The sequence below is a fragment of the Blautia sp. HCP3S3_B11 genome, assembly GCF_052064435.1.
Taxonomy (GTDB): domain Bacteria; phylum Bacillota; class Clostridia; order Lachnospirales; family Lachnospiraceae; genus Blautia_A.
On sequence record NZ_JBQHVP010000009.1, the window covers coordinates 1 to 54,206 of the forward strand.

72 protein-coding genes and 5 pseudogenes (1 of these 77 running past the window's edge) are annotated in these 54,206 nt (G+C 39.2%); 9 read left to right on the forward strand and 68 right to left on the reverse strand.

The window, feature by feature from the left end; translation table 11 throughout:
• From tnpB to ACTNC0_RS08300, 12 genes and pseudogenes are all read right to left on the reverse strand, one after another.
• The coding region (tnpB, locus tag ACTNC0_RS08245) for an IS66 family insertion sequence element accessory protein TnpB (protein WP_441087135.1) at positions 1 to 139 on the reverse strand (139 nt) is incomplete at its 3' end.
• Positions 133 to 552, reverse strand: a complete 420-nt coding sequence (gene tnpA, locus ACTNC0_RS08250; RefSeq protein ID WP_441087009.1) for an IS66 family insertion sequence element accessory protein TnpA — start codon at positions 550 to 552, stop codon at positions 133 to 135. The genes tnpA and tnpB, both read right to left, overlap by 7 nt.
• A 460-nt stretch (positions 553 to 1,012) precedes the next feature.
• Positions 1,013 to 1,218 (reverse strand): annotated as a pseudogene (locus ACTNC0_RS08255) (redoxin domain-containing protein); the annotation flags it as partial.
• Between the two features lie 53 nt (positions 1,219 to 1,271).
• Positions 1,272 to 2,810, reverse strand: coding sequence for an LCP family protein (locus tag ACTNC0_RS08260; RefSeq protein ID WP_441087010.1), 1,539 nt, complete (start codon positions 2,808 to 2,810; stop codon positions 1,272 to 1,274).
• A 59-nt stretch (positions 2,811 to 2,869) separates the two neighbouring features.
• A complete protein-coding gene (locus tag ACTNC0_RS08265) occupies positions 2,870 to 3,634 on the reverse strand; it encodes a YveK family protein (protein ID WP_441087011.1) in 765 nt (254 codons plus the stop codon).
• Between the two features lie 52 nt (positions 3,635 to 3,686).
• Positions 3,687 to 4,388, reverse strand: a complete 702-nt coding sequence (locus ACTNC0_RS08270) for a polysaccharide biosynthesis tyrosine autokinase (protein WP_291803858.1) — start codon at positions 4,386 to 4,388, stop codon at positions 3,687 to 3,689.
• Positions 4,381 to 5,103 carry a CpsB/CapC family capsule biosynthesis tyrosine phosphatase gene (locus tag ACTNC0_RS08275; protein WP_441087013.1) on the reverse strand — a complete coding sequence of 241 codons (723 nt, stop codon included), beginning with the start codon at positions 5,101 to 5,103 and terminating at the stop codon, positions 4,381 to 4,383. Before ACTNC0_RS08275 ends, ACTNC0_RS08270 begins: the two co-directional genes overlap by 8 nt.
• 58 nt (positions 5,104 to 5,161) lie before the next feature.
• Complete coding sequence (locus tag ACTNC0_RS08280) at positions 5,162 to 5,599, reverse strand: hypothetical protein (RefSeq protein ID WP_441087014.1); 438 nt, start codon at positions 5,597 to 5,599, stop codon at positions 5,162 to 5,164.
• A gap of 35 nt (positions 5,600 to 5,634) precedes the next feature.
• Entirely contained in the window at positions 5,635 to 6,339 is a 705-nt protein-coding gene (locus ACTNC0_RS08285) for a polyphosphate polymerase domain-containing protein (protein ID WP_441087015.1), read from the reverse strand.
• Positions 6,330 to 8,573, reverse strand: a complete 2,244-nt coding sequence (locus ACTNC0_RS08290) for a CotH kinase family protein (RefSeq protein WP_441087016.1) — start codon at positions 8,571 to 8,573, stop codon at positions 6,330 to 6,332. The genes ACTNC0_RS08285 and ACTNC0_RS08290 overlap by 10 nt, the downstream gene beginning before the upstream one ends.
• Positions 8,570 to 8,812, reverse strand: coding sequence for a hypothetical protein (locus tag ACTNC0_RS08295; protein ID WP_441087017.1), 243 nt, complete (start codon positions 8,810 to 8,812; stop codon positions 8,570 to 8,572). Before ACTNC0_RS08295 ends, ACTNC0_RS08290 begins: the two co-directional genes overlap by 4 nt.
• The gene (locus tag ACTNC0_RS08300; RefSeq protein WP_441087018.1) at positions 8,809 to 9,252 is read right to left on the reverse strand and encodes a DUF4956 domain-containing protein; all 444 of its coding nucleotides are present in this window, start codon (positions 9,250 to 9,252) and stop codon (positions 8,809 to 8,811) included. Before ACTNC0_RS08300 ends, ACTNC0_RS08295 begins: the two co-directional genes overlap by 4 nt.
• Positions 9,253 to 9,573: 321 nt before the next feature.
• Between ACTNC0_RS08300 and ACTNC0_RS08305 the strand changes: the two genes are divergently transcribed.
• Positions 9,574 to 9,903, forward strand: coding sequence for a hypothetical protein (locus ACTNC0_RS08305; protein ID WP_441087019.1), 330 nt, complete (start codon positions 9,574 to 9,576; stop codon positions 9,901 to 9,903).
• 209 nt (positions 9,904 to 10,112) lie between these two features.
• Here ACTNC0_RS08305 and ACTNC0_RS08310 read toward each other — a convergent pair whose 3' ends face one another.
• Positions 10,113 to 10,982 carry a lipopolysaccharide biosynthesis protein gene (locus tag ACTNC0_RS08310; protein ID WP_441087020.1) on the reverse strand — a complete coding sequence of 290 codons (870 nt, stop codon included), beginning with the start codon at positions 10,980 to 10,982 and terminating at the stop codon, positions 10,113 to 10,115.
• Positions 10,983 to 11,221: 239 nt separating this feature from the next.
• Here ACTNC0_RS08310 and ACTNC0_RS08315 point away from each other — a divergent pair.
• Together ACTNC0_RS08315 and ACTNC0_RS08320 are read left to right on the forward strand one after the other, a co-directional pair.
• A pseudogene (locus ACTNC0_RS08315) lies at positions 11,222 to 11,397 on the forward strand (IS630 family transposase); the annotation flags it as partial.
• Positions 11,361 to 11,615, forward strand: coding sequence for a hypothetical protein (locus ACTNC0_RS08320; RefSeq protein ID WP_441087140.1), 255 nt, complete (start codon positions 11,361 to 11,363; stop codon positions 11,613 to 11,615). The pseudogene ACTNC0_RS08315 and the gene ACTNC0_RS08320, both read left to right, overlap by 37 nt.
• A 157-nt stretch (positions 11,616 to 11,772) precedes the next feature.
• Here the strand turns inward: ACTNC0_RS08320 and ACTNC0_RS08325 are convergent, their stop codons facing one another.
• The 9 genes from ACTNC0_RS08325 to ACTNC0_RS08365 all read right to left on the reverse strand — a co-directional run bounded on the left by ACTNC0_RS08325 (position 11,773) and on the right by ACTNC0_RS08365 (position 20,285).
• Positions 11,773 to 13,224, reverse strand: a complete 1,452-nt coding sequence (locus ACTNC0_RS08325; protein ID WP_441087021.1) for a sugar transferase — start codon at positions 13,222 to 13,224, stop codon at positions 11,773 to 11,775.
• A gap of 225 nt (positions 13,225 to 13,449) precedes the next feature.
• A complete protein-coding gene (gene hisIE / locus ACTNC0_RS08330; protein WP_441087022.1) occupies positions 13,450 to 14,730 on the reverse strand; it encodes a bifunctional phosphoribosyl-AMP cyclohydrolase/phosphoribosyl-ATP diphosphatase HisIE in 1,281 nt (426 codons plus the stop codon).
• Between the two features lie 123 nt (positions 14,731 to 14,853).
• Positions 14,854 to 15,693, reverse strand: coding sequence for a hypothetical protein (locus ACTNC0_RS08335; protein WP_441087023.1), 840 nt, complete (start codon positions 15,691 to 15,693; stop codon positions 14,854 to 14,856).
• A gap of 58 nt (positions 15,694 to 15,751) precedes the next feature.
• Positions 15,752 to 16,084, reverse strand: coding sequence for a hypothetical protein (locus ACTNC0_RS08340; protein WP_441087024.1), 333 nt, complete (start codon positions 16,082 to 16,084; stop codon positions 15,752 to 15,754).
• Between the two features lie 396 nt (positions 16,085 to 16,480).
• Positions 16,481 to 17,824, reverse strand: coding sequence for a VapE domain-containing protein (locus ACTNC0_RS08345; protein ID WP_441087136.1), 1,344 nt, complete (start codon positions 17,822 to 17,824; stop codon positions 16,481 to 16,483).
• Positions 17,825 to 17,851: 27 nt separating this feature from the next.
• Positions 17,852 to 18,436: a CHC2 zinc finger domain-containing protein gene (locus ACTNC0_RS08350; protein WP_441087025.1), complete on the reverse strand. Its 585-nt coding sequence runs from the start codon at positions 18,434 to 18,436 to the stop codon at positions 17,852 to 17,854.
• Between the two features lie 212 nt (positions 18,437 to 18,648).
• Positions 18,649 to 18,996 (reverse strand): plasmid mobilization protein, encoded by a 348-nt coding sequence (locus ACTNC0_RS08355; RefSeq protein WP_441087026.1) that lies wholly within the window; start codon positions 18,994 to 18,996, stop codon positions 18,649 to 18,651.
• On the reverse strand, positions 18,996 to 20,084 hold the full coding sequence (locus ACTNC0_RS08360; RefSeq protein WP_441087027.1) for a tyrosine-type recombinase/integrase: 1,089 nt from the start codon (positions 20,082 to 20,084) through the stop codon (positions 18,996 to 18,998). The genes ACTNC0_RS08355 and ACTNC0_RS08360 overlap by 1 nt, the downstream gene beginning before the upstream one ends.
• Before the next feature lie 12 nt (positions 20,085 to 20,096).
• A complete protein-coding gene (locus ACTNC0_RS08365; RefSeq protein ID WP_087175032.1) occupies positions 20,097 to 20,285 on the reverse strand; it encodes a hypothetical protein in 189 nt (62 codons plus the stop codon).
• Positions 20,286 to 20,619: 334 nt separating this feature from the next.
• Between ACTNC0_RS08365 and ACTNC0_RS08370 the strand changes: the two genes are divergently transcribed.
• Positions 20,620 to 21,141 carry a helix-turn-helix domain-containing protein gene (locus ACTNC0_RS08370; RefSeq protein ID WP_441087029.1) on the forward strand — a complete coding sequence of 174 codons (522 nt, stop codon included), beginning with the start codon at positions 20,620 to 20,622 and terminating at the stop codon, positions 21,139 to 21,141.
• A 327-nt stretch (positions 21,142 to 21,468) separates the two neighbouring features.
• Here the strand turns inward: ACTNC0_RS08370 and ACTNC0_RS08375 are convergent, their stop codons facing one another.
• The 8 genes from ACTNC0_RS08375 to ACTNC0_RS08410 form a co-directional block, all read right to left on the reverse strand.
• Positions 21,469 to 21,648: a hypothetical protein gene (locus tag ACTNC0_RS08375; protein WP_028086473.1), complete on the reverse strand. Its 180-nt coding sequence runs from the start codon at positions 21,646 to 21,648 to the stop codon at positions 21,469 to 21,471.
• Between the two features lie 114 nt (positions 21,649 to 21,762).
• Entirely contained in the window at positions 21,763 to 23,217 is a 1,455-nt protein-coding gene (locus ACTNC0_RS08380) for an AlbA family DNA-binding domain-containing protein (protein ID WP_028086472.1), read from the reverse strand.
• Between the two features lie 139 nt (positions 23,218 to 23,356).
• Positions 23,357 to 23,743, reverse strand: coding sequence for a helix-turn-helix domain-containing protein (locus tag ACTNC0_RS08385; protein WP_044924454.1), 387 nt, complete (start codon positions 23,741 to 23,743; stop codon positions 23,357 to 23,359).
• A 189-nt stretch (positions 23,744 to 23,932) separates the two neighbouring features.
• On the reverse strand, positions 23,933 to 24,706 hold the full coding sequence (locus tag ACTNC0_RS08390; protein WP_028086471.1) for a NifB/NifX family molybdenum-iron cluster-binding protein: 774 nt from the start codon (positions 24,704 to 24,706) through the stop codon (positions 23,933 to 23,935).
• A 98-nt stretch (positions 24,707 to 24,804) separates the two neighbouring features.
• The gene (locus tag ACTNC0_RS08395) at positions 24,805 to 25,389 is read right to left on the reverse strand and encodes a 4Fe-4S binding protein (protein WP_028086470.1); all 585 of its coding nucleotides are present in this window, start codon (positions 25,387 to 25,389) and stop codon (positions 24,805 to 24,807) included.
• A complete protein-coding gene (locus tag ACTNC0_RS08400; RefSeq protein WP_028086469.1) occupies positions 25,386 to 25,586 on the reverse strand; it encodes a 4Fe-4S binding protein in 201 nt (66 codons plus the stop codon). Before ACTNC0_RS08400 ends, ACTNC0_RS08395 begins: the two co-directional genes overlap by 4 nt.
• 119 nt (positions 25,587 to 25,705) lie before the next feature.
• Entirely contained in the window at positions 25,706 to 26,032 is a 327-nt protein-coding gene (locus tag ACTNC0_RS08405; protein WP_441087030.1) for a hypothetical protein, read from the reverse strand.
• A gap of 91 nt (positions 26,033 to 26,123) precedes the next feature.
• Positions 26,124 to 27,044, reverse strand: a complete 921-nt coding sequence (locus ACTNC0_RS08410) for a hypothetical protein (RefSeq protein ID WP_028086467.1) — start codon at positions 27,042 to 27,044, stop codon at positions 26,124 to 26,126.
• Between the two features lie 110 nt (positions 27,045 to 27,154).
• On the opposite strand from ACTNC0_RS08410, the gene ACTNC0_RS08415 reads away from it, so the two are divergent.
• Positions 27,155 to 27,838, forward strand: a complete 684-nt coding sequence (locus ACTNC0_RS08415) for a Crp/Fnr family transcriptional regulator (protein ID WP_044924472.1) — start codon at positions 27,155 to 27,157, stop codon at positions 27,836 to 27,838.
• Positions 27,839 to 27,956: 118 nt separating this feature from the next.
• Here ACTNC0_RS08415 and ACTNC0_RS08420 read toward each other — a convergent pair whose 3' ends face one another.
• The 5 genes from ACTNC0_RS08420 to ACTNC0_RS08440 form a co-directional block, all read right to left on the reverse strand.
• A complete protein-coding gene (locus tag ACTNC0_RS08420) occupies positions 27,957 to 29,648 on the reverse strand; it encodes an FAD-dependent oxidoreductase (protein ID WP_109317838.1) in 1,692 nt (563 codons plus the stop codon).
• 1 nt (position 29,649) lies between these two features.
• Entirely contained in the window at positions 29,650 to 29,970 is a 321-nt protein-coding gene (locus tag ACTNC0_RS08425) for a rhodanese-like domain-containing protein (protein WP_028086465.1), read from the reverse strand.
• A 12-nt stretch (positions 29,971 to 29,982) separates the two neighbouring features.
• Entirely contained in the window at positions 29,983 to 30,288 is a 306-nt protein-coding gene (gene trxA, locus ACTNC0_RS08430; protein WP_109317839.1) for a thioredoxin, read from the reverse strand.
• A 105-nt stretch (positions 30,289 to 30,393) separates the two neighbouring features.
• Positions 30,394 to 30,954: a sigma factor-like helix-turn-helix DNA-binding protein gene (locus ACTNC0_RS08435; protein ID WP_026650124.1), complete on the reverse strand. Its 561-nt coding sequence runs from the start codon at positions 30,952 to 30,954 to the stop codon at positions 30,394 to 30,396.
• A 331-nt stretch (positions 30,955 to 31,285) separates the two neighbouring features.
• A complete protein-coding gene (locus tag ACTNC0_RS08440; protein ID WP_026650125.1) occupies positions 31,286 to 31,831 on the reverse strand; it encodes a hypothetical protein in 546 nt (181 codons plus the stop codon).
• Positions 31,832 to 32,254: 423 nt separating this feature from the next.
• Here ACTNC0_RS08440 and ACTNC0_RS08445 point away from each other — a divergent pair, with 423 nt between their 5' ends.
• Positions 32,255 to 33,499, forward strand: a complete 1,245-nt coding sequence (locus tag ACTNC0_RS08445; RefSeq protein WP_441087137.1) for an IS4 family transposase — start codon at positions 32,255 to 32,257, stop codon at positions 33,497 to 33,499.
• A 136-nt stretch (positions 33,500 to 33,635) separates the two neighbouring features.
• Here the strand turns inward: ACTNC0_RS08445 and ACTNC0_RS08450 are convergent, their stop codons facing one another.
• The 29 genes and pseudogenes from ACTNC0_RS08450 to ACTNC0_RS08590 form a co-directional block, all read right to left on the reverse strand.
• A complete protein-coding gene (locus ACTNC0_RS08450; RefSeq protein WP_118338516.1) occupies positions 33,636 to 33,824 on the reverse strand; it encodes a hypothetical protein in 189 nt (62 codons plus the stop codon).
• Positions 33,793 to 34,242 (reverse strand): hypothetical protein, encoded by a 450-nt coding sequence (locus tag ACTNC0_RS08455; RefSeq protein ID WP_026650179.1) that lies wholly within the window; start codon positions 34,240 to 34,242, stop codon positions 33,793 to 33,795. The genes ACTNC0_RS08450 and ACTNC0_RS08455 overlap by 32 nt, the downstream gene beginning before the upstream one ends.
• A 13-nt stretch (positions 34,243 to 34,255) precedes the next feature.
• Positions 34,256 to 34,666, reverse strand: a complete 411-nt coding sequence (locus tag ACTNC0_RS08460) for a single-stranded DNA-binding protein (protein WP_049946959.1) — start codon at positions 34,664 to 34,666, stop codon at positions 34,256 to 34,258.
• 619 nt (positions 34,667 to 35,285) lie between these two features.
• On the reverse strand, positions 35,286 to 35,495 hold the full coding sequence (locus ACTNC0_RS08465; RefSeq protein ID WP_009300563.1) for a DUF6219 family protein: 210 nt from the start codon (positions 35,493 to 35,495) through the stop codon (positions 35,286 to 35,288).
• A gap of 75 nt (positions 35,496 to 35,570) precedes the next feature.
• Positions 35,571 to 36,095: a flavodoxin family protein gene (locus tag ACTNC0_RS08470; RefSeq protein ID WP_008119059.1), complete on the reverse strand. Its 525-nt coding sequence runs from the start codon at positions 36,093 to 36,095 to the stop codon at positions 35,571 to 35,573.
• A gap of 24 nt (positions 36,096 to 36,119) precedes the next feature.
• Entirely contained in the window at positions 36,120 to 36,677 is a 558-nt protein-coding gene (locus ACTNC0_RS08475) for a hypothetical protein (protein WP_118726028.1), read from the reverse strand.
• 45 nt (positions 36,678 to 36,722) lie between these two features.
• Entirely contained in the window at positions 36,723 to 37,028 is a 306-nt protein-coding gene (locus tag ACTNC0_RS08480) for a hypothetical protein (RefSeq protein ID WP_028087788.1), read from the reverse strand.
• Between the two features lie 105 nt (positions 37,029 to 37,133).
• A pseudogene (locus ACTNC0_RS08485) lies at positions 37,134 to 37,514 on the reverse strand (DUF6017 domain-containing protein); the annotation flags it as partial.
• A 90-nt stretch (positions 37,515 to 37,604) separates the two neighbouring features.
• Positions 37,605 to 38,003: a hypothetical protein gene (locus ACTNC0_RS08490; protein ID WP_441087141.1), complete on the reverse strand. Its 399-nt coding sequence runs from the start codon at positions 38,001 to 38,003 to the stop codon at positions 37,605 to 37,607.
• A 6-nt stretch (positions 38,004 to 38,009) separates the two neighbouring features.
• Positions 38,010 to 38,228, reverse strand: a pseudogene (locus ACTNC0_RS08495) (replication initiator protein A); the annotation flags it as partial.
• Positions 38,229 to 38,252: 24 nt separating this feature from the next.
• Complete coding sequence (locus ACTNC0_RS08500; RefSeq protein WP_026650282.1) at positions 38,253 to 39,119, reverse strand: ParB/RepB/Spo0J family partition protein; 867 nt, start codon at positions 39,117 to 39,119, stop codon at positions 38,253 to 38,255.
• Positions 39,109 to 39,915: a ParA family protein gene (locus tag ACTNC0_RS08505; RefSeq protein ID WP_026650281.1), complete on the reverse strand. Its 807-nt coding sequence runs from the start codon at positions 39,913 to 39,915 to the stop codon at positions 39,109 to 39,111. Before ACTNC0_RS08505 ends, ACTNC0_RS08500 begins: the two co-directional genes overlap by 11 nt.
• On the reverse strand, positions 39,887 to 40,279 hold the full coding sequence (locus ACTNC0_RS08510; protein ID WP_138343957.1) for a plasmid mobilization protein: 393 nt from the start codon (positions 40,277 to 40,279) through the stop codon (positions 39,887 to 39,889). The genes ACTNC0_RS08505 and ACTNC0_RS08510 overlap by 29 nt, the downstream gene beginning before the upstream one ends.
• 3 nt (positions 40,280 to 40,282) lie before the next feature.
• Positions 40,283 to 41,362, reverse strand: coding sequence for a site-specific integrase (locus ACTNC0_RS08515; protein ID WP_024854000.1), 1,080 nt, complete (start codon positions 41,360 to 41,362; stop codon positions 40,283 to 40,285).
• A 2-nt stretch (positions 41,363 to 41,364) separates the two neighbouring features.
• Entirely contained in the window at positions 41,365 to 41,562 is a 198-nt protein-coding gene (locus ACTNC0_RS08520) for a DNA-binding protein (protein ID WP_171030255.1), read from the reverse strand.
• Positions 41,559 to 41,777 (reverse strand): hypothetical protein, encoded by a 219-nt coding sequence (locus ACTNC0_RS08525; protein ID WP_008393122.1) that lies wholly within the window; start codon positions 41,775 to 41,777, stop codon positions 41,559 to 41,561. The genes ACTNC0_RS08520 and ACTNC0_RS08525 overlap by 4 nt, the downstream gene beginning before the upstream one ends.
• On the reverse strand, positions 41,770 to 41,997 hold the full coding sequence (locus ACTNC0_RS08530; RefSeq protein ID WP_008705329.1) for a hypothetical protein: 228 nt from the start codon (positions 41,995 to 41,997) through the stop codon (positions 41,770 to 41,772). The genes ACTNC0_RS08525 and ACTNC0_RS08530 overlap by 8 nt, the downstream gene beginning before the upstream one ends.
• A gap of 570 nt (positions 41,998 to 42,567) precedes the next feature.
• Positions 42,568 to 42,867, reverse strand: coding sequence for a type II toxin-antitoxin system RelE/ParE family toxin (locus ACTNC0_RS08535; protein WP_055262129.1), 300 nt, complete (start codon positions 42,865 to 42,867; stop codon positions 42,568 to 42,570).
• A 1-nt stretch (position 42,868) separates the two neighbouring features.
• Positions 42,869 to 43,117: a type II toxin-antitoxin system prevent-host-death family antitoxin gene (locus tag ACTNC0_RS08540; protein WP_055262131.1), complete on the reverse strand. Its 249-nt coding sequence runs from the start codon at positions 43,115 to 43,117 to the stop codon at positions 42,869 to 42,871.
• 155 nt (positions 43,118 to 43,272) lie between these two features.
• A complete protein-coding gene (locus ACTNC0_RS08545; RefSeq protein ID WP_055261444.1) occupies positions 43,273 to 43,887 on the reverse strand; it encodes a helix-turn-helix domain-containing protein in 615 nt (204 codons plus the stop codon).
• A gap of 21 nt (positions 43,888 to 43,908) precedes the next feature.
• Positions 43,909 to 44,571, reverse strand: coding sequence for a phosphatase PAP2 family protein (locus tag ACTNC0_RS08550; protein WP_055261446.1), 663 nt, complete (start codon positions 44,569 to 44,571; stop codon positions 43,909 to 43,911).
• A gap of 253 nt (positions 44,572 to 44,824) precedes the next feature.
• Positions 44,825 to 45,199 carry a TnpV protein gene (locus tag ACTNC0_RS08555; RefSeq protein WP_055261448.1) on the reverse strand — a complete coding sequence of 125 codons (375 nt, stop codon included), beginning with the start codon at positions 45,197 to 45,199 and terminating at the stop codon, positions 44,825 to 44,827.
• Between the two features lie 4 nt (positions 45,200 to 45,203).
• Entirely contained in the window at positions 45,204 to 46,619 is a 1,416-nt protein-coding gene (locus ACTNC0_RS08560) for a plasmid recombination protein (RefSeq protein ID WP_441087031.1), read from the reverse strand.
• Between the two features lie 291 nt (positions 46,620 to 46,910).
• Positions 46,911 to 47,138, reverse strand: a complete 228-nt coding sequence (locus ACTNC0_RS08565) for a DUF5348 domain-containing protein (RefSeq protein WP_022092901.1) — start codon at positions 47,136 to 47,138, stop codon at positions 46,911 to 46,913.
• Between the two features lie 191 nt (positions 47,139 to 47,329).
• Positions 47,330 to 47,563, reverse strand: coding sequence for a complexin-2 (locus ACTNC0_RS08570; protein WP_441087138.1), 234 nt, complete (start codon positions 47,561 to 47,563; stop codon positions 47,330 to 47,332).
• A gap of 71 nt (positions 47,564 to 47,634) precedes the next feature.
• Positions 47,635 to 48,702: an AAA family ATPase gene (locus tag ACTNC0_RS08575; protein ID WP_022092900.1), complete on the reverse strand. Its 1,068-nt coding sequence runs from the start codon at positions 48,700 to 48,702 to the stop codon at positions 47,635 to 47,637.
• A gap of 124 nt (positions 48,703 to 48,826) precedes the next feature.
• Positions 48,827 to 49,147 (reverse strand): plasmid mobilization protein, encoded by a 321-nt coding sequence (locus ACTNC0_RS08580; RefSeq protein ID WP_022092899.1) that lies wholly within the window; start codon positions 49,145 to 49,147, stop codon positions 48,827 to 48,829.
• Positions 49,137 to 50,252 carry a site-specific integrase gene (locus ACTNC0_RS08585; protein ID WP_055261453.1) on the reverse strand — a complete coding sequence of 372 codons (1,116 nt, stop codon included), beginning with the start codon at positions 50,250 to 50,252 and terminating at the stop codon, positions 49,137 to 49,139. The genes ACTNC0_RS08580 and ACTNC0_RS08585 overlap by 11 nt, the downstream gene beginning before the upstream one ends.
• A 2-nt stretch (positions 50,253 to 50,254) precedes the next feature.
• Positions 50,255 to 50,449, reverse strand: coding sequence for a hypothetical protein (locus tag ACTNC0_RS08590; RefSeq protein ID WP_005611072.1), 195 nt, complete (start codon positions 50,447 to 50,449; stop codon positions 50,255 to 50,257).
• A gap of 183 nt (positions 50,450 to 50,632) precedes the next feature.
• Between ACTNC0_RS08590 and ACTNC0_RS08595 the strand changes: the two are divergent.
• Positions 50,633 to 51,079, forward strand: a pseudogene (locus ACTNC0_RS08595) (helix-turn-helix domain-containing protein); the annotation flags it as partial.
• A gap of 370 nt (positions 51,080 to 51,449) precedes the next feature.
• On the opposite strand, the gene ACTNC0_RS08600 reads toward ACTNC0_RS08595, so the two are convergent.
• Positions 51,450 to 51,650: a helix-turn-helix domain-containing protein gene (locus ACTNC0_RS08600; RefSeq protein ID WP_021650061.1), complete on the reverse strand. Its 201-nt coding sequence runs from the start codon at positions 51,648 to 51,650 to the stop codon at positions 51,450 to 51,452.
• Between the two features lie 110 nt (positions 51,651 to 51,760).
• On the reverse strand, positions 51,761 to 51,898 hold the full coding sequence (locus ACTNC0_RS08605) for a hypothetical protein (protein WP_021650062.1): 138 nt from the start codon (positions 51,896 to 51,898) through the stop codon (positions 51,761 to 51,763).
• Positions 51,899 to 52,108: 210 nt separating this feature from the next.
• Between ACTNC0_RS08605 and ACTNC0_RS08610 the strand changes: the two genes are divergently transcribed.
• Positions 52,109 to 53,035: an amidoligase family protein gene (locus ACTNC0_RS08610; protein WP_441087032.1), complete on the forward strand. Its 927-nt coding sequence runs from the start codon at positions 52,109 to 52,111 to the stop codon at positions 53,033 to 53,035.
• 47 nt (positions 53,036 to 53,082) lie between these two features.
• Complete coding sequence (locus ACTNC0_RS08615) at positions 53,083 to 53,523, forward strand: gamma-glutamylcyclotransferase family protein (protein WP_441087034.1); 441 nt, start codon at positions 53,083 to 53,085, stop codon at positions 53,521 to 53,523.
• 51 nt (positions 53,524 to 53,574) lie between these two features.
• On the opposite strand, the gene ACTNC0_RS08620 is transcribed toward ACTNC0_RS08615, so the two are convergent.
• Complete coding sequence (locus ACTNC0_RS08620) at positions 53,575 to 53,880, reverse strand: helix-turn-helix domain-containing protein (protein WP_441087035.1); 306 nt, start codon at positions 53,878 to 53,880, stop codon at positions 53,575 to 53,577.
• Between the two features lie 212 nt (positions 53,881 to 54,092).
• Positions 54,093 to 54,206 carry the 3' portion of an NlpC/P60 family protein gene (locus ACTNC0_RS08625; RefSeq protein ID WP_441087036.1) on the reverse strand. The gene runs 1,257 nt beyond the window's last position, so the window shows 114 of its 1,371 coding nt (coding positions 1,258-1,371); the start codon falls outside the window, past its right edge; its stop codon occupies positions 54,093 to 54,095.

Sequence of the window (54,206 nt, forward strand, 5' to 3'; positions counted from 1 at the left end):
AAAGGTAGAGCGCATTGGAACTTTCTGTTTCCGGAAACTTATCCTGGATGATGGCATATAACCCATCTATTGACTTCCTCATATCAGTATAACCGGTCACGATAAAAATGGCATCGACACCGGAGATGTCCGCTAACATGATGACGGACGTATCATCCTAAGGATCTGTTCCAACAGAACAAGGTTAGCGGAATTATTGATCCTGATGGCTACGTCATCCATCACCAGTTCAATCGTATGTGAATTGTCAAGGTGCACCGCAGGTGTTTGTGGTAAAGCCACTGCACCTGCTTCCGGATCATGATCCGGATATATGTCTATCTGGACAACATCCTGTTTATTGGAAGTAAGATCCAGCGCATATGACTTCTTATTAGAAGTATAAGGAATGTCACAGGCTTTTTTGCGGAGCCGTTTCACTGCGTTATAAAAAGAACTGACAACGATTCCATGCTGGTCGCACCAATCACGATCTGTCATACCACTGCAGCGGCATTCCTGGATGAGTTCAAGCCACTCTTCCTGAGAGCGGCGGGTTCTTAACTGTGCCATAAGATTTCTCCATAAAGTAGTATATTTCTACCTTTAGGTTTATCGCCTGGTATGTTTTTTGCAGAGGCAAAATGTAGGTTATTGCAAAATGACATGTATGTAGATTGTTGCAATCAGATTTTGGGGGCTACACCCCCAAACCCCTGTAAAATCAACGGATGTGGCAAATCAGGACCTACATTTACCCCATCCGTTGATTCTGCAATTACCTACAAATTGAGTCTGCAATTTTCTGTATTTTACTCTTGCAATAAACAGCCTGGTAGATAGTGTAGTAAAAATTTACTTTCTACTTTATGATAAGATATTTATTGGTAAACGTCAAAGCACCCAATTTTTATACGCTTACGATTCATAATTATCCTTTCAATATCATCCATGCTTTTTTTCTTATTATTCGAATAAAAAAAGAGCAAAATCAAACACCAGCATTTCTGCTGCTTAATTCGCTCTCCTGTCCGCAGTCCTCTTCTTTAAAATCCTCATAAAAGTCAGCAAGATCTCCTAATTCCGTAGGACACACAAAAGTAAAATCTGCAGGATAAAAGAAAAATACAGACCAGTTCCCAGGATATCCTCTCTGGTGATATCCTTGAATTCCCCCTTATGAAAAGCCTGTACCTTAAAATCCGGCACCTCTTTATTGATTAAGTTTCCCTTAAAAATACCTCCTTTTCTTTTTTCGGCACACCAAATATTTAATCAGTCCTGTTTTATATTTAAGATTCCTGTGAAATAATTTCTCCGATTCGAACCTTTTCCATCAGTTTTTTCGCATGGTCTACCGTGGAATAATCCGGGACCATTACATACGCTTTCTGGCTCATGGAATAAGGCTTCTGTGTATCTCCAGTTCCATCTACACTATAACTTACCACGTTCCAGGAACCCCCATCTGTAAGCTGTTGCTGAAGCAGTCGGGCTATTTCTTCATAAGAAATATTCGTCTCAAAACACTCCTTTACACTGGAAAGAATAGAAGAATAATTTTTCAAAAGCTCTGGCGAAAGTACCCTATCAACTACACCTTTGATTACGGCCATCTGATTTTTGCCTCTCTGACGATCCCCTTCTTTAAATGCATAACGTTCTCGTACAAATGCCAATGCCTGTTCTCCATTTACATAATTTTCACCTTTCTCAAAATGGTAACCTTCCATGTTCTTGCTGTCAAATTCATAATCTGAATCAATAGTAATTCCACCAAGAGCATCAATGATGTCAATAAAACCATCAAAATTAAGCCGAACATAATAGTTGATATCCATATCATAAAGCATTCCCAGTGTATTCATACACACACTGATTCCATATATACCCGCGTGGGTAAGCTTATCCGGCACTCCATTGGAAATAGAAAGCGGAACATAATAGTCCCTTGGTGTAGAAACAAGCAACAACTGTCTGGTAGCAGTATTCGCTGTCACAATAATATTTACATCGCTTCGGCTTTTTGCCACAATTCCGCCCCGATTATCAATACCGCTTACAAATATGGTAAAAACTTCTCCCTTTGCTGAGGAAGCTTTCTGTACAGCAACTTCTTTTCCGGAATCTCCATTTTCATTATTCCCCATAGAATCACTTTTTGATGTACTGCTTTCAGAAGGTATATTCGTTTCAATCACAGTTTCTACATTCTCCACATCAATTTGTCGAATCATTGATTCCAGATTCGAATAACCTTCCATTTCCTCAAGAATTGCCTGATAAGCCTGGTTCAGAACAATTGCCCCGGTTTCTCCCCGCACAAGGCCATCCACAAGTTCCGTCAATCCGCGATACTCCTGTACAGTAACCTCCTTACCTGTTTCTTCTTTTATTTTTTCCAAAGTCTTATCTGAATTCTCTCTGTCCAATTCAGACAAAATTCCGTAAGTATAATTTTCCGTATCACTAATGGAACCAGCCCCATCTTCTTCTTTTACATAAATCCCCACCTGCGCAACTTCCGTATTTACACCGGAAATCTCATAAAGAGCAGAGATTGTCTTATGTATATAAACACCTGCCAGAATATAAACAACAGACATAATCACTGCCACAAATATTCCAATTACAAATCGAAACCGTTTATGACTGTTCCATGTCAGTATTCCAATAAGCAAAACAAAAATCACCAAAAAGCTCACCATTCCAGTCAGCATCACCAGGGGAATCATTTTTGTTTGAATTAACAGACTTCCCAATATCAGTGAAACTAACATAAAAACAGTGGTAATGACTTTTCCTGCTATGCCGCTTCCTCTTTCTTTCATTTGCGATTTCTCCTTCCCGTGGGGTTTTCCGTAAATGTCCTTCTGCAAGTAGCATATTGTCAGATTATCTTACAATTATTCTTTTTTCTTTTTTTCCTCTTAGCCTTCTCTTTCTTCCTGTCTTTCTTCCCGATATATGGAATTACAGCCAAAGTAGATGTTTCCAGATACTTCTCAACATCTTCTTCTGTCTTGATCTTGTCGTCCAGAAGAAATATGATCACAAGAACCACGCAGGCAAGAAACGCACCGGCGAGGAAGCCAATGAATGCGCATTTGAGAATATTCGGGCTGACGGGCTCAGTAGGAATTTCTGCTGTTTCGAGAATAGTCGGTGGTTCATCTTTCATGATCTCTCCGATTTTTTCTGCAGTTGCTTCTGCAATCGCATCGGCAACCAAATATGCGTCTTTAGGGTTATTGCTGGTAACGCTTATGGTCAGCAAGCGAGTGTCGCCCTCATTCAGAACCTCCACCATTTTTTTGATTTCTTTTCTGGTAAAAGTATAGCCTTTTTCCTGTAAAGCATCAATAGCTGCATCAATTACAGGGTTACTTGTACCGATTACAATAAAATCCTCTGTTACAGCTTCACTTACCTGAAAATCCCCTACCGTTGTTTCCTTTGCAGTATTATAAAGAATATAAAGAGATGATCTGGATTCATATTCAGGCTCTATGATAAAAACCGTAACAGCCAGAGTTACTGTACAGCATAATACAGCTGCCAGAAGAACCACCCACCATTTTTTTAGTAAAACATGTATCAGCTCCAATAAATCAATTGTATCCTCTTCATTTACAAAAGAATTATACTCGTTCATCTTGTCCTCTTCCTGGTTTTCTTAATTTATTATGTCCATAGCAATCAGTATATTAGTAAGAGCCATACTCGCTTCCATATCTCTGATAATAACCGCCATACCGCTTGCCATAATAACCTCTGTCCTTCATGTTCACTTTGTTCAAAATTACGCCAAGGAAATTGGGATTGGCAGTTTTTAACTGGTTTATGATTGCTTTTGTCACATTTCTGGACACACTGTCATAGGGAACAACAAGACAGGACGCATCACAGTTCTTTGCAATAACTGCTGCGTCAATAACACTTCCCAACGGAGGAGTATCCACGATTATGTAATCAAAAATTCCCTTCAGCGCATGTAAAACTTCTTTAAAGCGGACATTTCCCAACAGCTCTGTAGGATTTTTTGGCAAAACACCGGTGGGAACGACAAACAGGCTTCTTTTATTTGTTGAATACACAACCTCTTGCACGGTAGCCTGACCTGAAAGCAAGTGGCTGAGTCCTTTGTGATTATTGCCAACTCCGTAACGAATTGCAAAAACAGATTTACGAATATCTGCATCTATGTACAAAGTCTTTTTATCTGCTTCCGCAAATGCAGCTGCAAGCTGAAAAGAAACCGTTGACTTCCCATCATCCGGCAAAACACTGGTAATGGCAATAACCTTATTTTCAATTCCGGTAAATTCAATATTTGATCTTAATGTCCTGTAAATTTCTTTTTCACGATTGGTCAATTCTTCTTTTTCAAGCAATTCTAATTTATCCACGAATTTCTTCTCCTCCTAATAGTTTCATTGGATTGATCCTACTTAATTGGTTCGCAGCACGAACTCCGACTTTTTTATTTAAATACATCAGACATTCCCTCATTTCCGGACGGCGATGCACACATCCATGGGCATCTGTGCCAAGCAAATGAACAAGATTCTTCTGTATCAGATTCACTACATATTTCTGAGACAGCCATCCCATCTTACCTGTCACTGAGGAAGCATTCACCTGCATACAAGCTCCAAGCTCCACAAGCTCACGAACCTGATCCAGTTTCTTCGTTCCTTTATACCTCTCAATATGGGCAAGAACAGGAATAAAACCTGCATACTGCATATTACGCACAGCACGGGAAATATCTGAAAATTCCGCATAAACAGGGAATTCTATCAAAACATATCTGGTTCCGTTCAAGGTAAGTGCAGTTCCCTCTTCCAACGCAGAAATGGTACTGTCACTGTAAAAAATCTCATTTCCCAGATACATCTGAAATCCGGGTTTCATCTCCATGGCAATCTGTCGGACAGCCTCAAAAGTTTTCTTTCTTTTATTCAAAACAGACCTATCCATACCATATTCATAATGGGGAGTGGCAATCATCCCTCCAATTCCTTCCTGAAAAGCCATCTCAAGCATTTTTACGGTGGTGCCGGAATCCCTGGCACCATCATCTACCTTAGGTAATATATGGCAATGTACATCAATAACCAAAGCAATACCCCTCATCTCGCAAACTAACTACCATTATAAATGGCTCCGTAGTATTTGTCTACTGTATATTTGCGAAATTTTCTATAGATGTAGCCGCAGGATTTGGAGTCACCGTCAGCTCACTATCCTCTGCTTTCTCTTCTGCTGGTTCTTCAGCCTGCCATTCTATGTATGGAATCTTGTACGTTTCTTTAGTTACATTATACTGAGAATCCATGGCAGCCACAACGATTCTGGCTGTTTCATCCCCCGGCTGCCAGGTAACCTTCTCAACCACAAGACTGTCAGTCACATCTCCCTCTTCCTTATCAACCGCCTGAAAAGCTTCCAACAGCTCGGATTCTGTCATCTTTTCATTATATGCAAGAGTATCCTTATCCGCAGTAAGTTTGATGTCAGGCCCTTCTTTGTCCTGTTTCGTCATAAACATAAAAGTCCCAGCCAACAGCGCAGCAGAGACTACACAGCCTAAAATACAAATAATAATCTTTTTCATCTTATATTCACTTTCTTTTCATAGTTTAATATTCTCTACATTCCCTCCAAAACTGAGCGAGATATACAATATTTACTGATGGACATTTCCTGCGACGGTACAGTTCCCAGCATTCGCCGCAGAAAATCCGGAATCATAAAGTCATATTTGATTTCCAGAATAATCTCATTCCAGGGTAAAACCGGGCAAAACATACTGTCCACATTAAAAAACTCCTTTACATTCCTGCTGGCGCGAAGAGCAGTATCAAAAGTAATCCTGATGTGATAAAATGGAAGTGTAAATGCTTCCCTTTCATAATCAATGATGATCACCGGATGATAGGACTCTGTGGCAAAATATCCCACCAGATGTCTTGCTACGTCTGTATTGTAATTCAGAAGAAAATTATAATCTCTGGGATTCATCAGAAACCTTTCTGCTTCCTCCCGCGTAAGAAAGGCACTTTCCTTATAAATTCCATTTTTCTTTCGATTCTTAATCTCCAACTTAAAATCCCTTGCCTCCGGCATATAGGTACGAAGCCGAATCTTACGCCGTATTTCAATTCCGCTCTCCTTTTCGAAAAAGTCTTTGTTATTCATGGTATCAAAATATAAACTTCGAATAGAATACCGTCCATCTAAAGATGCATAAGTATCCCGATGCATAACCATAGAAAGCATACTTTTTAACATCTGATATTGAGGAATACCAATTAAGAACTTCTCTTCATGACGATATATCGGGTTTACTCCCATTTGATTATCTCTCCCTTGGTTGCATAGAATTCTTCCATATATTTATCCATATATGGAAGACGTTTTTCTAAAAATGTTCGAATTCTTGTTAGTTCTACGTCCATATCTTCACCCAGTTCTCCCTGCTCAAAATCATCAAATATAGATTTAATCTTACCAAGAAATGTTGGTTGACGAGTCCAACGCTCGTTATTTGCTTCAAGTTCGGATCCATATTCTGCTACAAATTCTTCGAATCTATTTAGTAGATAAGAAGGCTGGAAGATTGTCTGACGATATTCCTGATAGATATCAAGAAATTGCTTGCGGAAGATCGCATTGTCCATAAGGCCTGAGAAAAGCTGTGTACTCCATTCTTCTGGATATTCTTTACTCTCCCAATCACGTTTTTCACGCCCCATAGCATATAAAAGCGTATTGTGTTTGTAATCTTCACACGTCTTATCCATATCATAAAGTGGAAAACGCCATTTACCGTCATGATAAAAATTACCATATCCTATTGTCCTCGTACGAAATGCACGTACATTATTATCTGGCCAATCACAACTTTCAAAAAAAATATGAGCCAAATAATATCGAATAAAATTATCCAAGTCTATTCTCTTAGCCATATATTGATAATGAATCATGTTTGTCATATCATGTTCAGCAGCATATTCATAAAGTTCAAGATAATCTTTTCTGTCGTTCTCTGTACCACTTTTTATTTCCATTCGCTCCACTTCTGATGATTTTAATAAAACAATATCTTTTTTTTCTAATCCATAATGATCTGCAATCATTGTTTCGTCCAATCGTTCACGAAGTTCTGCACATCCCCAATATTCTCCATTTAAATATACAGCAACAGGTTCATATGCCTGAACAGCTAAACCTTCATTTAAGAATAAAGTTGTACAAAATGCATCAGAAAAGCTATTATAAATATATACACTATTTGTTCTAATCACTAATTGCCTGAAACTTGTTGTAGTTGTTTCTGTATGCTTAAAAAAGGGGTATAAAAAGTATTTTTCATCTCCGTATTTTGTTGTAGCATATAAACGTAATGATTTGACTCCACGTGCCGATGTATACAGTCCCCCAGAAATAGACATTTCACCAGATTGATTAAGCAAAGTTTCTGAATCTATTCCAGAATACATTTCAATATGTACTGGCCGCAAAGAAGTCTCCCCTGTCAATGAATAATTGCCAAAGTTTATATCTCTGGCATGCATTTCCTCGTTATATTGGGTCCTGGCAAACAAATTCCGAATAAATCCCCCCACATAAATACCTTCTTGATTATCAAAAAGATTATCTGGATCTGTAATTAATGAAATAGTGTTTATTTCTGGTTTATTTCCCAAAAAGAATGTGGCATCTTTCGTGTTTGGTGCAAATTGCCCATTCTTACAAAGTCTGGCACGTACAATAACTGCCTTTTCAACAGAACTTTGTCCATATCTCAAAAAAATATCCGTACGACTGGAAGTTTTCCGATTAGCATAACGATTGGGTTTATCACTAGGATTTTCTAATAATATAGGTCTTTCATAGAATTCTGAAGAAAAATTCGGTACAGAACCATCTAAAGTGTAATAAATAGAATAGCCCTCCAAACAATTCATTGTAAGAGTAATCGGTCCTTCATAAAATCCGCCTTCATGTGAGAATTCAGGGAGTATATCCATAGTCTGTGATGAAATATACTTTGAAACATTCGATACATTCGCCAAACCTGGTGTTGCTTTATTCAATAAGGCTGCTTTTCCATTCTTTAATGCTCTTCCGTAAGAAACATTATTATAACATTCCTGATATTCAAATTCATCAATTAACATATGGTCAGAAGAGGTTAGTGTTATCGTTCCTCCTTTGGAACTAAGATGAAAGCCAGTGTACAAATCATCTTCCGAAGCATCCGAATTACCAGCTATCCCTGCATACACTAACAAATATTCTCCTGCTTTTAATTCAGTTTCCGGAAATGTATATTTAAACGGTTCATCTGGATTATTGCTTAGTCCATAACCTTTTAACTGAAGAACATCTTTTGTTCCATTATACAATTCGATCCATTCACTTTGTTCATCATTATCCAATTCTGTCACCGAATAACCACAGGCCATTAATTCATTAATGCATAAGCAATTCACTGATTGAAAATTACTAAAGTAGAAGCATAATGCAATACCGCCTGTTACCACTATGCAAAGTGATAATAATATTAGTGTCGAACGTCTCATAACGTTTCTCCACTTAATTCTCCGCAGTAAGAAAGAACGTGTACATCACATTCTGGAAACTGCTCTGAAAGAGGCGACATCATTTCTCCTACATATAATTTCTTTTTAAATAAAAGTTCATATGTAACCTCTACTTCAGAATTAGAATAATTTGCCAATTTCAAATGATAACGCTTCGCATATTTTTTTAATATTTCTTCTATAGAATCAATATCTATATCTATTCCTCTTATAATCAAAAGATATGAGAATTCTTCCAACGCCCGCACTTTTGTAAAAAAAGCAGAGCTGCAGCAATCACAATAGATGCTACGATTCCTATAGAATAAATTCCTGTTCCACAGGAAAGACCTATTCCGATTGCCCAAAATAGAAAAGCCGCATCTTTACTGTTTTTTACAGATGTACGAAAACGAATAATAGACAAAGCACCAACTAGACCAAGTGATAATGCTAAATTACTTCCAATTACCATAATAACGAATGTAGTAATCAATGCCAACATTATGATTGCCAAGTTAAAATCTCGAGAATACATCACACCTGTATAAGTAATACGATAAATTTGATACACAAACAAAGACAATAATAAAGCTATTAACATTCCTATTACAATTTGTATAAATGGAACTGAAATATTATTAGAAATTAAATATTTAATAAGTTCTTTTTTTGACATTTTAACTACTCCTCATATAATCAACTAGTTGTTTATTGAAAATCCATGGTATTTAACATTTGTTCTATAAATGTATAATCAAATCGATAAAAATCAGGCATATTATTTTTCTGAGCCGTAAATTCATATAGACGCAAGAATTCATTTAGCATTTCCTTGCTACGCTCAAAACTCACTTCTGGTAGATTGGTTAGTTCCTTACCAGACAGGATTTCCACCTGTATTATTTCAAGCCCTTGCAGGGCACACTACCTGACCACAATGCTACATTATCGTTGGAGCTGTGAGATTTCCTTTCGCTATCCGAAGCATGCTGCTGGTATGCTTTATTTTCACAGCAGGAAGTCAGAACTTCTGAAACAGGAAATTTATACAAGCCTTACTTTATATAATTTCGGTATTTTTATCGCTAATGTTGCTTCCGATGAAAACAGAAAGAGGCAACGAAATCCGGATAACAAATATCCTTATGAGGTCGATTTCTCTAATGCGATAAAAGCCATCAGAAAATACCTGCTGCGTAAGGATTATCAGAAGCCGGTTGATCCGATCAAACTGATAATGAAATATGTTCACGCTGTAAAAGATGAATTCCGCCACTTTGATCGTAATCTCAGAGGAATCGGCGCAATTCCCTTCAATTACAGATAAAACCTGTATTGTTCCACTGAATAACACCATTTCAGACAGATAGGCTAATATCTACCTGTCTTATCGTCATGCCTTTTTTATTTTTGAAGCAAAATACCGTTTTTACTTTGATGTCTATTCAGGCCGGATCACCGGAATGCTAAAGCTTTTATATTCAATCGAACAATAATCGAACAGTTCGCTAAATGGCATTGCCATTTTTTTGTATACTATATTTTAATTACTTTTTTAGCTAAAATAATACATTCTTTAAACAAAGGATTTCGCCTATAAACAACTAAAAAAACAATATTGGGTACAATTACGCAAACGATACATTTCAAAACAAAGGATATATATATACTACAATAAATAAAACTGCAGATAAAATAATTTATTATCCCTGCTATAACAATAACAAATATATATTCCGTGATTTCCAAAACAAATGGGAATACTTTCCTTTCGTAAATCAAAACAAATATATTTTTTATAATCCATGGAATACTAATTATTAAGCAAGTTACTATCGTGGATAGCAATATACCGTATAATCCAATGCTCTTTACTGAAATAATATTTAAGATCAGATTTGCTATCCCATATATCAACGGCCTGTATCTATCATTATGCCAAATTCCACCAGCATCTTTAAAAACACTCAAAGATTTCTCGAACACATTGCAGAGGAAATAGATGCAAAATAGTATAACCATTCCGAATGGTAACACCAAATCTTCCCCAACCCATATTGCCATAAAAGGTTGCATTAATACAGAAAAACAGCATACGCAAAATCCTATAATCCAAAAGAGTATAAAATTAAATTTTTCAAAATCTCTGTAATTCTTTTCTTTAGACTCTGTTATTAAACTATTACCAATTCCAGCAACAATTGATGAATTCACTACAAAAATTACCCCAGTAACAGAATTAATTATGTAAAAGTAATTTTGATATATAGCTAGAGATGCAAGTCCTAGAAACGCTGAGATCACAAGTGTATCTCCAGAATCAACTATCACTCCTCCAACTTTTGATGTAAACATATCTTTAATACGCCTGTTTATATTTCTTTTAATATCATCGCTTAGCTTCATCCCTCAATTTATTTTCTACTTCTATTCTTTTCCGGTTCTCCCAGACTTTTCTTCTTCTCATCCAATTCACTTTTGCTCTATTCCACTTCTCTCACTCGTCCTCTTCTCTTCTTTAATTCCAATTTCGCCTTCTCACTTCTCTCGCTCATCGCTTCTTTCCCCTCTACTCATTTTAAGTAGATGGTTTTTGGGGCTTGAGTCGTTTGTTGGTTTGATTCGCATTGTAGTTGTTTTCATTATGGTTGAATATGATAGAGATTTTTTTAGTAAAATGACGAAGCAGATGTTGAAAAGAATCCGCGTGAAGTCAAAAGAGGAATTATCTGCACGTATATGCCAATACTTTGAGGAAATCAACGCTGATCCGGTTGTATATCATTGGACATACAAAATCTTGCGAGTGCATGGAGAAGAGCCGATGCTCCACAAAGCCCAAAATCAGATGATGAATATTGGGTTCATACACTGCAGACCGTCTTTAAAGAACTTGAAGCACTGGGACTGTCAGAAGCAACTCCAAAACCAGAGCCTAAGAAGCGTGGCAGGAAACCGAAGGCACAGGCAGAGCAAAAACCTAAGCGTCCTCGAGGACGTCCACGAAAGAATGATGACCAAGCTGTCGGGCTTCTATAGTCCGACAAACTGGGAATCTATTATTTAATCTGATTATAGCACATTCCTTAACTATCAACAACTTATTTTATTATATACTAGTTTTCGGGCAGCCTCCCCTCTCTGGACGGAATTCTCTTATGCCCCAGCATGGCTATTCTTAACTTTTTCTGCTCCTTCACCTTGCTCCCTCTTTTTTCAAAACCACCTGTACTGTTTTCAGAAGAATTTTTATATCCAGCCCCAGTGACCACTTATCGATATACTCCCTGTCCAGCTTTACTACTTCCTCAAAATCCACAATATCACTTCTTCCGCTAACCTGCCACATACCTGTAATTCCTGGCTTGATGGCAAGCCTTGCTCTGTGGTGCAGCTCATATTTTTCCCATTCATCTACTGTAGGCGGCCTTGTCCCAACAAGACTCATATCGCCTTTCAGGACATTGAAAAACTGTGGAAACTCATCCAGGCTGTAATCTCTAATGAAATTTCCGATGCCTTTTTTTATCGTGCCATCTGCCAGACGTCTGCATCCAATGATACGTGGATCCCAGTCAAGCTTGAACATCCTTCCGTCTTTCACGCGATTGGCAGCCATCAGTTTTTCCTTCTTTTTTTCAGCGTCCGTATACATACTTCGGAATTTATACATTTTAAATCGTTTTCCGTTTTTCCCAACGCGAACCTGGCAAAAAAACACAGGTCCCGGGGACTGTATGTATATCATCGGACCAATAATAAGAATAAGCAATCCTGTCAGGATACACCCCGCAATGCCGCCGACAATGTCCATGGTACGTTTCATGAACGCCTGACTTGCAGTCATATAATTGATGCTCGAAGTAAGCACCGCATAATTTCCCAGCTGTTCAACAAATTGTTTGTTTCCTCTTAATTGTCGGACATTCAATAGTTTTACATGGACCACAACTCCCATCTCTAAAAATCGGTCGATGAGAGCATCCGGATACTGTCTGTTTTCCGAAACACTAATGAAAACTTCATCGATCCATTCTCTGCAGACATAGTCAGTAACAGAATCATAGTCTGCAACAATCTTTACGCCATCAATCACTTTTCCCCGCATATCTTTATCAAGCACAGCAACCCCTGTAACAAAGATGGTATCATAACTGCTGATTCCAATATTATGGATTACTTTTTTTGCCAGATCTGATGTCGTTATAATGAGAAGGGAACGACCCTCCCAGTCACTTCTGATTCTTTTGATAATAATCTTCAGACATAGCTTTGCAAAATAACTTATGACCAGATACAGTATTGCATGAATATATATGACCATTCTTGAAATGGAACTGCTTTCTTTGATTGTAAACAGATACAGTACGGAAAGCAGTTCTACCATTCCAACATGCTTCAGAGTCGTCATAAAAATTCTGTAGTAACCTTTTTTCAGGATATTCTTATAGGATTCTCCAAAGACTGCTACGATAATATCAATCAGCATCATGATGATGATCATATTCTGATAGCTGCTTGAAGAATATAAATCAAACGAATGGTTCTTAATAAAATAAGCCAATAAAAATGACAACTGTAAACAAATGATGTCCAACAGTAAGAAGTCCAGATGTTTTAACCAGCCCTGTGTTTTTTTTCTATACATTTCTCTCGCTATCCTTCCCATAATCAAGCATTTTATTTCAAATCTTTTCTTAATGTTCAGGCTTTATTCCTCTACTGTAATCTATCTCACAGCGTTTACATAACGAAATACTTTTATTATAATACAACGTAATGAAAAAATCAACAATTTGGCCAGTTTTTTCTAATCTTATATTCTGTCCTCGGTTACCCTTCACAGATACTTTCAGGCTGAAGCCTTTATCTTTTATCTGCGCGCCAGTTCCCTTGTAATGTCTTCCCATGTTACTCCCTTTTCGGCCATGAGTACCATTACATGATAAAGGAAATCAGATATTTCATACTTTATCTCCTCTTTATCCGGATTTTTCGCAGCAATGACGATCTCCGTACATTCTTCTCCTACTTTTTTGAGGATTTTATCAATTCCTTTATCAAAGAGATAGTTTGTATAGGAACCTTCTTTTGGATTTGCCTTTCTGTCAAGAATCACATCATAGACATCCTGGAATACCCGAAGAGGATTGGTGTCATCATATTCTTTTTTCATCAAAGTCTGGAAAAAGCAGCTTCTTTTTCCTGTATGGCAGGCTGCACCTACCTGTGCAACCTTAGCCAGAATGGTATCATTATCGCAGTCAAGACTTAAAGATTTTACATACTGCACATGACCGGAAGTAAGCCCCTTGGTCCAAAGTTCATTACGACTTCTGCTCCAATATGTCATTTTACCGCTTTTCAGAGTTATACGAAAAGCCTCTTCATTCATATAAGCCAGCATCAGAACCTCATCTGTCTTATAATCCTGTACAATCACCGGAATCATACCATCGCTGTTCAGCTTAAATTCAGACCAGGCGATACTGCTTTCAAAAGTCTGGACAGGAATGCCTGCTTCTTTGCAGCGTTCTTTAAACTCTACAAGAGCAGTTTCTCTGCTGCTTACAAATGCACCGCTCAATCCGCCTACCGCATCTGTTTTCAGAAGTTCTGTCAGCACTTCCTCTTTTCCCTCATCTGTATGCAGAATGATGGGAATAGAAGAGATCTCTGCAATGGAATTCTGAACTGTATCAAGAGCAAGCACTGCATCTGCATAAGTCTCGATCAGTTCTTTATTATCTGTAAATTCCCGAATGTCAGAAATGCTTACGATCATTTTTTCCTTTCCAAAACGTTTGGATACTTCTTCCAGAAGCTCCACATTACTCTCCTTGGAAAAATTCAGCACAGTTTTTGCACATCCGGCATAAATCAGCTTCTTTACATCTTCCATACGTTTAATATTTCCTGCGCCGATCACCGGAATCTCTGAAGCAAGGCAAATATCCTTAATTCTGCTGATTGCTTTTTCATGTTCTTTATCTTCTGAAGAAAAGTCAAATACCAGAAGTTCATCTGCTCCATTATCGCTGTAGAACTTAGCCAGTGCCTCTACATCACCATCTCCAAAAAGATTTCTCTGTCCAAAGCCTGTCACCGCCTTTTCATACTGCAGGTAAAGACATGGAATCATTAATTTATTCATACAAATTCTCCCTACGTATATTCCTTCAATTTTGTTATCATTACTTAATCCATGCCCCTTATGCAAGGCTGCCCTTGGTTGAGAGTACATCTGTAATTCTCGGGTCATAAGATACCGCTTCATCTAAATCTTCCCTTCCAGTTCCCTCTGTTCTTTTTTGTGAAACCATTTCTTTTTCACTTCCTTCAAATCTTTTTCCAATTTCACAATTGCTTTTTCAATGGCATAGATCTTCTGTTCCTGCTTTTTCATCTTATTCAAGATTTGCTGCAACCGCATAACTTCTGCTTCCTGCTTTCCGGAAGAAAGTCTTTCCCCTTTCGGTTTTGCTGGCAGTGGTTCTGGCGTAATGTCAATCCTCATATCATGATCAATCAGAGGATTGCTGTCTGAATCTCTATCGCAGTATTTCGTCTCCCGCAGAAATTCTACAAATCCCCTTAGGTATCCGACTGCTTTCTGGAGAATCCCGGTAAATAATTTCGGATTCTGCCCATGCTCTCGGAGCGACTCCGCCACCGGTTCATCAATCTGTGATTGCTTTGCCATCATCACTTCTACTTCTGATGCACCTGTAAGTAATGCCCGATCTACATTCCGGTTCCATTCCTGCCGGAGATAATTATCTGCCCTAATCTCCGCTTCTTTGGGATTGTTTTTCCCAATCTTTTTGGTAGCAAGACAAGGACCGCCTTTCTGAAATACTTGCAGCTTCTCATTTTCATCTTTCACAATCTCATTGATAGCATCCGTCATGACCTGCTTTATATCTTCAAGAAATGCATGGGACTTAAATTCCTCTTTCTTTGGTTGAAAGAAATTCGACTCATACACCTCCCCTTTTTTGATGATCTTACATCCGGGTCGGAGATTTCCGTCCTCATCCAAAATCTCCTTTTTCGTCCTCACATGCTTTCCGAATTCATTATAAAACATATTTCTACTTGCAGTTTTTCGCGCCACTTCCTGCCGGATCTCCCGTTCTGAAAATATCAGATGAATATGCAGATTGGTTTTATTTTTATTTATGATGCAAAGCCGCACAGCAGCCCACATCATACTTCTCCAAAAATTTTGATGTCATGTATTTCAATAGAAGCTCATGGTCATAATCGATCAGACTTGGCGGTAACATAATGATCAGCTCTCTGGCTTCAATACAGGTTCCATCTGTTCCGCTTTTTGCAAAATCCCGCTGATTCTGTTCCGCAAGCAAATCCCAGTAGCTGTCCTCCACATTGGAAAAGACCGCATACAGATTTTCCTGCCGCTTGGGACTGCTGATATAATCCACTCTGCCTTTTACATCATGCAGCTTGCTTTCCATCACAAAACTATGATTTCGTCTGTTCACACTTCCTCCTTTTCGTCGGATACGCTGCCATCAGAAATCACCACTATTATTTGTTTCTGCAGAATACTTTGGCAGGCAACCTCCGCCCCTGCGAGGCCCTCCGGGAGGACGAAAGACACAGAGTATAAGCTTCAGCTTGTGCGATGGGTGTATTTCGCTCTCAATCGCCGAGGGCTACTTTTGTCATACCCGGATGATTCTATATGTACTGATGATTGATTTTTTCCAACTGGCGTATCCGCCATTTTTATTGATGCCCGTTTCCGGGCTGTTTCTCGTTTCTGCTTTGTTTTCAAAGTTTTATTGCTCCTGTTCACACCTTCTTGTTCACATTTCGCTCGGATTTTTGTGAACAGAAACCTGTGAACAGAGCTCAAAACATTTTAAAAGTAATGCTTAATCAAATGGAATTTCCATGCTTTCATCCACCTTCAGGAATCCCTCTTCATCTTTTTTCGGCTGAATCCGCTTCCACGACCTCTGCGTTCCGATTGATCCACCAAACCTGTGATTGCCATGTTTCGTCCAGCCAACGATCTCATTGTCCATCAGATCACCGATTTCTTTTGACTGCCATTTTGGCACGATTCCTTCCTGATGGAATACCTGCTGATAGATAATGGTCGAACACACATAATCTTCTTCATATGCATCAAGGAACGCCTGAATCATGCCTGTCTGGGTATCTTCCGGCATGAATTCCCTCTGGAGAAGTTTGACGTGATCTTCCATCTCCGGCGAAAAGGTCATCGGATAGTCTCCGCTTCGGTATATCTCCATTGCCTCCGCCCATGTCTGGATAATGTATGCTCTGGATTCTGCTTCATTTTCATATATGGTGGTTTCCGCTTTTTCCGGAAATACCCTGACTGGTGCAAATCTTCGGTTCCCTGTACGGTCAAATGGAAGAAAATTCAGGTCATTGGAAGTACCGCAAAATACACATTGTCGATATCTGTCCTCTGCCCGCCTTTCATAAGGGATACGATAAATATCCTTCTGCCGGCTCAGGAACGATTTCGTCTCTTCAATGCTCTTGGCATTTGCCACTGCGTTCATTTCTGACATTTCCACGATCCAGTGTCCCTGTAGGTATTCATAAACTTTCTTGTCATCAATCCTCTTCATATCGTCCGTAAACCATTCATCTTTGATTGCCAGATAACGAAAGAACGTGGATTTTCCGGTTCCCTGCCCTCCGACAAGGCAGAGCATGATATCATATTTGGCTCCCGGCTCATACAGCCTGCGGATCGCTCCCATCATATGCATCTTCATCACTTCTCCGGTATATGCAATATCTTCTGCTCCAAAGAAATGTGTCAGCATATGCTGTATTCTCGGAATCCCATCCCATTTCAGACTTTCCAGATATTCAAGAATCGGGTGAAAACTGTTTTCATTCGCCACGATATCTATCGCCTTTGCAATCACCCGGTCACTGGTCAATCCATAATTCTTTTCCAGATATAACGCCAGATTGTTCATATCGGTATCGGTCATATGGACCCCTCGCCTTTTCCAGGGCATTTTCTTCATGATGTCAATCTGACACGTCATTTCATTTCTGCAGATAGCTCCTTTCAGACAGGGATCATGCTCCAACGCATATTTGCAGTTCTGTATGGACTGACGGATTTTCCCTTTTTCCGTGGTATCCAGCCGTTCCCGGATATCCTCCACTGTCAGAAGTTCCGTTTCCACAATCTCCTCTAAGTTCTGCAAGGACTCCTCGCTCATATTCTGCAATTCTCTGTTCATACCGCTTCACCTCCTCCCTTCCGTTCTGGAAAAATCCAGAATCTCTTCATCCGTTCCAAACATCAGAATGTCCACCAGATAACTGATCTTGCTTTCTTTCTGTAAGGCTTCGACAAATAACGGATGCCATTCCTCTTCCATAGATTTCGGTTTATAAAATTCCTTCCAGAATTCTATCCATCGTAGATACCGCAGTAATACATTCGTAGCATCCTTTGCCCATTTATCAATTTTCTTTTGAACAAACCGAATCCGTTCCTCTTTTGTCGGAACCTTCTCTTTTTCCCTGGCACCTGAATTTTGTTTTCTTCTTATCTCTGTTTTCTCGATTGGAATTCCCATAGAAAAGTATTCATTGATCTTCTTCGCCGCTTCGAACTGGGATAATCCAAACAGCACCGCCACATAATTGACTGCATCTCCCTTTGCCCCACAGGCAAAACAATAATAATTCTGATCAATCTTCATACTGGGATGTTTGTCATTATGAAAAGGACAACACACCATCCCATTACGTCGCACTTTTAAGCCATATCTTTCTGCCACCTGCCTTGCAGTGACACGTGCTTTCACTTCCTGAAAAATGTTCATGTTCCGTCCTCCTGTATCCTTTGTTATTAATTTCAGTAATTTTCCCTCTTTCCGTTACAGGAGAACTTTGCTATACTACACATAAAGCTATATGCGTATAGGCAGACTTCTCCCGTAAGGATTGAGTTTTGTCTATGAGGCTTTACCAGAGCCTGCATAAGTTTGTATGAGTTTTAGAAATGTCCTTGTTACCAGCAGGGGCATTTTCTTTTTTAGGGATGTTCCTGGAATTCCACATGCTGCGGTTCCTCCTTCATCCCATTCAGTGTCACAGCAACCATCTGGATGGTCTGAAGCAGTTCTTCATTTTCTTCACTGCACACTTCCAACCGTTTCAGTTCTCCGTAAATCTGCTGCATCTGATTTTTCAATGCTTTGTACACTCTTGGATTTCCCTGCACGGTCACTTCCCAGTCCATTAACTTTCTCAGGATGTATTCCTGCTTAGTAAGCCCGGATAATGCCACCATGCAGTCAATCATTTTTGCTTCCTCTTCGGATACCCGGAATCCCACCGTCCGGTTTCTCCATCGTCCTTTTGCGTCCAATGTTCTCTCCATCAGATTTCATCCTCCTTCTCCATTCTCTCGACATCCAGCTTATTCGCCATCTCAGTCTGCACCGTTGGAAACAAATGTGCATATCGGTACGTGATTTTTTCCGCTTCATGTCCCACCCGGTTTCCAATGGCAAGTGCTGTAAATCCCATGTGGATCAGCAGGGAAACATGGCTGTGGCGAAGATCGTGAATTCGTATGATCGGAACTCCTGTCGCTTTGCATCCTCGTTCCATTTCATGTTTCAGATATGATTTGGAAAATGGGAAAATCCTCTGATCCGGTGCCAGTGAATAATACATCTGAAAATAGTCCTGCATTTCTTCACAGAGGAACTCCGGCATCACAACGATCCGGTTACTTTTCGCTGTCTTTGGCGAAGTAATAATGTCCTGCTTTTTCATCCGGTGATACGTTTTATTGATCCGCACCGTCTGTTTCTCAAAATCAAAATCTGACGGTGTGAGAGCAAGCAGCTCCCCTTCCCGGATTCCGGTCCAATAAAGCATCTCAAAAGCATAATAGGATCTGGGCTTGTCCATCATCGCCTCGGCAAATTTCAGATACTGTTCCTTTGTCCAGAATTTCATTTCCTTTGGAATCTCTTTTCCCATACTTCCTGCCTGTCTTGCCGGATTGCAGGGCAGATTATAATAGTTCACTGCATGATTGAAAATTGCTGTAAGCTGAGCCTGAATCGTTTTCAGATAATCCACGGAATAGGGCTTGCCCTTTTCATCTCGATATGCCATCATCTCATTCTGCCAGGCGATCACATCCGCCACGGTAATCTCGTTGATTTTCCGTTTTCCAAAGTAAGGAAGGATTTTTGTCCGCACAATGTGGCTTTTCGTCTCAAATGTACTTTCCTTCACCCTCTGACGTTTATACTCGGAATAAATCTCATAAAAGCTCTCAAACGTCATATCCAGCTTATTTCCTTTTCGGAGCATCATCTCATGTTCCCATGCAGTCGCTTCCCGTTTGGTTTTGAAACCACGTTTCTGCGTCTGCTTTCTTTCCCCGGTAAAATCGGTGTACCGGAACACCACTCTCCATGTACCTTTGTCTTTTTCCTGATATACAGCCATCTTAAGTACCTCCTATTTTTCTTCATAAAACAACTTTTTCTTGAAATAATTGGCATCCACACGCCCCGGCACTGTGATCAGTCCCATTCCGCTGAGTTCTTTATTCAGCTGGCGGATAATCTGGTATGCCTTTGACTGCTTGACCTGTAAAATATCCATTACCTCTTCCGCAGTCAGAAATCCATTCTTTAATTCAGACATTCCATTCACCTCCTTCCGCATCATCTTCGAGGAAAAACCCCTCTACTTATCCAAACTTTCAAGGCACCTTATACAACCTCATTTTCAAATTTTCTTTAACTTAACGTTATTTAGTTAAGTTTTGATTGTATTATATTAACTTTTTTCCGTTAAGTCAAGTGTTTCAAACGTCGGCAATTAAATTTTTTTGTTTAAGTTTTTCTTGCGTCTTATTTTTCCATATGCTATACTGATTTAAACAAATATCGTTAACCACCAGTTCCTATTCATTGCACAACAGTAGGAACATATATTCAAAAATGAATAAAAGATTTCAGAAAAAGGAGAGATTCCTATGGCATTTGGAAAACGTATTAAATTTTTCAGAAACAGAAAAGGTATGAAGCAGAAGGAGCTTGGCGAGCTTCTTGGATTCCTTGGAAAGACTTCGGATGTCCGTGTGGCGCAGTACGAGACAGAAGCCAGAACCCCTAAAGCTGATCTGGTCAAAGAAATGGCACAGATCTTCGGTGTCAGTCCCAGAGCCATCAATGTCCCAAACATTGACTCCTATCTTGGTCTCATGCACACCCTCTTTGCGCTGGAAGATATGTATGGTATCAAGATTGGAGAGATTGACGGAGAACTCTGCCTCCGACTTGACCGGGAGCACAAAGAATATCAGCACCTGTTCACACCTTTTCATGCATGGCAGCAAATGGCTGCAAAATTGGAAGCCGGAGAAATCAGCCAGGAAGAATACGATAACTGGCGATATAACTATCCGGAACTGGATACCTCTGAAATTCGTGCAAAGGTTCTGTCTCAGGAACTCTCTGACGAACTCATCAAGGCACTGAAAAAAGAGAATCAATAAAGAAATGCAAAAAGAAAAAACCTTACTGACTGCTCTTTCCAATTTTGGAAACAGTTCATCAGTAAGGTTTTTATGTTATAGAAATATAATTTTATTCAACGGATATTGCAAAAAGTGTTGCCAATCCGTTGCCATAAAATAACGGAATTTGCTTGGAAACCGCATAAATACTGGGTCTTTTTTTGCAAAATCCTACTCAAACTCCTTTGCGGACTGCATTTCATGACACGCAAAGGCTGTTATTAGAGGCTTATAGTTCGAACATATGTTCTGATTCTGTGCTTTTCGCACCGCTTATGAAGAAATAAACTCCAAAATAACTCCATTTTACTCTTTATTATTTTGTTGTTCTTCTCTTGCGTACAGGAGATCCAATGCCTGACATACAACACCACTCATGCTCTGATAGTGTCTTTCTGCATACTCAACAAGTCTCTGTTTTTGCTCTGGAGTCACCCGTACTCGTATGTTTTCTTCTTTGCCATCTTTTGGTGTTTTTCTAGCCAAACATATCACTTCCCTTCCACAAGTACAGTTTACTACTAATTACTACAAAATGTCAATCTATTTTTGTTATTTATCTATATATTCTCTTGGACTAATCTTAGACTAATTTACTTCTCACTCCTGTAGATCTTTATCAACAATCTCCCAGTAACCATTCTTTGGAGATCCATGTCTTATAAGAATACCATACTCTTTTAACTTCTTAATATTGTTCTCAATATTTCGACTGGCAACCCCGATTTTTTCAGCTAACTTAACCGCTGATAATTGATGATCTTCTGAAAGCAACTTTATAATCTTTTGCTGTGTATCGTTGAGATCTGTTCTCCACTCTGCCTCCGATGCTTCTCCGATGCTTCTCCGATGCTTCTCCGATGCTTCTCCGATGCTTTCTTTTTCATTTGTCATCGGAAATGAATTACGGAACACCTCTACCCGAAACATATTATCAAATTCCTGAAATCTCGGTCTCGGAAGTCCATACTCTTCTGCAGCATTCAGGATTCTTTTTATTCCGCTTCCCCATGCTTCTACGAGTCCCATCTGACTGAATATATTGGCAATACCTTTATTCCGGATCTTAGAATGACCATTCATGACTTCCTCATAAGTCAATCCGTTATATAATCCGCCTGGAGAAGTCACCTCCAACCTGTCATCATAAACTGCGACCTGAATACAGGATTCATCCAATAGGTTACGGTGACAATGGGCGTTAATGATCATTTCCCTGATTGCTTCCGGTGGTAGCTCATACTTCTCTTTTCGCACCAATCCATCAATCGTTGCTCCGAGTCGAATATTTCTCAATACAAAGTCTACAGCTTCTTCGATTTGTGTATAGATTGGTCCTGTAAATTCTCTCTTATCCAGAAACACTGCACGATCTGTTCCCTTGAATACCGCACATTGTGTTTTGGCGAATGAAAAATAATCTGATGTCAGCAATGCATAGGCATTCGTTGCCAGAAGCTGTCCCTCGCTCTGCTTCAAGATTTTCCAGTTTATCAGCTGCTCTTTCTTTACAGAATGCTCTGCCATTCCTGCCTTCTTCCGGAACTTTTCGATATCCTGACAAAGTTTCTCTGTTGCTTCCTCTGAAACAGGATAACCCACACAAGTAAGCTCATCCCATGAGATTCTGGCTCCTTCCATTTCCAGCTCTTTTATCTTCTCCGGAAATGCCTGCCTTGATGTACCTGCAACACGGATATAAGTACCATTATCTTTTCCCTTTGATTTCAGATAATACGGTCTGTTCTTTCCAGCTTCTACTGATACAACAATGACCGTTTTCCCGTCTACTGTCTGCGGCTCAATATCAGGAATAATCTGTGGCACACAGGAATCAGAAACTGCATTGGCAATTCCGTCCATCAGCTGAAACAACACATCATTTTCCACACCAACAATCTGGTGTGTTTTATCATCTACTCCAACAATCAGCTTGCCGCCTTGTGTATTGGCAAAAGCTACAATCGTCTTCATGTATTTTTCACTTTTATCGGGTAAGGATACCTTGTACTCAATATTTTTCGATTCCCCGGAAAACATAGTATCTTCTACCATTCTTTCACTCCTACTCTATACTCGCACCACTGGTACGAATAATTCTATTTCCAGAGCAATCTTCTCTGGATCATTAACACTATTATACGTTCTATTCTTCTTTTCTATCAAGCAAGAAAACAAAACAGTTCATTTCTTCTTACCATTTTCTTCTGTTCTTTTTTGATGCCAGATAAAGTCTCGTCATCTCATCCATGAAAATAGTTTTGTCCTCATTGGTCATAGTTCCACTGGCAAATAAAGCAGCTACCTGTTCAAGAATCTGCCTTGCCTGTTTAGCACCAGCATATTCACTTGGCTCATCATTACCCAAGCACACGGTTTCATTATCATTCATAAGATAAGAAACCTGACACTGAAATGCATCTGCCAGTTTTTGATATAAACTACTCTGCTTCGGATATCGTCCTTCAACTTCCCAAGATCGAATTGTTCTATGAGAAACGCCCACCATATCACCCAGCTTTTGTTGAGTCATTTTTTTCTCTTTTCGCAACTTCCTAATTTTATCACCAAATGTTGTCATAAGTATACATCTTTCTCCTATGAGTTTTGTACATGCTTTATTTTTCTAACCACAATAAAAGTATATCATTATGCAAATAAAAAGAGAACCCGACATCACAAGCAAATTTGATGATGCGGGTTCCCTTCCCTCTTTATAGATCAATACCTTTTATTTTTTCATCTTATGATCCGATGGCAATCTCACTTCTTAATGACAACTGTGGCTTCCACATCCATGCTCGCCACATGTATGTCCTTCCCCGTGGTTGTGCTCGTGATGAGAACATTTCACATCCGGATTATACTCAAGTGTTTCATTGATAAAAGCTTCTACTGCTTCATCTGCGTCTCCGGAAACTCCTCCGAAAAGCTTGATGCCTGCTGCCGCTAACGCTGTCTGTGCGCCGCCTCCGATTCCGCCACAAATCAAAACATCTGCATTCAATGCATTAAGAACTCCTGCCAATGCGCCATGTCCGCTTCCATTCGTATCTACTACTTCTGAATGTACTACTTTTCCTTCCTCTACATCGTAAATCTTAAATGTCTCTGTGTGTCCAAAGTGCTGGAAAATCTGTCCATTTTCATATGTTACTGCTATTCTCATAATACCTTCTCCTTTTTCTGCTGCATATTTTTTGTAAATTTCCTGTTTGTAACATCCTCCAAAGCTGCAGTTGCCGCTCTGACCGTCACAGATTCTGAAATCCCCACCCTCGATTCTGAGTGGATATCCATCAATGAGTGCATCTGCTATTTTCTTCCTGGCAATCTCGTAAATTCGTTGAACCGTTGTTCTTGCGATCTGCATAGATGCTGCACATTGCTCCTGACTATAACCTTTCTTGTCCAAAAGACGGATTGTCTCGTACTCATCTACCGTCAGAACAATGGGTGTTTTTTTCTCCGTATCATCTGCCGGAAGAAATTCTAAAACATTGGGGAAATGGCAGACTTTTCTGCATTTTACTGGTCTCGGCATAAACTGCTCCTTTCTCGCTTTTCTTATATAATAGTCCTATAAAAGGCATATGTCAATAACGTTTTTGACATATGCCTTTTATGAATCACCTTATAGCATTACTTCTTTTCATTATTTTTTAATTTACAGATACCCTGCGTCATTGTTCCCATTGGACAAAATGTACACCAGGTTCGTGGCTTATATAACACCATTACAATCAACCCTAATAACAAAGATGTAAGCATCAAACTATAAAATCCAAAACTAAACTGTGCCACCCAATCAGCTACTGTTCCGGCAGTATATGTCCATCCCCACGGAACACGGAATGTCCAGAATAATTTGATGGCTTCACGCAAGGAGGATGCTCCGGCACCAACTAAATATGTCTGAAATACCATATTCCCAAACATTGTAAGGAAAAATATCAAAAAGCCGTATCGGAACCATTTTGAACTCATCCATCGCGGGGTTGGTTTATTTCTTGAGCATTTTAAATCTCCACCAAGCTTGCTAAAAAGCTGGCCACGTCCACACAAATGATTACAGAAAAATTTATTTCCACCGAATATTGCTATTCCTAACGGCAACAGGAAATCAATCATCCCAAACCAAGCGAACAAAACATTAAAAAAACCGAGAGCAAAATAAAGGATCGCCCATATCCATAAATAATCATACCAATGTTTCTTTTTCTTCACATCGCTGTCCTCTCTTTCATTTCAATACAACCTGCCGGACAGGACTTTGCACATTTTCCACATCCTACACACACTGTTTCTTCTACCACAGCATAACATCCATGGTAAACTTTGGCCGCTGCCAGCGGACAAGTATTTTCACATACTCCGCAGGCAACACATCTTTTTTTATCAACACTTGCCACTCTTTTTGCCAATGCTTTGTTCCCCTTTCAAATTTTGTATCTCTATTGTACCTGAAAAAGGTAAATTCTTCTGTGATATTATTACATAAGAATTTACCTTGAACGCTAATAACTAGAATGACATATTTTTATTATACATCACCTTTATATTTATATATAATGTTTAGAATCTCCTCAGTTGTTCTAATAATTACTTTTTGTTTTTCTTTCGTTGTTATAGATTTGCTTTCTTCTTCAGATAACGAAGAATAAAGGTGAATGGTATTAGCATGATTCCATATCTCATCGTAAATTTTCTCGATTTCATCAGCACTCCGAAATGCCTGGTCTGTTTGCATTTGCAAGTGTTCTCGTTGCTCTTCCAGATGATTCATCCGTTCTTGTAACTGATCCCTTTCTTTCTGCAATCGATCATGTTGTGCTTGCAGTTGATCTATTTGTATTTTAATTTCGCTCATCTTTTCTTTCTGTCTCCGCATAAGCATCATCAAATATACAACTACAACTACAAATACAAATAATAGTATTATGTACAGCATAAACTTCTCCTCACGACACATATATTTCGACGGTTTTCCGCAAATCAACTATTGATAATGGCATAGAAAGAACAGTTAGTTTTCCTGAATTCTTTTTAATTTCAACAGCATCAGGATTGCCTGTGATTAAAATTACAGGTGTTGTCCTGTCCGCACGCCATGGCTGATTCGGTTGGCTCGTCATATCTTCGGTAACAATCCAAAGATCCGGCTTATGTCTGCCTAATCTTGTTTTAGCACTTTCCGGTGTGTAAAACAGCATGATCTGATCTGAAATAAATTGCAATGTTTCTTTTAATCCTTTTGCATAACGTTCACTGCCACAGACCAGTGCAATAATAGAAGCAGCTTTCTTTTTTTGTGTTACCTGAATAAAATCCAAAACTGGTGTATTATAGAGACTAAAGTCTTTTTCCAAATGAACTTTATCATAATAACTCTTTGCTGCCTTGCACATCCTCAGACAAAACTGTTCTATGTCTATACGAATATCGTTTCCGTTCTCCTGTATGTTCATACTTTCCAACTGACAAACTGACATTCCACAGTTTAGTCCAAGATGAAAGCGTATATTATTTTCATCATTCAAAAATCCTTTATTTTGATGAAGATATTCACATCGAAGCTGCCAACAGCGTTCTCCGCAAATATATGGCTTTTCATCGGATTGAGATAGTTTAAAGTAGTCCCCTGCATATTCATCAAACCAGCGAATATACTGGGTTCCCACATCACGGGTCGGATTCTTTTGCCGATCCAGCATAACCCGGCCATCTCGATAATGTTTAACAATTTCCGGGAAAGCAATACCTCCGCAAATATCTGGCAAAGTCAATGCCAATGCCAGTGCAGACTGCCATCGTCTATCTACAATATTCAGTTCTACTTCTTCAATTCGGTCCAAAAATGTAAAACTGACATCTCCCTGCATTATTTATCCCTCCCTCATATTCACAACAGTCATGTACTATAGTCAGTATATTTTTATTTATGGCATATGTCAATTATATAATTGACGCATCTAAAAAAAGTAAGTATACTATGTTCGTAAAGGAGATAACTGTTATGAGCTTCGAAAATTATTTTCCACTATGGAATGACTTAAATACAGCACAGAAAAAAGTAATTTCAGACAATTTGATTACACGGGATGTAAAAAAAGGAACGATCATTCACAACGGAAACCTGGATTGTACTGGATTATTACTGGTTAAATCCGGGCAGCTTCGAACTTACATACTTTCAGATGAAGGACGAGAAATTACACTTTACCGCCTGTTCGATATGGATATGTGTCTTTTATCCGCCTCATGTATCATGCAGTCCATTCAATTTGAAGTAACCATTGAAGCAGAAAAAGATACTGATCTTTGGATCATCCCTGCTGAAATCTATAAGGACATCATGAAGGAATCGGCTCCCGTCGCAAACTATACCAATGAATTAATGGCTAGCCGTTTTTCTGATGTCATGTGGCTGATTGAACAGATCATGTGGAAGAGTTTGGATAAGCGTGTTGCTTCATTTCTTTTAGAAGAGACCTCTATCGAAGGAACAAATGAACTGAAAATCACTCACGAAACTATCGCAAACCATCTTGGTTCCCACAGGGAAGTGATCACTCGAATGCTTCGATACTTTCAGGGCGATGGTCTCGTCAAACTCTCACGCGGCAAAATCACCATCCTTGATTCGAAAAGACTGGAAACACTACAAAGATCATAAAACTGTTTTTCTATGACATCTAAAGAATCCTCCATTTATCAGAATTGTGAAAGTCATTCTAATAAATGGGGGATCTTTTTACGCTACAAGTAAATTATAAAATTATTGTGATTATTTTTTAATAATCCATACCACATGCATATGCCCTTTCAATCAACGCACGGTCATTAACCACTGCATCATAGAAGCGGAATCCACCGGAGAAGTTGTATGTTTCATAACCGTTTCCTTCCAGAATACGGCTGGCAATGTAGCTGCGCAGACCACTTTGGCATATCAAGTAAACAGGCTTTCCCTTCTCAATTTCATTGATACGTTCCCTTAGTTCATCTACAGGAATATTTCTGAATCCATCCATATGCCCCCTGTTAAACTCACCTACAGTTCTCACATCCAGCAATACAACACTTTTATCTTTAGAAATCTTATCCATATCTTCCAGATGCCATTGTTTTAAGGTACCTTTTGCTATATTGTCTATCATGAATCCTGCCATATTTACAGGATCCTTGGCAGAGGAATACGGCGGTGCATATGCAAGATCCAGATCTTTCAGCTGGGTTGCCTTCAGCCCTGCATGAATTGCTGTTGCCAGCACATCAATACGTTTATCAACTCCTTCATATCCAATAATCTGAGCACCAAGCAAACGATAAGTCTCTTTTTCAAAAACCACCTTCATGGTCATCACTTTTCCACCAGGATAGTAACCGGCATGACTCATAGGAGAAAGAATTACTGTATCTACATCTAATCCTGACTTTTTGGCATTGGTTTCATTGATACCTGTAGTGGCTGCTGTCATATCAAATACTTTGATAACGGAGCTTCCCTGACTGCCCAGGTAACGGCTGTCACCACCACAAATATTATCAGCGATGATCCTGCCCTGCTTGTTGGCTGGTCCGGCCAAAGAGATCAGCGCATCATCACCCGTAACATAATGTTTTACCTGAACTGCATCACCTGCTGCATAAATATCCGGTACAGAAGTTTCCATTCTGTCATTCACTACGATACTTCCCTTGATGCCAAGTTCCAGACCAGCTTCTTTTGCTAATGCTGTGTCTGGTGTAACTCCGATTGCCAGCACCACCATATCAGCCTGAAGGGATGGATTATCTTTTAATAGAACCTCTACTCCATTGTCCTTTTCTTTAAATCCTTCTACTGTATAGCCCAGTACCAGTTTTATCCCATGCTTTCTCATTTCATTATGGATCATGGATGCCATATCCGGGTCAAATGGGTTCATCAGCTGCTTAGGCCGCTGGACAATTGTAACATCCATGCCAAGCTCCCTAAAATTTTCTGCCAGTTCCAGACCAATAAAACCGCCACCTGCCAATACAGCCGATTTTGGATGATTCTTATTTATATATTCCTTTATCCGAAAAGTGTCTTCTACAGTACGAAGTGTAAAAAGTTTATCCATACCTACTCCGGGAAGTCTCGGCTGTGTTGGCTTTGCACCTGGAGAGAGGATCAGCTTATCATAGTTTTCTTCAAATATCTCACCATTCTCTAAATTTTTCACTGAAACCGTTTTTCGTTCCGGATGTATGGAGATAACTTCATGATGAATTTTCATGTTAATACGGAATCGTTTAAAAAAACTCTCTGGTGTCTGTAGTGTAAGTTCTTCCGGGTCTGTGATCACGTCTCCGATATAATATGGAAGCCCACAATTCGCATAGGATATGTATCCGGATCTTTCAAACACAGTAATTTCTGCATGTTCATCCAATCTTCGTATTCTTGCTGCAGCTGTAGCTCCTCCGGCTACACCGCCTACGATTATTACCTTCATCTTATTTTTCCACCTTTCCTGAATAAGCAGCAATGCCACCAATATTATTTACTTTAGAATATCCCATTCGTTGCAACATCCCAGTTGCTTGACGACTTCGGGCTCCGGAATAACAGTATACAAACAGCGGTATTTCTGTATTCTTCACTACCGAAACAACATTGTTAAGTTGTTGCAATGGCACATTTTTACTTTCTGGTATATGCCCTTCCTGATATTCCTGCGGCGTACGAACATCCAGCAGAACTGCACCAGCAGTCTTTTTATATTCCTCTATCCCTTGATTAATATTCGCCTGTTTTAAAAAATCAAAAAATCCCATTAACGCACCTCCTTAAAGCATCTCTAAGATTGCCTTCTTAGGTCTTGCCCCTGAAACTTTTGTTACAATCTTCCCATTCTTCATAACCACCAAAGTTGGAATACTCATAATACCAAATTTACTTGCCAGTTCTGGCTGCTCATCCACATTGATCTTTCCAACTTTGATATCAGGGAGTTCACTTGCTATCTCCTCTATGATAGGAGCCACCATACGACAAGGAGCACACCAAGGAGCCCAAAAGTCTAAAAGAACGGTTTTCTCGGAATCCATTATTTCATTCTGAAAATTATTTTTATTGATATTAATAGCAGACATTTTACAGTCCTCCTTGTTTTTTCTTTTGTGGCTTTATTATAATCTGAAATTCATTTGTTTTCTGTGATATCATCACATTATTATCATGATTAATTTTTAACTAATTTATTTTTTCATCTTATGATCTGATGGCAGTCTCACTTCTCCGGTCCTTTTCTTCATAATCGAGTTCTGTGTCTCCATCTGTGTTGGAATATAATCGCTTTCCTGCAGAAATGCACCTGCCGCCTCAGCATATGATTCATATCCAGCTGCTTTCATCCTCTTCAACATTTTTGCCAAAGCACTGTTCTTGTCTCTACTCACCTGACGTGTGCTGATGCCCAGTTCCTCTGCTGTTTCTTTAACCTGTTTTCCCATGATAAAATAATCGCTCACGATTTTCTTTTCTTTCTCTGTCAGATCGCTGAAGAGTTCTTTAAAGAAGATCTCAGTTGTAATATCCGATGCAATGTCACGTCCACTATCTGCGATAAAGTCTGTCGCACAACCGTTTTCTGATTCTAATCCACAAAATAATACTGTATTATTTCTCTGATGCTGCTGATCAAACATATAATGTTCCTTATTATAAAAAATATTAAGAACTTCCAGCTCTTCTGCTGTAATATTAGCGTATTTCACCTTCTGATATCTGTCGTAAAATGTGTATTTTCTTTCTTCCATGATTGTTTCTCCGATTTGTCGTTTTTGTTGATTTGATTTGTGACAAATCGAAAATCATGGATATCTGGCATAATGCCTGCCTCTTCCCTGCATCTTGATATGCTCTTCCTTTCCGGCATCTACCTGTTAAAAAGGAAGCTTTTTCAAATCTGCAACCTGTTTTTGGGTATAAAAAAAGGCCATGCCCTTCCGGGCACAGCCTGACGCCTTAAAATTTGAGAAAAGAAAAACCTCCGCAAACATTACGTCTGCGAAGGTCTATTTCTCTCAGCATATCAATTCTAACATGCACGTATTTTCATTGTAATACCATTCACATGCCAGTTTACTGTCAGTTCACTGCCACTTTACTTCCACTTTTCTTCCAGTTTATTTCCTCCATCTTATTCTGTATCTTTTCCGGACGTGTAAATGCCCAGAGCATTGTTGCATACAAACGGATTGCTTTCTTACGGTTTCGATAATAAGTAGTGCTTGGCATATCATCCAGCATCAGCATCACATCTTCATTGGTATTTCCTGCTTCAAAATATCTATATTTCAAAAGCCGATAATACAGCTGTCCATTTTTTGGATAATCCCTCAAAGCTATCAGGGAATCTCTCATGATTTCCAGCAAACAGAGATTCATATCATTATTCAGAAGCTTTTCCTGGATTCTGCGTTTCTCTGCAGTCGCATCGAAATCTACCAGATCATATAACATTTCCTTCAGATGCTTCCCTTCCTCTGCATACATTTCATAATCTATATCCACAAGGTTCTTCTCAATACGGAACATTACTTTAGTATACTGACTCAGCAATAATTCCGTATTCTTATAAGCATCCTCTGCCACTTCTTCCATATTGATAAACATATCCTGTATTCTCTGCATAATTGTCCTCCTTCCCGACCGCTTCCGCAGCCAGACCAATCATTGTATTGTTTGTTCCATTCACAGTCTGTCACTGTCCTAACATCTCTTCATGCAGATTCCGCAGAAATATCCGCTGTGGGATAGCTTCTATTTCTGGCTGATCGGCAACTGTATGATCTATTGAAAGCAATCGGTTCTCACGGGAAAGGATGTATCCCCGACTGCTGATGTTCTCATCGAATATCTATCTCTCCAAAGGGGGCCCTGATTCAGTAATGTCATTAATTTAAGAAAATTTATCAAACAAACTTGAAAATCCCCTTGACAAATATCAGAAAAAATGTGGCGAAGCCTCCTTGAATGAATACATTTTAGGAGGAACCGCTGATGAACTTTTACGCTGATTATGTTCGCAACAAACTCGACTCTATCATTTCCAGCATGTGCAGCCGGATAGAGAATTACGTTAAAAATCCAGGACATGATTTTACCAGAAATCGGAAGATGAACTTTACTTCAACCATAAACTTTCTTCTTACTATGGAAGGTGGCTCTCTTAACTCTGAATTGCACAAATATTTTAATTATGATCTGAATCAGATAACCCGTTCTGGTTTCATACAGCAAAGAAACAAATTAAAACCAGATACCATGTACCAGTTGTTTCACAAATTTCATGAACAGATAGAATGTACCAAAAACTATCAAGGTTATCAGTTACTTGCCTGTGATGGTTCAGATTTGAATATATTTCGTGATCCATTAAATCCACGTACGCATTTTGCTGGCAAGGAAGGGTCTTTCGGATTTAACCAACTGCATCTTAATGCACTGTATGATCTTCAAAGCAGGCGATATGTTGATGCTCTGATTCAAGAGCCTTATGAAGAAAATGAATCGTCTGCCCTAATCGAAATGGTTAAAAGATTGTCTGCAAACCAGAAGACTATCATTATGGCAGACCGAGGCTACGAAACCTATAACATTTTTGCAAATATTCAAGAACATGGGCTCTTTTATCTGATACGAATTAAAGACACCTCAAAAAAAGGAAGCATTTCTGGAAGCCTTTCTTTGCCTGTCTCCTGTGAATTCGATGAAGAGGTAGAACTGATCATGACCAGAAAACAAAAGTTTTATAAAACGAAAGGTTATAAGTATCTCTCAAACTCATCGCCATTTGACTTTCTTGATTCTGAGAACCTGTTTTATACACTTCGTCTTAGGCTTACACAGTTTCAACTGGAAAATGGCGTTTATGAATGTATCGCAAGTAATCTGGATAAAGAGGTATTTCCACCTGAAAAGATCAAAGAACTCTATCGTATGAGATGGGGAATTGAAAACTCTTTCCGTGAACTGAAATATACAATCGGTCTGACAAATCTACATTCTAAAAATGTGGAATATATCTGTCAGGAAATTTACGCCAAACTTGTCCTGTATAATTTTTGTGAGATTATTTCAGCAAATGTCGTACTGGAAGAAAGAAAACGCAAGTACACATACCAATTAAACTACACGATGGCAATTCAAATATGCAGGTATTATCTGCGTCAGAAATCTACAACGATAGATGTCGAAGCTCTAATCAGGAAAGAACTATCTCCGAAAAGACCCGATCGGCACTACCAACGACGGATAATTAGAAAGCGTTGGGTTAGTTTTTCATATCGTGTAGGGTAGGAAATCTTTGAGTAAATATTTCCGCAGCAAAACAGATGTCGAGTCTGTTTTGTTGTTGTGCCCAAATCTCTGTAAATTTTTAGAAAGAACCGCAAAAGACCATCATACTATTATAAATTTTCTTAAGTTAATGACATTACCGTTTCAGAGCCCCCTTGCAATGAACATTTATCGCATTTCTTGGTTTTGCATATCCCAAAGCAAATGCTACATCAATTCCAGAAAATAAAAGTCTGCCTCCATCTTCAATCATACGGATGGAACCAAACTCCGAATTGTGAAACTCTGTGATTTTATAATCCGTCTTCTCCATCCTCTTCTCCATCCTCTTCTCCTCCTGAACCGGCAAGTAACATCAAACCATTTTCAATGATTGTGCTCCTAATAAACTCTGCTACATTCACGGTTAAATAACCAAGATATTCTGCAAGGAAACTACTATATTCCTCTTCTGTCAACAATTCCTCCAGTGCTTCCAAATGAGCTGTCACTTTAGAAGTCTGCTTTCCGCCAAGCAGCTTGCCTAATATTTCTGTAAATTCCTCTGTGTCACATGACTCAAACATACATAAGATCATCTCCATTGTTGTTTCCAAAACCAAACGATCCATTTTCATTTGCGTCAGCTCTTCCATTGTTTTCATGGCAGTCATAAGCGCATCACTTGTCATATGTTCTGTATTGATTCTTCCTTCTGAATCAACCAATCCTATTGCAAATAATTCTAAAAAGTATTTTCTCATAAATCTTGTCCTCCTATCGAAATGGCATTTCTTGTTCAAGTTCTTCTGGTATATCGAATGGAATCTTCCTCTTCTCTGCTGGTTGAAATCCGTCAGATTCTTCTTTTTTTGTTTTGGCTTCTGCAAACTCTACATTATCCATAATGACTTCGGTATAATAGGATGCAGTTCCAGTCTGTTCATCTTTGATCTGAGAGATTACCAACTCTCCGGAAAGAGCAATCTTAATTCCTTTTTCAAGATATTTCTCCACAAATTCTGCATTATTTCCATAAGCTGTGATCATCACTACAAATGCTTTGCTTGTGCGATTTCTTTTTACTACCAGTGGAAACCTAGATACTTTGGTTTGTCCCTTTTGCGTAGATGTCAGCTTAGTTTCTGGATCTCTGGCAAGTCTACCCATTAAAACAATCGTATTCATTCTTTTTGTCCTCCCTTTCTTCCTGCAACACCCTTCCCTGGTATTTCAAACAGGATAATAATCTGTGCATTTTCTGCACGAAAAAATGAGGAATGGATTCGAACCATTCCCCACTTGCTACAGGATTTCTCCTGTAATATAAATAAGAAAATCTAAGTATTCACATTTGGGCTTTGTCTGTACATATACATCTGATCGTTATCATTCCAGATAACCCGGCTGTAAAAATACAGTCACAGTCTCTGTTTCAGCAGAGGTCCTGTACCCTTCGGTGGTATCATTATTGCTTCGCTCTTCCCGTAGGAGTCTTCGCCTGCACGAGCCGGATTATCTCCGGTAAGCATGTTCCTCAAGATGTATCAGCTCCTTCAATTGTCAAGGTGCAATCGGAAGAACTGTCTGAACCTCTTTTACGTTTGTGATTTTTGGAAATCAGAGGATTTTCAATTTGCCTTCCATATACTCTGTATTGGGAGCGACAAAATCGGACATGATTTTAGAAATTTTTTGAAATTATTTTTTGAAGTGTAAAAAGATATAAAAAAAAGATGCCAGGATTTCTCCTGACACCATAGTGACTATGCCAACTTCGTGCCCACTGGGCACAAGGTTGATTGTATTATTCTTCATTTCCTAATGATATTGGTTCTTTCTTTGTTTTCTTGTTTTTAGATATCATCTTATGACCTGTGTAAATAGCCATAATCATACAAAGCAAAGAACTTGCCGCAAAATATTTATGGCTTGATTTTGAACCTTTATATCCGCTATAAAAAGTTCCTAGCATCGTTATCAATGCTCCGACAGACCAATATTCATGAGCTTTCATTCTAACATCTCCCTTTGTGTTAATTTTAATATGTACCGTTTGATGAAATATGCAAACAGGAATTTGGAACGTGCTTTATAAATTTTTTCCGATCCCCTCAAGTTCGTTCATGGAATCCTTGTTTTTTTCAAGTTCATCTCTGGCTGTTGCATAATATGATTTTTTGAAAAGCATATCCCATGAAAGATATTTTGCCATACAGTCAAACTGCTTATCAATCAGCTCATACTGGATACTGTCTACGGGAGAACCGCCTACAACAATCGTGCCAACTTTTTTATTTTTTAACTGCAATCCACGGCAGTAGCACTTATCAATGATAAGTTTCAATTGTGCTGACATTCCCCACCAATAAACTGGTGTAGCAAAAAGAATCATATCTGCGGCAGCAATTTTATCAATTGTAGGATTTGTATCATCCTTATCGACGCATCCCTTAGAGCATTGACAGACACCACATCCCTTGCATGGTGCAATGTTGAGTTTGTCAGGTTCAATGATTTCAATTTCATTCTTTTCTGATGCTCCTTTTATAAATGCATTGATTGCTGTCAGCGTGTTTCCTTTTCTGGCACTTCCATTAATGATTACAATTTTCATGCGTGTATCCTCCAACTTCCGATTTCATGATATCATTTCTAATACAGATTTTACCGTATTTTTCAGATTCAGTCCATCTTTTAATCCCATTCGATAGAAAAATTCTTCTGTTTCTGCTCCACTGCTAAAAATTGCATTACAGTATTCCGTAATCACTTCTTCCTGTTCTTGGGATAACGTTTCCAGTAATTTCTGGTATTTCTTATCAATCTCACTTACTGGCTCTTTATCCTGCTTTAACTTCCATTCTGAATATGCTTTCCCCATATGCTCTGTAATTGTCAGATTCACAAATTCCTGCACTTCCTCGGATATGGTGCTCGCAGATTCCTGTTTATCTTTCTTTTTATCATTTGATTTTTCAAGTGTCGTGTCATCAATATAACGAATGATTTCTCGAATATTTGACTTCATCGACTGCAGATATCCTTTCATCAGCACAGCTACTTTTCTAGCATCCGATTTTTCGGTTTCTTTTTCCAGCATATAAAACTCTTCCAGTTCTTTCAGAATATCCATCCCTGCTTTCATCTGAAATTCCACCTCAAGCAAATCATCCATCACTTTATATAATTCTTCCATTGTTTATTTCTGCCTTTCCATATAGCGCCACTATATTTTCCACAATCATCCAAAAATAAATTCCTGTAATCCACATTTCACAACTTCAATTACTGCAACTATCCCCATACCGATATGTGGGAGTAGAACAAACACTACTGTCGTAATAATCGCTGATTTCATTGTCCAGTCCGTACTGATTCCAAACCCAATACTCAAAACTTCTGTCACAACAGAGATTCCGGCTATCAGATAGCAGAATCCAGCAGATAACCCAACCAGGAACACCAGCACAATATTCACCGCTGCAAGTACCAGCCAAACAGGAGCTGCAATAATTCGAAATGGCAGTTTTATCATAAATCTCAACATAATTCTTCCTCCTACTTTGTGCCCAGTGGACACAAGGTTATTTTAGCATATCTGCCAGATATGACTATCTCTTTTTAAACTTCGTGCCCAGTGGGCACAAAGTTCTTACCTGTCTGGAATATCCTTCCCCCAGTACATGTCATGTCGAACTTCAGCATCATAAAACTGATTGATTGTTGCAGGAGCGTTATACAATACCGTCAGCATATACTGCCGGATATTCTTCACTTTGCTTGTACTCCTGTCAAGACTGAAAAACACATACTGGATGTGTTCATACCCGACTTTGAGCAAACGGCTCTTGACCACTTGTGTAGGCACAGCTTCCCCATTGATCTGTTGATATGTCTTTGTCGAACATATTGCATCCAGCATCAGCTCTACCAGCTCTTCTACTCGTCCAGTTCCATAGCTCTGACAAAGGATCTCATATTCGATATTATCATGAATTAACTGTCGATACTCATTTCTCTCCTGTATCCTATCTCTCCCTTTCTCTTGTTCAGATAGATATTGATAAGATTCATTCTCACTAAATTCAGTATAATTATATTCAGTATTATTACAGTTTGTTTTTCAAACTTCTTGAAGTTTGTTTTCTAAACTTCTTGAAGTTTGTTTTTCAAACTCCTTGAAGTTTGTTTTTGAAACTTCTTGAAGTTTATTTTTCAAACTTCCTGAAGTTTGTTTTTCAAACTTCTGTGTATTTACGGGCTTTTCCGGCTCTTTTTTTGCATATTCTTCTATTTCTGTCTCTGTATTTTCTTTTCTCTCTGCTACATTTTCCGGTGTTTCTTCCGAATCAAAGATTGCTGGCTCATCTGGATATTCTGTCAGGCTGAAATTTTTCACGTAAATAACATTTGTTTTTCCAAGTCCGATTCGCCTCTTCTCAATCAATCCAATCCCTTTTTCCTGATCCAGCTCTTTTAGACAATTCACAGCCTTATTCCTGCCACAGTTAAGCATTTCCATAATCTCTTCCACCGAAAAGAAAATATATGCCCTGTCCTCTTCATCAAACCACCGGTTCTTGATGGACAGTGACATCCGGTCTAACATCAGTCCGTACAGCACCTTTGCTTCGCAGGAGAGATTTTTAAAATATTCACTTGTAAACAGCAGTTTGGGAATACGATAAAAACTGTACATATCGCATTCCATTCCTTGAAAATAATGGAATGTTGCTCTTATACTCATGACACATCCCTCCCTTCGTACTTATCAATGATTCTGATTGCTCCATTCCTCCAAAAGCTGACATATAACAGTCCGTATCTTCTGTTCATCATACTCTGGAGGAAAATACTTCTTAATTTCATCCTGTTTTAATGTTACCGTTGTTTTCTTTTTACGCTCTCCTATAACCAGGAGCCGCACAATCTCTTTTGTCAGCGTTTTTTCTTCTCGATGTTGCCTTATTTTTTTTGCCTGTTCCAGACTTGGATATTTTCCGGTACTCTCATGCACTTCCTCCACCATCTCCTGTTCTGGAACCGTAAGGTAGGAAAGCTCTACACCTACCTGCAATCCGATTACATCACGATCTACTGCGTTTAATAGGTCATTCATCAGATAAGTAAGCCGGATATAGCGATACACCTGCCTTGCACTGTCATTTGCGTTCTTTCCAATGTCTTTCGCACTGATACCGCCTGATGTTCCCTGATGATTCATTGCTTCCATCTTCATACGGTAAGCAAATGCCTTTTCACTTGGGAGTATATTAGGTCTCTGCAGATTGCTGTCTACCATCGCACGGACAGCTGTATCTTGATCCATATTTCTGATAATAACCGGAACCTCTTTAAGACCAGCAAGTTGTGCCGCATGTCTCCTTCTGTGACCGGCGATGATTTCATATTCACCATCACCCAGCGGTCGTACCAGTAATGCTGTAAGAATTCCCTCTTCTTTCACACTTTCCACCAGTTCCGCCATTGCCTCATCATCATTTACTTGAAATGGATGGTTCTCGAAAGAATGTAAATGCTCAAGTGAAACCTGCTGGATATCGTTCGTTTCTTCTCCTCCTCCAAGTAATTCATCATAAGATGTCAGTTTTATCTTCGATGCACTTCTACCTTTCATCCAAAAGCACCTCCTGTGTCATCTGCCAATATGCAGCCGCTACTTTTCCTTTTGGATCATGCTCAAATATGCTGATTCCTTCCGCACTGATTTCAGCTGCTCGTACTGAAAATGGAATACTCTGTGGAAAAATCTTAATCTGGTTTCCATATGTATCAAAAATCAGATCAGATATATCTCTTGCATAGTTCGTTCGGTTATCCACCATTGTGATCAATATACCTCCAATTTTCAGTTGTTTGTTCAGCTGTCTTCGCACCTTTCCTATCGTCCGTATCAGCTGTTCTAGACCCTTTACAGGAAGATAAGCCGCCTGGACAGGTATAATAACTGCATCGACACTGGCAAGTGCATTGATCGTCAGCATTCCAAGTGATGGCATACAGTCAATCAATATATAGTCGTATTCTTCTCTCATTCTTTCTATATATTGTTTTAAGACAAGTTCCCTGCTCATAATATTTACAAGTGAAACTTCCATTCCAGAGAGTTCGATGTTTGCCGGAATCAAATCAATTCCTTCCTGGTGATGTAAAATTCCCAGTGTATTTTCAAATAGTTCATCTTCTACAATCTTTGTCAGAATAGTAGCCAGTGTGATTGGTAATTCATCTGGGTTATGATACCCAAGACTTGCTGTCATACTTCCCTGCGGATCATTGTCAATCACAAGCACTTTCTTCCCTGCTTTTGCAAGTCCGACTGCCAGATTCACGCAACTTGTTGTCTTGCCAACCCCGCCTTTTTGTGAACACAATGCCAGCACTTTACAATCCTTCATTACTTTCTCTTCCATCCTTTTTATCCTCCCATAAATAACTTGAACCTTTCAGCATCCATAATGCTGCTTCCAAAAATGCAAGATACCGTTCTGTCATACTATCAAGAACCGGTTCTGAAATAACTGGTTTTTCAGACTTCAAATCTTTTGCCACATCCTCCAAAACCAAACTCATTTCCTTCATTTCTGACCGGATAATCTCAATTGTTTCTTTCTTTCCAACAACACATACCTGATTGTAAATGCATGATCGGACGATATAATCCTGTTTTTTCATTCCGCTCACTTTCACTCGTTCTTCGATTGTTGCTTTTTCATAAGAATTCACCCGAAAAGAAATGGTCGTTGTGTTGTGTTTTCCATGTCTGTCACCAGCCATCGCTTATTCCTCCTCTTCCTCATGTTTCTTATCTAGCAAACCTGCTAATTTACTCTGTGTAGACGGATACAGATGTGAATAAGTGTTCAACGTGGTTTCCACCTTTTCATGTCCAAGGCGTTCTGCAATCTCCAATGGAGCCACCCCCATATCAACCAGCATACTGGCATGGGAATGGCGGAGATCATGAAGTCGTATCCGCTTTACACCAGACCGCTCGATTCCGGTAGCCATACAATGTTCCATATGCGATTTGGTAAACCGAAAAAGTCTTTCCTTTTTCATAATTCCATACAAATGACTGCAATACTCCCGAAATTCCTCTGCAAGAAAATCCGGCATCGTAATCACACGGATACTCTTTGGAGTTTTCGGCTGCGTGATCATATCCTTTCCTTTCAGTCTCTGATAAGATTTATTGATTGATATGGTTTTCTCTTCAAGATTGATGTCATTATAAGTAAGTGCAAGCAATTCACCGATACGCATTCCGGTCCAGTACAACAAAAGAAACGCCATTCTTGTCTCCGGCTTATCACTTACTGTCTCCAGAAAAGCATTGAACTCTTCCTGCATCCAGAAGTCCTTCGGTTCTCCTTTACTCTTGCCAATCGCTCCTGCCTTCCTGCAGGGATTATCCTGCAGGTTATAATACCGCATTGCATAATTGAAGATTGCAGTCAGCTGGCAGTTCACTGTTTTCAGATAAGTAGGAGAATATCCTTTTCCATTCTTATCCTTATACGTCAGCAACTCATTCTGCCATGCACGGACGTCTGCCACCGTAATTTCACTGAGAATCTTCTTTTCAAAATAAGGCTTGATTTTCAGGTCAATAATATATCGCTTCGTGTACATAGTGTTTTCTCTGAGACGGACATCCATATCTTTGTAATAAATCTCCAGAAAATTTCCAAATTCAATATCCACACCCTGGCTCTGCTGTTGCAGGAAATCTCTTTCCCATTCCTTAGCTTCACCCTTGGTCCTGAATCCTCTTTTCTGTTTTCTTTTCCGATTTCCCTGCCAGTCTTTGTAATAGACCTGTACTTTCCAGTTTTTTCCTTCTTTGTAAACCCCCATTGCTAATCCTCGACTTTCATGCCATAAATCTTTTCTGCCAGGAATTTCGTAGAGATTTTTCCAGATACTACAATATAGCCTTTTGCCTTCAATTCTTTGTTGTATTCTCGCATCAGACTATATGCATAAGTTTTTGAAACTCCAAGAATTGCACACACATCATCCACATCCATATACATTTTTTCCTGCATCATACTCATACCGCTTTATCCTCCTTCAAATACTGCTCAACATGTTCCAGACCATAGATCTTGTCCTCTACATAGCGGGTTGGCACCCGACCGAGAATCACATAATAGTTCTTGCTTGCCAGATCGGCATTCATTCTTTCCACTACCCGGTAAGCAAACGAAACTGATAATCCAAAGAGTTCTGCAATGTCTTCCACTGATAAATACATTTTTCTCTTACGCATGAAACCATTCCTTTCCCTCTTCCTGTGGAATCTCACAAGTATCTTCTACTCCGTAGAAACGCTTCACAAAATACTTTGTCGGAACTTTTCCTCTAAGCGTCAGGTAGCCCTGTTCTTCCAGTTCCTTGTTCAGATTTCCGATGATTTCATAAGCCGATGTCTGTTTTACTTCCAGAAGTTCACATATATCGGCTGCCTTTAAAAATAATTTATTCTGCATAATCAGTACCTCCTCTGTTTTGAATATTTATCTCTTCATATACTCTGTACTGGCAGATGCAAAATCGGACATCATTTTCCGAAATTTATCAAATTTTCTTGTTTTTTAATTCTCCATCAGTGTGATTACTGTGTCATGGAGTTTAAGCTCATCGAAAGTAAAGAACCTTTCTGTGGTATCTGTTTTCTAAATGCAGGCAACAAAAAAACAGTCTGCCTTGACGAAAATCACTTCAATCAAAACAAACTGTTCTTCATATTTACTCTAATTTTATTTTATGAGAATAACCGATTTCACGAAATTTGCAGGTGAATCTGGAATATAAACAAGAGAAAAAAATAATTTTTAAACTCCATTTGCACTCCATTTGGTCTTTTCGACACCCCGCAAAGCCTTTATTTATGGGCTTTTCCGCGATTTTTCAAGCTACTCAAACTCGCAAATGAGTTTTTGTCACTATACAATTTTGTATAGGCGTTATGGTTCTATCTGGTTTTATATGTGTTCCACTATCCTTAGTCCACGGACTGTACTGAACGGTGTTATCAATTTGTTATCATATTTCTGTTATCAATCAAAAATTCTTGTAATATCCTGATACCGATTGATGACACGATAAATTTCTACATACTCGTTGCTTACCTTGTAGATAATCACATAATCTTCCCATATCGCATATTTATAGTCTGTCCGAAAGCTGACTCGCTTTGAAAGGTCTGAACCCATTCCCGGAAACATCTGGAGATTCTCAAATTTACCATAAATTTCCTTTATAGTCTTTGCGGCATATTCTTCACTATCTTCAGCGATGTAATCCCGGATATTCTTCAGGTCCTTTGCAACAATCGGGTTAATCCGTAATTTTAACATCTTATTCCCCCACAAGTGCCTTCAGTTCATCTAACTCCAGCCATCCCTCGCCGTCTTTCACTGCTTCTTCGGCTTCCTGCAGCTTCATTAAAAGCTTCTTTTCCGCACGATCACGTTCATAATCTTCAAAATCCATAACCACAAAACGTCCTCTACCATTCTTGGTAAGATATACAGGCTCGCCTTTATGGCAGTTCTTCAGGACTTCGTTATAATTTCTCAAATCAGATACTGGTAAAATACTTGCCATATTCTTTCAGCTCCTTCCTTGATTTTATATTGTTTCTGCTACTTATATTATACACAAAAAGCTGTAAAATTCAACGTGAATTTTTACAGCTTTCTATTATAACTATTCCTATTTTTTAATTCGACAAACTTGAAGTTGTAGGGGACAATACCTGATCAGCCTGCCTTGGCTTGTTTATAAAGGAGACCACTTTTGATCAGTAATAGCAGAAAAGCAACTATTATTGCATATGGTTCTTTCATCATTGCCAAAAACAAAACATCGATAACACTGCATCCTATAGACAATGCAGTAATCACCTTTTTGCCTTTTTCAAATTTGAAATAGACCATCAATATTTTCACAATCCCGATAATCGTTAAAGTGATGAACATTATCCAATAAATGGTAATAATCCATTTATTATTATCTACATACTCAAAAAGATTTACCGAATAGATATAACCATTGACCGGCTTGGGATACAGCGGAAGAAAAATAAGCATCAAAGAAAGCAAGTCAACAAATCCCCATAATAAGTCACATACACTATTGAGATTTGATTTGTTTTCTTTTTCTGCAATCAAAATCAACTGTTCTCCAGATAACAGATCATCAATCGACACAGAAAAATATCGAGATATTTCCTTTAATGAATCTATGCTCGGATATCCTCTTCCGGATTCCCATTTTGAAATTGCAGTTCTAGATACAAATAATGCCGCAGCCAGTTCTTCTTGTGTCATTCCCCGGCTTTTTCTTAATTCCTGAAGTTTTTCATGAAATTCCAAAACCTCCACCCCTTGCTCGTTTTATTTATTCTTTATTGACAGTATAACCGCTCCCTGATAAATAGAAAATAATCCAATGCTTAACAATACGCCACCTACAATATCCGTGAGCCAATGTACTCCCGAAATCAATCTGCCAATAACCATGAATGCCGAAAAAGCGATTGTTACAATCGTTATCACTTTTTTGACTGCAATGCTTGACAGCCTGCGCTGAGTCTGTTCGATCAAAGTCGGCATCACACACAATACCAATAGTGTAGTTGATGATGGATAAGATGCCTCCATTACTCCGTTAATTAAAATAGGTCTGTAATTGATTGGAATCATCTCAAAAAATATATATGCCAGGATCACGACAATATAATAAATACCCAGAATAATGATATCCGGATCCACCTTGAAAAGACTTCTTTTCTTAATCAACTGAACTAGTCCCACACCTGCAAAGATCAGGCATACTACGACAGGCACCAGCCCCATCCAATCAGTAATCGAATAAATCATCATGTGTACGCCTGTGAAGCGGTGAAACCAGCAATTGAGTGTTGCAAATCCAATATTCGTTCCGTTTTGACCATGAGGCTGCACATCTACCATCTGGATCAAAACTGTCCATAATACAAAAGTTGCAATGAATATTCCTCCAAATAGTAAATTCTTCATTCCGTTCTTTTTCATCATTCTACGTCCTTTCTATATGGGTTTGTCTTTTCGACACATTCACCTTATCAAAAAACATAAAATGATGATAGAATCGCTCGGTCACATACGTGATACGATTCGTATCATACCCGTAAATGCTTGTTTTTTCAGTATTTCCTTCTGATTATCTATCCCTGCAAATCCGGATTTATCTTTTAGCATTCTATCATGTTCTATTCTGAAATTCCACTCTTACATTTACAAAGAGTCGCCTTTCGGCAGCCCTCTTAACTTATATATAAACGATCTCTTTCAGTACAATTTTTTCAGCACTTGTTCTGATATTATTCATCAACCCGACCCACTTCATCTGATCCCGTATCTTCAATGTTTCTGTCACACTCTGTTCTTCTGCCATCTGCTTCATTAACATTTCGACCTGCTCTCTTGCATCCCGATCAATCTGATTCAGATGTTCAGTCAGCTTTCCAGTCAATAACAGGCACTGATATCTTGCTGGTCTATACTCTTTCAGATATTGTTTCCGCAACATTCCATATTTCCCATATGTCGGTTCTTCCTCATTCAGCACCAGACCCGGCAAATAGTAATCTCCATGCAAGGTATAGCTTAATCCGTTCTTTTCATCATAAATGTGTTTTTTCATGCACTTATATCTCCATTTCTCTGTTCTTTGTTTTATTTTTCTTACGCTGCTGATTCTCCATCTCGCTCTTTTTCGCACCCCATGCTAATCTTTCGTAAATGCTTCCTTTTGGCATTTGTTCCATCCGTCGTTTTTCTTCCAGTGCTTTCTGATTATGAATATCCTGCAGTACCGCAGCCTCCACAGTGTCTATTCCCATGACACGCACAACACGATCATATCTATCAGAAACACTTTGCAACATATTCTTTTCTTCTAATAATTTCTGATTGTCTTTACGCATATCATCCAACTCTTTCTGAACACTGTTATATGCCTGTTTTGTCTTCTGGTATTTATTTTTCCATTTCTCCACTTCTTTCGTAAGTTCTTTTACCTGGGCAGCCATTGCAGCAATCTTATTCTTCATTTGAATAAATAATGGTTTAACTTTTTTATCCCGATAGGTTCCTGCACGTTCCAATGCTCCTGCTTCCGGTAGAAGCGTTTTAACCGTCCCATATTCTTTTATTTCCTTACTGACATTATCTATGATCGGCTGTAACTGCTCCCGACGTTCTTCTAGGCTTTTTAATTCTATTTCTGCTTTCTCTGCCCGCTTTTCTGCAGCTTCTTTATCCCTGACCGCCTGTTCCTTATCTTCTTTCAAAAGCTGAATATCTGCCTTGGATTCTGCAATCTGTGCAGTCAGTCCCTCATTCTCTGCTGTCAGATACTCTTTTTCCTGCTCCAGAGCCTGAACTTCCTTCTTTCGTTCTTTTTTCTTGAAATTATAAACATCCAGATGTTCCTCATGGGTACCTTTCTGTTCCCATTCAATCCCATACTGCTTTGCAATATCTGCCAGCACTTCTTTTTCGTGGTTTATCCACTGATTTAATTCTGTGTCATGTTTATTTCCACCTTGAAATCCCAAACTTTTTAATGCCTGCTTCAGTGAAACTCTGATATCCATCCCTTTTCCTTTCCAACCAGTCACATAGGGAACAAAATCAATATGCAGATGTGGTGTAGCTTCATCCTGATGAAGATAACAGCAAAATACCCGGAGAGTTGGATTCCTTTTCTGAAAATCCTGCATATATTCATTCAACACCTTCACTGCCAGTTCTCCTTCTACTGTCCCTACAGCCATGTCTTCACAATTTCCAATCTGGAAAATGACCTCATGGAATAGTTTTTCCTGTTTTCCCTGCCGGATTTTTTCATAATAATTTGTAATCTGACGGTCTTTTCTTTTCCCCACATTGTATCGCTCCACAGAATCATCAAACAACTCTTTATAAACATCTTTCAGATTTTCATTCTGGTAACAAATATTCAAGTGTACTCTGTCCGGATCTACATTTTCTGCTATGAAATCCCTTCTGTTATGAGCCAGAGAACCAGCTCCGATCATACCGCTAATTGTTCTTTTCATGGTCATGCTTCTCACCTCCCCTTCTGAAACCAGTGCCAGACATGGCACATAAATTTGTATCTTCGCCAGTTATGGCGATAAAAAGAACTCTTCGCCGGATACGGCGGTTTTGTTACTTTTGTCAAAAGTAACGCAAAAGCACTTTCGACAGCCGTACCGTCCATCAAAAGTCCCCTTGCGCCCTGCCGGGGGCAAGACGTCCGGGGACGTCTGTTATGCACCGACCGAATCGGAGCGAAGACCTATTCCTCCCGTTGGTCGGTTTACTCCTGCGTTACTTGTATGACTGACTTATCCCGTTATTCTCGCCCGGACATATTCCAAATCTCCGCAGTATGGTGTCCCCACCAGATACCATTCCCTTGCCGGATTCATTTCCATTCTGGTCTTGACCCACTGATCGTCAACCAGCACTTCCAGCCCTTCTCCGCAGTGAAATCCTGTGTCAATCCATAAATCTGATGATAATAAACCGTATCTTCCGTTATTGCTGTTATAACCTAATCTTCCTTCTCTCATTGTGTCACTCTCCCTTCATTTATCGTTTTCCATAGGGAGCCCCGTTTCAGGGCATCCTTCACAGCCATCAAACCACCAACGCACTGTCGTTTTATCCACAACCTTCCGTCTTGCATCTTACCAGCTTTCTCCTTGTCTGCTATCTACAGGTGCGTGACACGCTCCTGTCATAGGACAGACAACAAGAACTGTTACCATCGAAAGCTTTCCGGTATTCCCCGCCTGTCCAGATATTCCTGACGGGACTTTTCCCGTTCTTCCTCTGTCGGAGCAGTTTTCGACTGTGAATATAACTGCCGGTTTGCCATACGCTCCACTTTCTCCATAAGCCCTTTGCAAATTTCCTCCGAACAGCTTTGATCTTCCATCAAATGATAGGAAACCAGCTGTCTAAACAAGGCAAATGGTATCTGTACATTTTTTATTTCCATGTTGTCTCCTTTCAAGGTGGCAAGATGCCCTGTTCTTAAGAAATAGTCATCTTGCCATCTTCCTTTTATTCTGGAAGCATCCAGAACCATTGATTTCCACGTTTCACCGAATCAATCTCCAGTTCCAGTTTTGCGTTCCGTAGGGTTTTCTTCTTAATTCCTCGTTTTTCCGCTTCTTCTTCAATCTTTTTCTGTGCCATGCCACCATCAGCCAATATTTCCAACAGAAACTCCTTTGCCTTCCGGCTTTTCTGACCTCTGCTGTCACCACTGAGCAGATCATCCGCACTAATGTCGTATTCCCCGATCCACTCGAATCCAGTATCCTTATCTAATCGGAATGCAATTGATTTCCCTTCCGGTGCAAGGGAACTTTTCACATGGCATACCACACGGATTTCCGGTTCATCTTTAATCCGCCCAACAATCAGCACACTTCTGGCTGCCGCCTGAAAATCAATCGAACCCAATCCACGGTAAGAAGATTTTCCGTTACTGTTTTTGTTCATATGCCCGATCAGAATGATTGCACAGTGGTATTTCTCTGCAAGCACTGCCACACGCTTCATTAACGGACGGATTTCATTTGCCCGGTGCATATCCACCTCTGCTCCAAGAAATCCCTGTATTGGATCTAAAACTACCAGACGGGCTTTTGTCTGTATGATAGCTTCTTCCAATCTGGCATCCATCATGGTCAATGCCCGATCGTTATCATCAATTACCATCACTCTGGAACAATCTGCACCAGCTGCAAGAAGTCGAGGCTTGATAGTATCGCCCAATCCATCTTCTGCAGTCTGATAAATAACATTCACAGGTTCTATCGGGCTTTCCACTGGATTCGCATCAGAGTCAACGTTCTTTTCTGCTCTATCCTTCTCGTCTGTTGCCTGTTGTTGCTCTGGAAGAATTTTTTCGCCTTTGGTCAACTTCGCAATAATCTGAAGTACCATCGTAGTCTTTCCTTCTCCCGGATCTCCCTGAATAATCGTTACTTTTCCAAAAGGAATAAACGGATAGAACAGCCATTCAATCTGCTCTACTTCCACTGATTCCATATTTATCAGCTTCAGATCCGACTCCGTCCTTTTTATTTCTGTTTTCTTTGTCTCTACTCTGTTCGTTTCCATCGTTCCTCCTTATTTTCCCGTTGAAAGGAAGTGGAGATTTTGATAGAATACTCGTAGAAAGTTTTTGGTGAGTATTCTACCAAATCTCTGCCTTTAGGTGTTTGCCGACACTTAAAGGCATTTTCTATTCTTCCTTCATGCCATCCATCGTCACTGTGATCAGCCGGATTACTTCCAGTAAATCCTCCGGCACATCATCACCCTTTTTCAAACGTTTCAGTTCATTCAGAACCTTTGCCAGTTCATTTTTCAACGCCTTATACACTCTCGGATTTCCTGTCACTACAACCTCTTTTTCCTGCAATCTTCGGATAATATAATCCTGTTTAGTCAGACCGGACAATTTAACCGCTGTTTCCAGAAGTTCATCCTCCTCCGGTGATACCCGAAAAGCTACCGTTTTATTTCTCCAACGCCCCTGTCTATCCAAACATTTAGCTGACATACGCAAGTCCTCCTTCCCTATCATTTGGTTCTTCATTCATGTTTTCTGCATCCAACTGGTCTGCCATATCCTGCTGTACGGACGGGAACAGATGCGCATATCGGTAAGTGATCTTTTCTGCTGAATGACCAACCCTTTTTCCGATTGCCAGTGCTGTATAGCCCATGTTAATCAGCAAAGAGACATGGCTGTGTCTGAGATCATGCACCCGGATTTTTTTCACACCGCTTGCTTTGCATCCTCTTTCCATTTCATGGTTCAGATAATACTTAGTTACAGGGAAAATACGGTCATCCGGCTGCAGGCTGTAATATAACTTCAAACAATCCTGCATTTCGTCACATAAGAACTTTGGCATAGTTACAGTACGGACACTGTTCTTTGTTTTCGGAGTGCTGATCACATCTTCTCCCTTTAAACGCTGATAGGATTTGTTGATCCGCAACGTTCTCTTCTGGAAATCGAAATCCGCAGGAGTTAAAGCCAAAAGCTCCCCGGATCTGATTCCGCACCAGTACAATAACTGGAACGCATAGTAGGAAAGTGGTTTATCCATCATTTCTTCTGAAAACTGTTTATACTCTGCCTTTGTCCAGAAGAGCATTTCCTTGCTTTCTTCTGAGCCGATTGTGCCAGCTTTCCTTGCCGGATTCATGCTAAGATCATAAAACTTGATCGCATGGTTGAAAATCGTACTCAACTGTCCATGGATTGTTTTCAGATAAGTAGGGGATAAAGGTTTTCCTTTCCTGCTTGTCAATTTGCGAAGCTCATTATGCCAGTCCAAAACATCCTTTGCGGTGATTTCTGACACCTTTCTTTTTCCCAGATAGGGTAAAATCTTGGACTTGATAATATTTTCCTTTGTAAGCCAGGTACTCTTTTTCAGCCTTGGTCTCACATCTTCCTCATATAATTTGCAGAAGCTCTCCAGTTCCATATCCATACTGGCTTTCTTCTGGAGTATGAACTGCTGCTCCCACTGTGCAGCTTCTCTTTTTGTTGCAAATCCTCTTTTGCATTTCTGCTTACGTTCGCCGGTCCAGTCCTGATACCGTACCATAACGTACCATGTGTTATTGCTTTCAGTCTTGTAAATTGCCATTCTTAATTCCTCCCATCGTTTGATCTCGTTCCGTAGAACTGTTCGTAAAAATACTTCCGGTCAACTTTTCCTGCAATTGTCTGGCATCCCATCGCCTGTAATTCCCTGTTCAGCCTTTTCATCAGCTTATAAGCGTAGGATTCCGATACTTCCAGAACTTCCATGACCTCTTTTACATTCATAAACATTTTACTCATTGTAAAATCCCTCCTTCGTTTCTCACTATACATTTCTGTATAGTCCGTATGATACTATACTTTTTTGTATTGGTCAAGTGTTTCAAAACAAAAATTCTATACTTTTTTGTATGGTTTCTCCTTGTCTGTACTATACATATATGCTATACTCAATTTATCAAGTAAAAGACAGGAGATATGAGCATGGCAATAGGAGAAAGAATTCATCATTTTCGACTTCTGCGTGGATTCACGCAGAAATATTTAGGTCAACAGCTGGGATTCAGCGAATCACAGGCTGATGTCCGCATTGCACAGTACGAAAAAGGCTCTCGCAGTCCAAAGGAAAACTATCTGAATGCACTGGCTGACATTTTTGAGGTCTCCCCTCATGCACTCGCTGTACCGGACATTGACAGTTATGTTGGGCTGATGCACACCTTATTTACATTAGAAGACCTTTACGGACTTCATATTGGAGAAATTGACGGAGAACTCTGTCTCCGGCTGGATAAGTCCAAAGGAACCACCTACCTTTCTATGTTTGATATGTTCTACGCATGGCAGGAACAGGCAGAAAAACTAAAATCCGGGGAGATCACCAAAGAAGAATATGACCAGTGGCGGTACAATTACCCGAAAAAAACAACATAAAAACCAACGAAAAAAGGCCTTACCAAATTGATTTCACTCAATTCAGTAAGACCTTTTTTGTTGGTTTCACACATATTACCTGACAACCACCGGATTGCTGATAAATACTACCTAAATATCCGGTGTTATCATTTTGTTATCAAATAGAACTTCTTGTGCCCGGAAATGCCCTGTTTATAAGGGTTTCCAGAATTTTTTCATTATTCAAACTCAATAACACTAGGCCGCTTTTTCGTGTTATCATGTATTAAATAAAATAAGAGAGGCGGACTTTTATTAAATATACCACGTTGTATTATTATTTGCAATAGTTCCAAACATCACTCTAACATCACGGAAATAAATCGTATTATTTATTGCAGTGATGTTAATCAGGTATATACTCTATCACATCACTGATGCCGCAATTAAGAGCTTTACATATTCTATCTATCTGTTTCAGATTGACTGGCTCGTTCTTTCCCATAGAAGCCATAGTCCCATAACTTAATCCGGTTGCGTCTTTTAGATCTCCCTTATTCATACCTCTATCAAGAAGCGTGTGCCAAAGCGGATTGTACGATATCATAATACACCAACTTTCTGTTGACTTATTTTTTTCTTCCTGCTATTATTTTCTTAGGTACCGAGCGGAAGCAGGAAGTTTCGGAGTCCGCTCGGTGTCTATTCGCTTAGTTCTTAATTATTTTCTTTTAAAATGGAGAGGTTCTTGATTTTTTCAAGTGCCTCTTCTTTATTTTTACTGCTCTCGATGATCAACACGACCATTTCCATAACGGTTTTAAATTCTAATGTAGTCATTATGTCTTTTTCCATTTCTCTAACTCCTTTCCTGCTATCTCCTTGCTACAATTATAGTTTATCACTATATCTTCATTTTGTCAACATTTTTCTTCATTATTTTAGAGATTTTCTTCAATAAACTATTGACATGTACGGTACATATGGTAATATACAAACATAAACAGCAGAACAAACATTCGCATAGACGGTGCGAAGTTTGAGAGATAATAGGAGGAAAATGATATGTCAGAACTTTTAAAGAAACAGAACTACGGTGTTGAGGTTGAATTTACAGGTATTTCAAGAAAGATGGCCGCTGATGCAGTTGCAGAAATCATCGGAACTACAGCTTCCAGACCAGATCACACTTGTTACCAGACAAGAACCATTCAGGATTCACAGGGAAGAAAATGGAGGGTAATGCGAGACAGCTCAATCCATCCAATTCGTAAAGTTGGAACTGAGAGCATAGACGAATACAGAGTTGAATTCGTAACACCGATTCTTAAATGCGAAGACCTTGATACATTGCAGGCAATCATCCGTAAATTCAGAGAAATCGGCGGAGTTCCTCACAGTTCATGCGGAATCCATATTCATGTAGACGGAGCGAACCATACCGCAACATCTCTTCGCCGTCTGGTAAATTTCATGTATAGCCGACAGGAAATCATTTACGATGCGCTTGCAGTAGGTGATAGAAAATATCGTTGGTGCCAGCCAGTTTGCAAGAATTTACTTGATACAATGAAAAAAGACAAAAACATCACAACAGATTCCGTTGAGAAAATTTGGTACAGCCCAGCAAACGATGGATACTGTGGTGGAATCAATCATCAGCATTATAACTCTACAAGATACCACGCATTGAATCTTCATAGCTTCTTCCAGAAAGGCACTGTTGAATTTAGACTTTTTAACAGCACTCTTCATGCAGGAAAAATTAAAGCGTATGTACAGTTTTGTTTAGCACTCTCTGCATGGTCCATCGAATCTGATGACAAAGTCGTATTTAGATCCATGAACGGATACACAGCAAAGAAAAAAGTCACTCTGATGTACAACATCCTTACAAACAGACTTGGACTTTACGGAGACGAGTTCAAAACCTGCAGGCTTCACATGATGAAACAGCTTCGCGAAAATGCAAAAGCGGAACAGGTTGCTTAGTTATAAATCAGCTGTCCTACCGGCTTGACGGGGAGAAAGGGAATGTCATGTTATATGTAGCATACGGTAGCAATCTCAATGTACAGCAAATGTCATACCGTTGTCCCAGAGCAACAGTCGCATTTACCGGATATCTGATAAATTGGAAATTGCTTTACAGGGGAAGCCGCACAGGATCTTATGCGACCGTCAAAAGACAAAAAGGAAGTAGGGTTCCTGTTGCTGTTTGGAATATCGATAATAAAAACGAGAAGGCTCTTGATCTGTATGAGGGCTATCCGAGATTTTATAGAAAGAAAAATGTATTTGTGCAATTAAAAAACGGTACAAGGAAAAAGGCTATGATATATCTGTTGCCTGACTCGGCCACTGTGGGAAAACCATCTAATCGTTATGTTGAAACTGTATTGCAAGGTTACAAAGATATGGGATTTGATACAGATTATTTGTACGATTCGTTAGAATATAATTTAAAAGAAATGAGTTAAAGAGGGGGATATAACATTCCCCTCTTTAATAAGATGTAATCGTTGCAGCGGCTACATCTTTTTGTTGGGTTTCAGGGTTCCCTGGCGTGTATGGACAACTGACGTTTCTTTGTTCGGCACCCTAATGATCAATTCGTCTAGTTCACAGTTTAGCGCTTCGCATATTAGATCAAGGTGCTCAAGGTTTACCCTTTCCGTGAGCTCGTGGTACAACTCATTGATAGTGTTAGGACGTATTCCTGTCGCCCTTGCCAGGTCCGCCTGAGTAAGTCTTAATTCCCCAAGCTTTTTCGATAGCAAAATTTTTATCATGCCATTGCTCCTTCCGTTATAAATTACCATAAAATGGTAATACATGACGGAAATTGTTAGATTATATCGTTTTTGGCTATATCCTATCGAAATCTTGATAAACGAAGCTTGTTTAGCCTATCATATTGAACACAAAAAAATAGCAGTAATATATGGAAGGAATTGTTTTAGAAGGTTTATTCAAAAGGAACTCCGTCTTTATAGAGTTCCTTTTGATGTGATATATTTTAATGTGATTTTAGAAGGCGCCGTCTGTTTTAAATCAACTTCTTGAAATATCCGGCCGGAACAAATTCTCTTACGAATCCTTCTGTCGGATGTGGAATCCGGATAAAATACCACTTTTTATCATTTACGGTTTCGGTGTATTT

What these genes read in the sequence shown, in the direction of transcription:
- ACTNC0_RS08580 (WP_022092899.1), bottom strand. Translation starts at nt 49,147, where the DNA reads ATGTCAGCTAAATGTTTGGATAGACAGGGGCGTTGGAGAAATAAAACG.
- ACTNC0_RS08525 (WP_008393122.1), bottom strand. Translation starts at nt 41,777, where the DNA reads ATGCGTAAGAGAAAAATGTATTTATCAGTGGAAGACATTGCAGAACTC.
- ACTNC0_RS08390 (WP_028086471.1), bottom strand. Translation starts at nt 24,706, where the DNA reads ATGCCGAGACCAGTAAAATGCAGAAAAGTCTGCCATTTCCCCAATGTT.
- hisIE (WP_441087022.1), bottom strand. Translation starts at nt 14,730, where the DNA reads ATGAATAAATTAATGATTCCATGTCTTTACCTGCAGTATGAAAAGGCG.
- ACTNC0_RS08415 (WP_044924472.1), top strand. Translation starts at nt 27,155, where the DNA reads ATGTTCGTAAAGGAGATAACTGTTATGAGCTTCGAAAATTATTTTCCA.
- ACTNC0_RS08615 (WP_441087034.1), top strand. Translation starts at nt 53,083, where the DNA reads ATGTTATATGTAGCATACGGTAGCAATCTCAATGTACAGCAAATGTCA.
- trxA (WP_109317839.1), bottom strand. Translation starts at nt 30,288, where the DNA reads ATGTCTGCTATTAATATCAATAAAAATAATTTTCAGAATGAAATAATG.
- ACTNC0_RS08260 (WP_441087010.1), bottom strand. Translation starts at nt 2,810, where the DNA reads ATGAAAGAAAGAGGAAGCGGCATAGCAGGAAAAGTCATTACCACTGTT.
- ACTNC0_RS08345 (WP_441087136.1), bottom strand. Translation starts at nt 17,824, where the DNA reads ATGAGCGAGGAGTCCTTGCAGAACTTAGAGGAGATTGTGGAAACGGAA.
- ACTNC0_RS08535 (WP_055262129.1), bottom strand. Translation starts at nt 42,867, where the DNA reads ATGTTAAAATTACGGATTAACCCGATTGTTGCAAAGGACCTGAAGAAT.
- ACTNC0_RS08565 (WP_022092901.1), bottom strand. Translation starts at nt 47,138, where the DNA reads ATGAGAGAAGGAAGATTAGGTTATAACAGCAATAACGGAAGATACGGT.
- ACTNC0_RS08515 (WP_024854000.1), bottom strand. Translation starts at nt 41,362, where the DNA reads ATGGGGGTTTACAAAGAAGGAAAAAACTGGAAAGTACAGGTCTATTAC.
- ACTNC0_RS08510 (WP_138343957.1), bottom strand. Translation starts at nt 40,279, where the DNA reads ATGGCTGGTGACAGACATGGAAAACACAACACAACGACCATTTCTTTT.
- ACTNC0_RS08305 (WP_441087019.1), top strand. Translation starts at nt 9,574, where the DNA reads ATGCTTTATTTTCACAGCAGGAAGTCAGAACTTCTGAAACAGGAAATT.
- ACTNC0_RS08505 (WP_026650281.1), bottom strand. Translation starts at nt 39,915, where the DNA reads ATGGAAGAGAAAGTAATGAAGGATTGTAAAGTGCTGGCATTGTGTTCA.
- ACTNC0_RS08370 (WP_441087029.1), top strand. Translation starts at nt 20,620, where the DNA reads ATGGCATTTGGAAAACGTATTAAATTTTTCAGAAACAGAAAAGGTATG.
- tnpA (WP_441087009.1), bottom strand. Translation starts at nt 552, where the DNA reads ATGGCACAGTTAAGAACCCGCCGCTCTCAGGAAGAGTGGCTTGAACTC.
- ACTNC0_RS08520 (WP_171030255.1), bottom strand. Translation starts at nt 41,562, where the DNA reads ATGAGTATGATGCAGGAAAAAATGTATATGGATGTGGATGATGTGTGT.
- ACTNC0_RS08475 (WP_118726028.1), bottom strand. Translation starts at nt 36,677, where the DNA reads ATGGAAGAATTATATAAAGTGATGGATGATTTGCTTGAGGTGGAATTT.
- ACTNC0_RS08440 (WP_026650125.1), bottom strand. Translation starts at nt 31,831, where the DNA reads ATGCAGAGAATACAGGATATGTTTATCAATATGGAAGAAGTGGCAGAG.
- ACTNC0_RS08560 (WP_441087031.1), bottom strand. Translation starts at nt 46,619, where the DNA reads ATGAAAAGAACAATTAGCGGTATGATCGGAGCTGGTTCTCTGGCTCAT.
- ACTNC0_RS08590 (WP_005611072.1), bottom strand. Translation starts at nt 50,449, where the DNA reads ATGAGTAAAATGTTTATGAATGTAAAAGAGGTCATGGAAGTTCTGGAA.
- ACTNC0_RS08585 (WP_055261453.1), bottom strand. Translation starts at nt 50,252, where the DNA reads ATGGCAATTTACAAGACTGAAAGCAATAACACATGGTACGTTATGGTA.
- ACTNC0_RS08280 (WP_441087014.1), bottom strand. Translation starts at nt 5,599, where the DNA reads ATGAAAAAGATTATTATTTGTATTTTAGGCTGTGTAGTCTCTGCTGCG.
- ACTNC0_RS08620 (WP_441087035.1), bottom strand. Translation starts at nt 53,880, where the DNA reads ATGTATTACCATTTTATGGTAATTTATAACGGAAGGAGCAATGGCATG.
- ACTNC0_RS08310 (WP_441087020.1), bottom strand. Translation starts at nt 10,982, where the DNA reads ATGAAGCTAAGCGATGATATTAAAAGAAATATAAACAGGCGTATTAAA.
- ACTNC0_RS08445 (WP_441087137.1), top strand. Translation starts at nt 32,255, where the DNA reads ATGTGCAGCCGGATAGAGAATTACGTTAAAAATCCAGGACATGATTTT.
- ACTNC0_RS08425 (WP_028086465.1), bottom strand. Translation starts at nt 29,970, where the DNA reads ATGGGATTTTTTGATTTTTTAAAACAGGCGAATATTAATCAAGGGATA.
- ACTNC0_RS08420 (WP_109317838.1), bottom strand. Translation starts at nt 29,648, where the DNA reads ATGAAGGTAATAATCGTAGGCGGTGTAGCCGGAGGAGCTACAGCTGCA.
- ACTNC0_RS08605 (WP_021650062.1), bottom strand. Translation starts at nt 51,898, where the DNA reads ATGGAAAAAGACATAATGACTACATTAGAATTTAAAACCGTTATGGAA.
- ACTNC0_RS08450 (WP_118338516.1), bottom strand. Translation starts at nt 33,824, where the DNA reads ATGGAGAAGAGGATGGAGAAGACGGATTATAAAATCACAGAGTTTCAC.
- ACTNC0_RS08600 (WP_021650061.1), bottom strand. Translation starts at nt 51,650, where the DNA reads ATGATATCGTACAATCCGCTTTGGCACACGCTTCTTGATAGAGGTATG.
- ACTNC0_RS08350 (WP_441087025.1), bottom strand. Translation starts at nt 18,436, where the DNA reads ATGAACATTTTTCAGGAAGTGAAAGCACGTGTCACTGCAAGGCAGGTG.
- ACTNC0_RS08285 (WP_441087015.1), bottom strand. Translation starts at nt 6,339, where the DNA reads ATGGGAGTAAACCCGATATATCGTCATGAAGAGAAGTTCTTAATTGGT.
- ACTNC0_RS08465 (WP_009300563.1), bottom strand. Translation starts at nt 35,495, where the DNA reads ATGAAAGCTCATGAATATTGGTCTGTCGGAGCATTGATAACGATGCTA.
- ACTNC0_RS08410 (WP_028086467.1), bottom strand. Translation starts at nt 27,044, where the DNA reads ATGCAGGGAGATGTCAGTTTTACATTTTTGGACCGAATTGAAGAAGTA.
- ACTNC0_RS08290 (WP_441087016.1), bottom strand. Translation starts at nt 8,573, where the DNA reads ATGAGACGTTCGACACTAATATTATTATCACTTTGCATAGTGGTAACA.
- ACTNC0_RS08325 (WP_441087021.1), bottom strand. Translation starts at nt 13,224, where the DNA reads ATGTATAGAAAAAAAACACAGGGCTGGTTAAAACATCTGGACTTCTTA.
- ACTNC0_RS08360 (WP_441087027.1), bottom strand. Translation starts at nt 20,084, where the DNA reads ATGGCTGTATATCAGGAAAAAGACAAAGGTACATGGAGAGTGGTGTTC.
- ACTNC0_RS08365 (WP_087175032.1), bottom strand. Translation starts at nt 20,285, where the DNA reads ATGTCTGAATTAAAGAATGGATTTCTGACTGCGGAAGAGGTAATGGAT.
- ACTNC0_RS08530 (WP_008705329.1), bottom strand. Translation starts at nt 41,997, where the DNA reads ATGCAGAATAAATTATTTTTAAAGGCAGCCGATATATGTGAACTTCTG.
- ACTNC0_RS08435 (WP_026650124.1), bottom strand. Translation starts at nt 30,954, where the DNA reads ATGGAAGAAAGAAAATACACATTTTACGACAGATATCAGAAGGTGAAA.
- ACTNC0_RS08470 (WP_008119059.1), bottom strand. Translation starts at nt 36,095, where the DNA reads ATGAAAATTGTAATCATTAATGGAAGTGCCAGAAAAGGAAACACGCTG.
- ACTNC0_RS08460 (WP_049946959.1), bottom strand. Translation starts at nt 34,666, where the DNA reads ATGAATACGATTGTTTTAATGGGTAGACTTGCCAGAGATCCAGAAACT.
- ACTNC0_RS08405 (WP_441087030.1), bottom strand. Translation starts at nt 26,032, where the DNA reads ATGAGCGAAATTAAAATACAAATAGATCAACTGCAAGCACAACATGAT.
- ACTNC0_RS08480 (WP_028087788.1), bottom strand. Translation starts at nt 37,028, where the DNA reads ATGTTGAGATTTATGATAAAACTGCCATTTCGAATTATTGCAGCTCCT.
- ACTNC0_RS08355 (WP_441087026.1), bottom strand. Translation starts at nt 18,996, where the DNA reads ATGGAGAGAACATTGGACGCAAAAGGACGATGGAGAAACCGGACGGTG.
- ACTNC0_RS08550 (WP_055261446.1), bottom strand. Translation starts at nt 44,571, where the DNA reads ATGATGAAAAAGAACGGAATGAAGAATTTACTATTTGGAGGAATATTC.
- ACTNC0_RS08300 (WP_441087018.1), bottom strand. Translation starts at nt 9,252, where the DNA reads ATGTCAAAAAAAGAACTTATTAAATATTTAATTTCTAATAATATTTCA.
- ACTNC0_RS08385 (WP_044924454.1), bottom strand. Translation starts at nt 23,743, where the DNA reads ATGACAACATTTGGTGATAAAATTAGGAAGTTGCGAAAAGAGAAAAAA.
- ACTNC0_RS08265 (WP_441087011.1), bottom strand. Translation starts at nt 3,634, where the DNA reads ATGAACGAGTATAATTCTTTTGTAAATGAAGAGGATACAATTGATTTA.
- ACTNC0_RS08500 (WP_026650282.1), bottom strand. Translation starts at nt 39,119, where the DNA reads ATGAAAGGTAGAAGTGCATCGAAGATAAAACTGACATCTTATGATGAA.
- ACTNC0_RS08490 (WP_441087141.1), bottom strand. Translation starts at nt 38,003, where the DNA reads ATGGAAATGCTTAACTGTGGCAGGAATAAGGCTGTGAATTGTCTAAAA.
- ACTNC0_RS08610 (WP_441087032.1), top strand. Translation starts at nt 52,109, where the DNA reads ATGTCAGAACTTTTAAAGAAACAGAACTACGGTGTTGAGGTTGAATTT.
- ACTNC0_RS08455 (WP_026650179.1), bottom strand. Translation starts at nt 34,242, where the DNA reads ATGAGAAAATACTTTTTAGAATTATTTGCAATAGGATTGGTTGATTCA.
- ACTNC0_RS08380 (WP_028086472.1), bottom strand. Translation starts at nt 23,217, where the DNA reads ATGGTAGAAGATACTATGTTTTCCGGGGAATCGAAAAATATTGAGTAC.
- ACTNC0_RS08555 (WP_055261448.1), bottom strand. Translation starts at nt 45,199, where the DNA reads ATGAAAAAACACATTTATGATGAAAAGAACGGATTAAGCTATACCTTG.
- ACTNC0_RS08540 (WP_055262131.1), bottom strand. Translation starts at nt 43,117, where the DNA reads ATGGCAAGTATTTTACCAGTATCTGATTTGAGAAATTATAACGAAGTC.
- ACTNC0_RS08575 (WP_022092900.1), bottom strand. Translation starts at nt 48,702, where the DNA reads ATGGAAACGAACAGAGTAGAGACAAAGAAAACAGAAATAAAAAGGACG.